Origin of the sequence: Paenibacillus sp. FSL R5-192, from assembly GCF_000517845.1 — a bacterium.
GTDB lineage: Bacteria > Bacillota > Bacilli > Paenibacillales > Paenibacillaceae > Paenibacillus > Paenibacillus amylolyticus.
The window spans coordinates 1-57,671 of sequence record NZ_ASPR01000022.1; the positions used below are offsets into that span (position 1 = coordinate 1).

Here is a 57,671-nt window from a genome sequence, read left to right on the forward strand (position 1 = left end):
CGTAACGATCTCGTAGCCCTTAAACACCACCGTAGCCGAGCCAAGAATAAAATCGATATCACCTTCGATGTAACAGTCCTCGAAATACTACCGAAGTTTGCGCCGCACTGAACGAAGATGTATGCATTGGACCTGATCCGGACAACTTCGATTTTTAATGAATAGCCTTTTTGGAGCCTGCTTTGTTTGACATAGCATAACGAAAAACCACCGAACCAGGTGAAGTGACCCCGTAAAGTTAGACAGATTATAACGTTAAACAACTTGTTGGGCATTAGTCCGGTACCGTACCGGACTAATGCCTTTTAGTTTTGCCTTGATGCGTTTGTTGATGTAATAATCGATGTATTTGGATAGCTCTTGTTTAATATGTGAGATATTTTCAAATTTCTTTAAAAACAAGAACTCGGATTAATGATGCCAAAGAAGTTCTCCATGACGGCGTTATCGTAACAGTTACCTTTCCGGGACATACTTGCGTGATGCCAACTTCTTTAAGGGTATGACGATATGTTCTCATCTAGTAGTGCCAGCTTGGTCCGAATGAATAAGGAGTTTATCTTCATTTGTTAAACTGCAAAATGGTCGGTCTAACATCGTGGAAACAAGCGAGTAGACCGGTCTTGAACCAATCGTATATGTAATGATTTCTACGTTATACAGATCAAGTATGGGAGATAAATATAGTTTTTCTCCGAACAATTTAAACTCTGTAATGTCCGTTAACCCACTTCTCGTTTGGCCTTTCAGCGCGGAAATTGCGTTCTAATAGGTTCGGTGCAATCTTACCAATCGAATCTTTATACGAACGATATTTCTTCATATGTACCAAATACTTTAATCCCAATACTTTCATCAAACGCTGTACCTTTTTATGATTCACATGGTGTCCACGATTGATTAACTCATCGCGATTACGACGATAACAATAGCGTCCCTTATGCTCCTCATAAATCGCTTGTATCATGTCTTTTAGCTCTAATTCTTGTCTACCGTACCAAATGCTTTTACCACGTAATAATACGTGCTACGAGGAATATCTGCTAGTTGTAGAAGTGCTTTCACCGAAAATTCGTTCCTTAGTTCATAGACTACTTGCGCTTTGTCTTATTTGGTGAGTTTTCCTTGTTTCGAACTAAGGCATTCAACTTTTTTTTAAATAAGCATTCTCCATTTTCAAACGCTCTACCTCTGCTTGTAAAGCCTCTACAGATCCTTCTGTGCTTTATATCCTTTTTTCATGTATGGGCGCCCCTTTTTCTTTGGTTGAAGGGCGTCTAGTTTAATCTGTGTAGGATATGATGTATAGCCCTTTATAAAAAGCTTTTTCCCTATGATGCTCATATTGTCTAATCCAGTTTAAAAAGACAGAATCGTGAAGCCCGCTCGATTTTGCAATGCTTTTCAAGCTTTCTGATCCCTTTTCATAACGCATAACGGCTTGTATTTTTTCATCTGAACTGAATTTAGTCATAAAAAAACTGCACCTCCAATTGGTAGTTGTGTCTAACAATTGGGGTGCAGTTCAACCAGAAACCGGTGTTTTTTCGTTATGTTCTCTTCCCTATAACCAAGCCTCGCTAAAACTACATGTTTCAATTCAAAATGTGGTAATCCATTTTTTAACTATTGAACCTGCCACAATGCAGGGACATTGGATGGTTCCCACCCAGACAAGGATGTGTGGGATTGCAAACATTTATACGTCTTACCGCTATAGGTGACCAGCTGTCCTACAGTATAGGCTGTATTCGCCTGCCAGGCGGAAACGCCCGGATTTGTCGTTCCTGCTGCCGTTTTCACAGTCACCGCATTGCTCGCAGCAGAACCATTCCCCGCCGCATCCTTTGCTTTTACCGTAAATGTATACGAGGTATCCGCTGCAAGCCCGCTGATCGTTGCTGTCGTTCCGGTCACGGATGTCGCCAGAGCCGCTCCATTGTACACATCATAACCCGTTACACCCACGTTATCCGTGGATGCCGCCCAGCTCAGCGTTATACTGGATGTTGTTTGCGCGGTTGATGCCAGGTTCGTTGGCGCAGTTGGCGCCTGCGTATCTCCACCCGGCTGAGCTGTCGTGCTTACAGTTACAGCATTACTGGCTGCAGACAGATTACCTGCCGCATCCTTTGCTTTTACCGTAAAGCTATAGGATGTACCCGCTGACAGTCCGCTGATTGTTGCGGTCGTCCCGTTGACGGAGGTCACAAGATTGGCACCATTGTAGACGTTATAACCGGTAACACCCACATTATCTGTTGAAGCATTCCAAGCTAGCGTAACCGAGTTGGCCGTCACGCCTGTCAAACGGGCATTACCGGGTACGCTTGGCGCCGTCGTATCTGCTGGAGGCACTGTACCTCCGATAGGCAGATCGGCTTTCAGTTTATTTTGAAGTGTTTTGTTCCGGTCACCGCTAAGTTCCCAGAACATCGCTCCGCCGAGTCCTTTGCTTTTGATATAAGCGGTTTTATATCCAATAGACTCCGCATCGTCATAGCTAATAAATCGCTTGTTGGTCGCATTATAGAGATATGGCACCTTGGCTGTGTCATTCCAGTAACGCGTGTACCCGTTTTTGTTAATGTAGTTGGTCTCCAGATCATACAAATCAAAGGAGCCTGCTTCCCATGTTCCAACGGAAGAACCTCCCGCACAGGTCTGATACTGACCATTGCCCGCCTGTGCGCATCCATCCCAGCCGCGGCCATAGAACGGAACACCAAGCACAAGTTTAGCGGCTGGTACGCCTGCATTCAAATGCCCTTGTGCTCCGGCAGCCACATTAAATGTATTGGCATCCGGCACCCCAGCAGCCGAAGCCGCAGGGTCATAGTTCAACGGCGCGTTATGCGCGCTGACTTTTTGCCAAGCCCCGTTAAAATCGTATGTCATAATATTAATCCAGTCGACGATGGCAGCTATATTGGCAAGCTCAGTATTCGCAGCATAGGTCGTCGATGCACCGCTTGCAATCGTAAGCAGATACTTCTTGCCGTCCACAGCTCCGGCAGCATCCAGCTTCTCACGAATTTTGCTCAGAAGCAGTGTGTAATTTTGCTTATCCTCAGGACGTTTGCTGTTACCATCAAGTCCGCCTGATACCGGGTACTCCCAGTCCAGATCTACCCCGTCAAAATTGTATTTCCGCAGGAAGTCGACGGCAGAGTTTGCAAATACCTCTCTCGTTGCAGCAGTCGCAGCTACATCGGAGAAGCGGTTGGACCATGTCCATCCTCCCACGGAGATGATTGTCTTCAGATTAGAATTGATCTGTTTCAGCTTGTTAAGCTGATTGATATTGCCTGCAATGGGCTGATTCCACGTATCCCCTGCAAATGTCTTGCCGGTATCAATCCATGGATCGCCAAGCACGATCGTTCCATTGGGTACATTGATTGTCTGGCTCTTCTCATTCTGACACGACCAGGTCACCGGGTTAGGGCCCGAAGGGTCCGGATTTCCATGAATACCGTTCCAGCAAATATCGGCAAACGCATAGTTGATATGCGTGACTTTGGTTGGGTCGATGTCCGTTACATTATAGTTTCTCCCATACGCAGCCCAGGACGGGTAGTAACCAACAATTTTATAAGAATCTGCAGCTGCTGCCGTAGCGGGTTGGAGCACAAAAGAAGGAATAATGACGGATAAGAGCAGGGATAGACCCAGGAGAAACTTCGCGGTTTTCTTGACAGCAGTGTGTTTATTTAAATGTATCATCTAATATACAACCTCCTTTGTCGTTTGCGTACTCAGCCTGGTCAGGAACGGACGATGTGCGCTCGAAAACTGGTTATTCGTATATACATCCCAGTTGATTGACCAGGTCATAATCCCTTTTATCCCCGCATAGCCCGCAGGCTGGAGCAAGGTATAGGAACCGCCGTATGACACACCTTTGATTAGGTAATTCAGTGCCTTTTGCAGCTCGGCTGGCGTTGTATAACCACCTCCAGCAGCCTGCTGGGAAGCCGGTACACCGATGGCAATCTGATCCGGTCGTAAGGGACTAAAGAAAGGGCCTGTGCTGCCGCCTACATGAAAGCCTTGAAGCAACATCTCCGCCATGGCCACATGGAAATCAGCTGTTCCTTGGACGTAAGAGCGCCCATCCAGCCCCACCATGGAGCCCGTGTTATAGTGTTGCACATGAAGCAGGGTCAGGTCATTACGCAATGCATGGATGACTGGCAGGTAAGCTCCCCAAGGGCCGCCGTAGCTCAGATATCCACCCTGTACATAGGCCGTCTCCGGCGCAGCCGTCAGGATGAAATTGGCGCCGAAGTGTGACTTAACCGCTTTCACACCTTGGATGAGGTTAACAATTTTCGATGTAGTTGGACTACGGAAATCGGTATCCCCTGCATTCAGAGACAGGGAACTTCCTTCCAGATCGATATCCAGACCATTGAAACCATACGTGGAAATGATTGATTTTAACGAATCTTCGAACTGCTGTCTCTTGGTCGCATCGGTGAGCTCAATGGTACCGTTGGCTCCCCCCATGGAAAGAAGTACTTTTTTCCCCTGGCTTTGCAGATAGGCAATATCGGATTTGAATTCGGCTACCGTCGCATTGTATGGAGTAAAAGCAAGCGTTCCGCTGCCATGTGAAATCGGTTCGGCAAAGGAGACATTAATAACGTCATAGGCTGTTGATACGTTACGAAGTCTGATATTCGTTGAACCATTATCGAAGTTGTGCCAGTAGCCAATCAGCCATTTGCTGCCGGTTGGCCCCGGATTGGATGATCCATTGGAAGTTGTCACACTGAGGGAGGTGCTCGCAGCGGATATATTGCCTGCGGCATCTTTGGCTTTTACCGTAAAAGCATAAGTCGTGCTGGCTGTCAGTCCCGTGACTACAGCCGTTGTAGTTGAAGTACTTGTCACAAGAACGCCGTTCCGGTACACCTCATACCCCGCTACGCCCACATTATCCGTGGATGCATTCCAGGAAAGACTAATGGAGGTGTCCGTGATGGAGGATGAAGTCAGACCCGCAGGAACAGAAGGTGGTGCCGTATCTGGCGTTGGCGTTTCCCCTCCTGAACCTTCCCCGACGTATTTCCACAACGCGGGCACAACAGAGGGCTCCCATCCGGTCAACGCTGTGTGGGCCTGAATACACTCATAATCTTTATTTTGATATGTTACGAGGTCTCCTTTCTTGTATGCAGTGCCTGCCTGCCACTGGGCGGCGGCATCGGCTCTCGGTGCAAACCACGAAATAAGTAGAAGAAATGTCAAAGCAAATGTAATGACCGGGCGGAATCGAACAGCTTGATTCAAGCAAAATCCCTCCTGTACTAAGGATACGTTCACCTTGCAAACAAAACTTCAATTGTCCACCTGCATCTGATCTGTGATCGATTAGAGCCAGCCTCATTCAGCCATCTGATGTTGCGTGTCACTTCACTCCTTTCCCTTGCCAAAATGGACCTTCCCTCTCGTGTTCTTTTTTTGCAGGCACCATCCAAATTTTACAGGGAATTTACAGATCCTCACCCTGTATTTAATCAGTAAAATGCAAAAGAGATAAGGAATAAAATAGTTCTATTGGGGGCGAAAAATGTAATATAGCGCACAAAAAAGGTTTTCTTTCAACTCCTTAGGAGACTTGAAAGAAAACCTGTGTTAGATATTGCGCAGAGAAGAGGGCGTATCTTACCGCCGCTACTCCCCTCTCCCTTCCAAAGGCTGCCATCCATCCACGCCGGACAGAATCAGAGGTACAGTGTACTCGGCCGTTTCCTGTTCGGTCAGTATTTTGGCCCAAGGCACACGATCAGCAGCATATCCGGCACCAGGCCCTGCGCTGTTGTATTCCGCATACTGAACGGTCTGCTCTGCATCTGTCTTGTTCCAGTTGTGCCATCCCTCCCGCTTCACATGAGCGCCGATCCAGCAGTTCAGAAAACAGACTTTGGCATGATGACGCCACGGTCTGCCCAGATACACCGACTGCGGTGGAGCATTGCTGGTCAGATCACAGTCCAGAAACACATAGCCGTAACGCACATCCTCCGGCGTAGAGGCTGCGGTAATCCAGCCGTTCACTTGTCCATCCGCAGCCTCCGCTTCAGTCAGACGATTCTTCGTAAAGATCTCGCAGCCCTTAAACACCACCGTAGCCGAACCAAAAATAAAATCGATATCACCTTCGATGTAACAGTCCTCGAAATACTGCCGCAGTTTGCGCCGCTCGGCACCATCGCGTGGCCCGCCAAAATAACTGCGATCCATGGGCTGCTCCGGCAGCGGGCCGGTGAAGATCGTATCCTGGTGACCGATCAAACGACAGCGGCGAAAGACCGCCCGGTCTCCATCCACATAAACGGCCAGCGCCTGACCAACCTGCTTGCCCGGCCCGGCAGCATTTACGAAGGAAATTCCCTCTGCCGTGAAATCATCAGCACCAATGAAAGCCGTATAGGAATGAAACGTATGATATGGCGACCCGTCCGGGAACTTCTTGAGTGCATGATCATCATACGTAATGATCGTCTGCTCCGCCCCCTCACCAATCAGGTGGATGCCCGGCTTCTCCATATGCAGCTTCTCATGATAGACACCAGCCTTCACTCGAATTGGAACGATTCCGCTGCCATTCTCCGGCAGCGCATCAACTGCGGCCTGAATCGTCACATAATCCCCTGTCCCATCTGAAGCAACAGTCAGACAGGGAGCTGATGATTCCAATGCTGTATTTGGCAATCTCTGCTGCGTCATGGCAATCGCTCCATTTCCAGCGCTGCCAGCAGAAGCGGAGCCACACCCATAAAGGAATCGCTTACAACCGCTTCGGTTACATAGTAGTTGTACGAGCCATCCCGATCCAGGCTTAGTCCTGCGCCATGACAGATCCCGTTTAACCGAACGCCGTCAGCCGTCTCCTCCACCAATCTGGAGGACAGTCCCTGCCATCCCTTCTCCGCTGCAGCTCTGAAATGCGGCTCCAGATACATTAGTCGCACACCCTTCGCAAGTGCATATACAAACATGCTTGACCCGGATGCTTCCAGATAGTTGCCTTTGCGGAAACCCTGATCCAGCACCTGGAACCATAACCCGCTCTCCTGCTCCTGCACGCGTACCAGAGCATGACACATCCGTTCGAAGATGCCGATGATGGTTCCGCGCTTTGGATGATTCACGGGGAAATGCTCCACGCTGTCTACAATCGCCATGGCATACCAGCCCATCGCCCGGCTCCAGAAGTGTGGTGAGCACCCTGTCGATGAATCTGCCCAGACCTGCTCCTTCGATTCATCCCAGCCATGATAGAGCAGCCCGGTCCGCGGATCACGGGTCTGGCGCTCGATCAGCAGAATCTGATGTGCAACTTCATCCCATAACTCGGGACGATGAAATGTCTTCGCATACTCGGACAAAAAGGGAGAGGACATATACAGGCCGTCCAGCCACATCTGGAATGGATAGATTTTTTTGTGCCAGAAGCCGCCCTCCGACGTGCGGGGTTGCCCTGCGAGCTGTGCTGCCAAGAGATGAGCCGCTTCTGCGTAACGCTGATCTTCAGCACCATCCAGTAAGGCAAACAGGTTTTTCCCCTGATTAATCTGATCCAGATTATATTCTTCCAAAGTATAGGTGCCAATAGAGCCGTCCGGCTGGATATACAGGTCCATATGTTTTTTCATAAAATCAACATACTCTTGTTTGCCATAATACTGCCCGGTTCGTGCCATTGCCATCAAGGTCATGCCTTCCACGTATGCCCATCGTCCCGAAGGGAACGCATGATAACCGTCCCCGTCACATTGCTGGATGATCGTTGCTGCAATTCGCTCAGACCAGGATAACTGTGTCTGTACCTGCATAAGCAATTCCTCCTTGAATGTTGTACTCACCTAATACATGTATGATTAAAGGATAACCGCTTCACTCTTCATAGGTTGCTGTCCTTATTGCCGGCACATTGCCGTTGAATTGCGAAGGTTCAGCTTGGGCTGAATAACTACCGGAACATCGACCTGTTCATCACGGATCAACGAGACAATCAACTCTGCTGCCTGCACGGCCAGTTCATCCAGAGGCGGGCCAATTGTAGTCAAGGCCACTTCGGCATATTGCATATCCGGCAGATCATCATACCCGATTAACGAGATATCGCTTGGAACGCTGTAACCTGCCTCAAGCAAAGCCCGGAGCGCACCTCGGGTGACCAGGTTGTTCAGTCCAATAAAAGCTGTTGGCGAATCCGCCCCAAACGCATGATTACGTATGGCAAAATACCCGTCTTCCCAGGAGGAATACGCTGGCAGCACATGGTCTTCGTTAAAATCCAGACCCGTACGCTGTAACGCTTCCCGGTATCCCTCCAGCTTGACGTGCTGGGAGTTGCCGATGAATCCGATTCGGCTGTGGCCCAGCGATTTCAGATGCTCCACTGCTTTGAACAGCCCTTCTTTGCGATCGATCTTGATGTAAGGAGAGTTCGGCGCTTCATCTGTACCCAGCACAAAACATGGCATGTTGAGTGTTGCAAACTTTTTCCAGAACATCTCCCGATTGTCCAGTGCATAGTCCCACAGAATACATCCGTCCACGCGCAGCTGGCTGAAGACATCCACTCCATCATCCGCCACAACCAAGATCATCTGATATCCCCGCTTCTTCAGCTCGGTGTGCAGACGGCCGGAGATGTTCGAGAATAACGGATTGCTCAGCTCATCCAGCACAAAACCGATGATGTTGCTTCTGCCTGTGGAGAGCTGCCGGGCCAGCATGTTTTTCCGATATTGATGTTTCTCTGCGACTGCAAGCACCTTCTGCTTTGTTGCCGGTTTGATTCGGGGATCATCATTCAGCGCCTTTGATACCGTGCTATAGCTCACCCCCGCCAGTTTGGCAATGTCTTTAATGGTTATCAAAATCAATCAACACCTCTCATACGCCCGAAGCCCTATTTCTTATTTCTGTGCAGATTTATAACGATCATATTGTGCCTGTCTGCCCGCAATAACCTGCTCTATATTCATCTTCTTCAACGTCTCAATATAACTGTCAAACTGGTCCAGACTGGCGTCCCCGCTAATAAACTTAAAGTTCATCTCTTCCACATATGTCGTGATGTCAGGCATCGCCATGCTTTCCACACTCGCTTCATCCGGCAGGGCATAGACAAACGGGAACGGTTCGCGCACATACGGCTCCAGTTCTTTATCCATCTTCGCATGCCAAGGGGCTACGACGGAATCAGCAGAATCGGTGGATTGGATGTTCGGCAGATTCACCGGACCAATGCCAAGCTTCTGGATGTATTCATTGTCCTTGCCTTTATCCGTAAATGTCTTCACGCCATTCTCTTCCGTATACGTGTCATCCTTGATGCCCCACGTATAATACGTCTGTGCTTCCTCACTTACGGCATAGTCCAGGAAACGGAGAGCAAGTTCGGGATTTTTACTATCACGTGTAATGCCAAAGATGCCACTCACTGGTGTACGTCCTACATAGAACTGATCCCCATGCGGTCCTTTCAGTGGTAAAATGCCTTTGATGATCGGCTCTTCCGGATTGTAATCCTTGAATAACGGACTGTAGACCATCGACATATACCAGCTAAAATTAAACGTTGCTCCCGTCACATCCTGAGAGATGCGCGACGTGACCTGATCACTCGTAGTACTCGCATAATCCACCCCAAGCAGACCTTCCTTGTACAGTCCGTTCAGATAGGTCAAGTACTCCTTGTAGGCAGGCTCATAATAGCTGAAATGTACTTTGCCCTGATCGTCTGCGTAGAACTGGTTGGACAGATCAAGTCCAAATGCCGGGCCAAAGGCCATTGACACAAATTTTGCTTCCATGGACAGCGGAATCTCATCGGCTTTTCCGTTGCCGTTCGGGTCATCTGTCTTGAATTTGCGCAGCATCGCCGTGAATTCATCCAGCGTGGTCGGCTCGCTTAATCCCAGTTTATCAAGCCAGCGCACATTGACCATAAATACCGGCATGTAGTTGCGGGTTAACGTCTGCTGTGGGATATAATACATTTTACCATCTGGCGTTGTTAAACTGGCTTTAACCGAAGGTGACTTTTCATATATTTTTTTGAGATTCACGCCGTATTTCTCTACCAGTTCATTAATCGGAATGAATAGACCGCTGTTAATGTACTTCATCAGCTGATCCTGATCCGGCAGGTACACGATATCGGGCAAGCCGGTACCAGCAGCCAGCCTCGGATTGACGGCATCCGCATAGTTCTGCGGCGGAATCAGATCCCAATCCACCGTCACACCAGCGTTGCTCTCAATTTTCTTCACGATGGCTGCGGTGGACAAGTCCACATTGGTCGTCCAAGCGTTGGTGCCGAGAATAGACAACTTGGCATCCGGTTGATCCGTCACCGGCCCTGCTCCGGTATAATTGAAGGCTGGCTCCGAACTGGACGGGGTGCTCCCCGCATCGGTTCCCGCCCCTGTTCCGCCGCTACATCCCGCCAGGCTGATTGCCAGTATCGCTGCGATTACACTTTTTCTTCCTGCCCCTTTAAATCTCATCCATCATTCCTCCTTGGTATGAACCATTTTGAACTCCCTTGAATGACATAACACTTAAGTAAGTAAAGCTATCCTTTCACGGCTCCGAGGGTGATCCCCTTAACGAAGTACCGTTGGATAAACGGGTAGATCGTAACAATAGGCAGAATGCTGACCACAATGGATACATAACGAACCTGAAGGGAGGAGACCGCCAGCGCACCGGATGTCATCGTACCGCCCATCTTCTGCATCACTTCCGGCGAAGCCATGATCAGCACTCTTCGCAGGAACATCTGTAAGGGCTGCATATCCTGTTTGCCCAGATATAATAGGGCCGTGAAAAAGTTGTTCCAGTGGAATACCGCATAGTACAGCGTGAGCACAGCCAGTGTTGGCTTAATGATCGGAACCGCCAAACGATAAAGCATCGTCATCTCGTTGGCCCCGTCTATACTGGCACTTTCGAAAATTTCATTCGGAATACCTTCGAAAGCTGAGCGGCAGATCATGACGTTAAACGTAATCACCAGCACAGGCAGCACCATAACCCAGCGGGTGTTGTACAGCCCAAGCGAGGTAATCAGCATGTAGACCGGAATGAGTCCACCCGAGAAATACATGGTGAAGGCGATGAAGAAATTCAGCTTGCGACGTAAGAAAAACTGCTGTCTGGACAATGGAAACGCCGCAAGACATGTTGCCACGATGTTCAGCAGTGTGCCTACCACGGTGTACCAGAGGGTGTTGTAGAACGAAACCCACAACTCCTTGTATTGCAGTACCATTTGGTAACCTGACAGGGTAAACCCAACGGGCCACAATACAACTTTTTGTTTGTCGATGGCATCCACCGAGCTGAATGAAATACTAATGACGTACAGAAAGGGATACAACGTGACAACAACCGCCAGTATGGTCAGCAGGTAGACACATCCGTAGAACAAACGGTCACTTCTCGATTTTTGCATACAGGTCTCCTTTGGTCCGGGTTATAGTCTTACCAGAGTGACATCTTGGTCAGGCGGCGGGTCATGGAATTGGCAGCAAAAACAAGGATAAAGGTGATGATGGAGTTGAACAGGCCGACCGCTGTGGCGAAGCCGTAATTCTGGCCCTCAATCCCCATCCGGTATACATAGGTGGACAAGACATCAGCCGTTTCGTAGGTGGCTCCGTTGTAGAGCAGATATACTTTCTCGAAACCTACACTCATAATGCCGCCAAGCGACAGAAGCAGAAGAATGACAATGGTTGGTTTGATACTGGGAAGGGTCAGGTGCCATAACTCCTGGAATTTGTTGACGCCGTCAATTTTGCCGGAATCATACATCTCGGGGTCGATCCCCATAATGGCTGCAATGTAGATGATGGAGCTGAAGCCAAAACTTTGCCAGATGTCGGAACTCGTGAAGATGGTACGGAACCAGCTCGCATCCATCATGAAGTTCACTTTTTCCATGCCAAGACTTGCGATGAGGGTGTTCACAATACCGTCTGTTGGTGACAGGAAGTTAATAATCATGCCAGCTACAACAACAGTGGAGATGAAGTGAGGAAGGTACGTAACCGTCTGGGCAAATCGCTTGAATGTCCGGTTCTTGATCTCTACGATGCAGACAGCGAATAAAATCGGAATGGAGAAACCAAACAGGAGTGGCAGGAAGGCGAGCAAAAATGTGTTACGCAGCAGTCGCCAGAAGTAGATGGAATTCACGAACTGTTCGAACCAGCGCAGTCCCACCCACTCCCCGCTGAGCATGCCCTGCCCCGGCAAAAAATTACGAAATGCCAACAGCACGCCAGGCATCGGAAGGTACATGAAGATGAGGTAATACAGAAAGATAGGCGAAAACATCAGTAGCAAATATTTATCCCGTCTGATCAGGCTGAACAGCGTGGACATGCGTTTTTTCAACGTGAAACACTCCCCTTCGCTACATAATTACAACGTTTGAATTTTTGAATAAAAAGGAACCGTCATTTCACTGACGTATTTGTTATTTATCTCATTCACATTTTGTAATAACCTATACTAATCTGCATAAAAACGAGATATTTGCTTGGAATAATCCTCCTCATACCGTATTTCTTTCTTTTCAATACTCGCCATAACCATAATTACAACGTTGTAATTTTAATCTAAATGTATACGCTTACATAAACTTTTTCCCATCTTAGCAAAGTCTTCAATGTTTGGCAACAACAAAAATCAGTGGCATGCTGTAACGTACTAAAATACAGTCTCGCATATGCGAGACTGCCCGTTAAAATCTACACATGATTCCGAAATTCCATCGGTGTCATAACATACACTCGCTGAAAGGCTCTGTAAAACTGACTGACGCTGGAAAATCCCAGTTCATAACTGATTGTTGTTACTGAATCCGTTGTAAGGCGGAGCCTCCTGGACGCTTCTTCTACGCGCAAATTCAGCAGATATTGATACGGTGTTGTTCCCGTAAGAGCCTTGAAAGAACGCATAAAATGATACCGGCTCTGATGTGCAACCATCGCCATCGAATCAATATCCATTGGACCTGTATAGGCACTGTGAATGTAATCCAGCACTCGTTGGAGATGAGGGTCAATGAATGTACCGGGATTTACAGTTCTTTTTCCATTTTCCTGCCCCGTCAACATACGTCTTAGATACTTCTCGATCGCCATTTCTGTTTCCTGCACTTGCAGCATTTCGGGCACATCATCTAACATAATGGAATTCCAGCCTCGAAACAGACTGCTGATCTCAACAGGATCAAAAGTCTGGGTAGGTCGAAACTCAGCTCGCCCCCCTCTTAACTCCGCACCTTCGAAACTGCCTAATGGTGGTTTACGGAACTTGATCACAATGACAGCCGAATCCGACCCTATCTCAAAATAATGCTCAGTCTGGGGATGAGCAATAATCCCTATCCCTGCTTTTAGCGGGTATGCATGTCGTTCCTGTACCAGATGACATTGACCTCTGACCGGCAGCGTTAGCTGATACCAGTCGTCATGTACATGCGGCTCATTCGCAAACCCTCCGGTAGCTTTCCATAATTCCAACCCATTTAGCGTCATGTTTAATTCCATCGTTTGCTCACCTGCTGACATTATAGCAAATCGTGCTCACTTTCCAAGCACTTTTCACAAAGACATGATCTGCCCCCATCTTTTATCATAGAAAAAAATAATTCGAGGTGATCTCCCATGGCTCAGGCCACTTTAAGCAAAATGCAAATCAACTCCTCCGCCAATTGGGCACTTGCCGGAGTCAGCTTCGCCCATCTGCTGAATGATGCGATGCAGACAGTGGTTCCGTCTGCTTTCCCGTTATTCCAGCAGACCATGCAACTCAGTTTCGCCCAGATGGGCTGGATTGCCTTCACCCTGAATATTACCGCATCCGTCCTTCAGCCACTGGTCGGTTATATGTCAGACCGCAAGCCAATGCCGATCCTGCTTCCCGGAGGCATGTTATTCTCCCTGATCGGTGTTCTCGGCTTAGCCTTGTCTTCCGAGTTATGGATGCTGCTTGTTGCGGCAGCATTGATTGGTATAGGCTCATCCATCCTCCACCCCGAATCCTCACGAGTGGCCCACATGGCAGCCGGCCGTGGACGCGGAATGGCGCAGTCGATCTTCCAGGTGGGAGGCAACACAGGGCAGGCCATTGCTCCATTGCTGGTCGCCTTCATCCTGCTGCCACATGGGCAGCGTAGTTTTCTATGGCTGATGGGCTTTGCCCTGATCGGCATCTTCATTCAGTCTTTTGTCAGTCGTTGGTACAGAGACAAGCTTGCCGAGACCCACATTCGTCAGCAACGCCCTCTAAAATCAAGCGGCGCAGGGCCAGCAGCTCGGCCTGTGAGCAGGGGATTCATCGCTTTTACAATGGGAATTCTCATCCTGCTGCTGTTCTCCAAATTCGTTTATATTGCAGGCATGACCGGGTATTACGCCTTCTATTACGCCGATGCATATGGCTTGCCGCTCTCCCAGGCACAGATCTGTCTATTTGTTCTGCAATTTGCAGGCATGGTCGGAACCTTGCTCGGTGGCCCACTCGCTGACCGCTACGGACGCAAACCGATGATCTGGTTCTCCATTGCAGGCACTGCACCGTTTTCCCTACTACTACCTTATGCGGGCCCCGTCCTGTCGATGGTGTTGTGCGGAATGATTGGACTCATCCTGATGTCCGGCTTCAGCGTCATCATTGTTTATGCCCAGGAATTGCTTCCTCGTCATATTGGAACGGTATCCGGATTGTTTTTTGGCCTGTCGTTTGGCATGGCTGGACTTGGCTCGGTTGTGTTAGGTTCCTTAATTGACGTGACCAGCATTGCGTTTGTTATCAAGTTATGTTCGTTTTTGCCACTGCTTGGTGTGTGTGCTGTATTTCTGCGCAAGGACCAACCAAGAACAGCGTGATAACCGTTGAAACCTCTTTCGTTTTGTGACTACAATACACCTAGGAGAATTGAGGATAACAGAAGGAAGGAATAACGCATGATTATTGATGTACAGCATGTCACTTGGAAAAGGGGACCACTTACCCTGCTGAACGATGTAAGCTGGCAAGTTAACGACGGTGAACACTGGGCGTTGCTTGGCCTGAATGGCTCCGGAAAAACAACACTCCTGAACATGATCACCGGATATCTCTGGCCGACCGAAGGTAAGATATCCGTGTTAGGCCATGAATATGGTGATGTGGATCTGAGACAGCTTCGCAAATCCATTGGCTGGGTCAGTTCATCCCTGCAAGAGAAATTGCATGGCACAGACCGCACGCAGTATGTCGTGATCAGCGGCAAACACGCCACCATTGGCCTATATGACAAGCTGTCAGATGATGATCTGGATCAGGCACAGGAATTGATGCAAACGCTGGGTTGTCAGCACCTGTGGGATCGCGAATATCGTACCTGCTCTCAAGGCGAGAAACAGAAACTTCTCATTGCCCGAGCACTGATGGCCAATCCGCGCGTACTCATTCTGGACGAGCCTTGCAATGGACTGGATCTTTTCTCAAGAGAGCGACTGCTGGAGAGCATCCGTGAATTATCACAGCGCCCAGATACCCCTTCACTCATCTATGTCACCCATCATACCGAAGAAATATTGCCTGTCTTTAGTCACAGCCTTCTGCTTCGCCGGGGCAAAGTCGTCCGTAGCGGATTAACTGGCGATCTGATGAATACGGAAGTGCTTAGCGACTTCTTCGAGGCACCTGTGGAAGTTGATCAGCATGGAGAACGTGTCTATGTCAGAGCTGCGGCGGATTCATAATTGCGGGGTTATACACAGCAAACGTAACATAGGTGAAGAAACTTAACAGTAAAAGCCCAATATCTTATCCACATGTGGATAGATTTCGGGCTTTTTACTCCTATATCTAGTGTTATCCACCGTTTTCTGTGTAGAACTTTCTAATTAATGAGTATAACTTTACGGTTTCATCTATTTATCTATACGTTTACCAATATCCTATTTCCGCACACCTAGAAACAGAAATAGTGGAATGCGTTGCCTGCGCAGATAGGTTTCCTCGTTTACAAAATAGGCACGTTGTGGTGCCGACTCGCGTAAATGCTCTACACGGAACCCTGCACGCTGCAATGCCATAAAGTATGATTCAATGGAACGATGCATCTTTTTCACACAACCACCCAGCCACTGCTGCTCCCGATATCCTTCTACAAAATACTGATCAACCACCCAATCCGTTCGAGTCCCGGAGGGTTGCAGCGTAGACGTGATCACAGGATGTTCTACCGAAAATATGAATGTGCCATTTTCATTTAACGTGTTATATATCTTGTGGAATAGGCTCTCCACATCCTCGATGTAGTGAACAGCCAGTCGGGATATAACCAGATCGTATGTACCTACCGGATAGGTCCAGTCTTCCATGAATGCCTGTTCAATCTGTGCATTCGTGCCTTTAACCGATTCGTTAGCTGCCCGCACCATATTCAGTGAACCTTCAACTCCCGTGTAAGTTATACCCTCTTGACCAGAACGGAGCAATTCTACGCCAAACCTCGCATCCCCGCAGCCAAGATCCAGTATGCTCTTGCCCGCAACGTCTCCGATCAGCTCTAGCATAACGGGTTTCTCTAACGTATCATTGGCATTCTCCTGCCACTGGCGGCGTTCCATATACTTCTCAAAGTTTTCCTCATTATCGTAAAACTCAGGTCCCCTGTAGCCCATTCCACATGCCTCCGTTTCCTTTATGCAACGTTCAATATGTACAGCCTGAAAGAGTATACATAATGCCAACCAATCTTTCCATAGTAAAAAAGACTGCCTTCTGAACGAATCCAGAAAACAGCCCTTCATTTATAAGTTGATGTTTCTCAGCCAAAACGCTGCGTTTTGTACCATTTGGTTTCTCTCCGGAATAGCTTATCTCCAATAAGCGAGATAAATGCTTTGACGGATATGACCAGAAATAACTGGGCATATGTGAAATAGGAGAGGCAGGCCACAATAAAATTCTGCGTATTGCTTTGCCCAATATCTGCTGAGAGTGCGAGATTAATTTGTAGTACATAAATGTAGTACATTAATGCCCATGCTATTACGAGATACACGTAAACATCCCCTGAGAACTGGAAGGGAGAAATGACATTCGGATTAAATAATGCAATAACCTGATACACTAGATTCGAGACAAAAATAATATCCGATACAATAATAGCGATCATAAACCAGAAATAACTTGCAGCATAGTACAGAACATGCAGTTTAATTCTCCAGCTAGTACGGTCAAATAAATGCTTCACATTGTCGATAACAACCTGGTAATTTCCCTTGGACCAGCGCTGGCGCTGTTTCATATATACCGATAATTGCTCAGGTTCCTGCTGGTAAGCCTCTGCTTGTGGCGCTAATGCAATAAGCTGACCCCGAGTAAGAATATCAAACGACACGGCCGTATCTTCCGTGATCGCATCAGGGTCCCATCCACCAATCTCACGGATCAGTGCTGCCTTGATAATATAGTTCGTACCAGGAATCGTGCCCAGTTTGAATAACTCCCATAGCCCCGTATGGTGAACACGTTGGACCGTTACAAGTTCCAGATTAATGCAACGGGAGAGAAAATTCTGACCCCGATTACGAGCTTTGTTTCGACCAAATACAGCACCATACTTCTCCGGGTTTTCCAATGCTTTTTGTGTCAAAAACATCAATGCATTCCGCTCAGGCGCCGCATCTGCGTCATAGATACATATCCATTCTCCCCACGCCAGTTCAAGGCCATCATTCAAAGCTCCCGACTTCCCACCTGTACCGGTACGCTCCAGAATGGTAAAGTCACGATCTGCATAACTCGTCTTGGCCTTGAGTTCCTTCAGGCGCTCTGCTGTATTATCTGTACAATTATCTGCAATAACAATAACTTGAACTTTATGCTCAGGGTAGTTCAGACGCAATATATGCTCAACGGTAGACACGATAACTACCCCTTCATTATGCGCAGGCACCATGACAGTCACAGTGGGGTAATCATCCATACTTTCAGGAATTTGAATTCCCTTTTTTTCTTGTTTGTTAATGAAACGAATAGCTCCAGCCATAATGACAATCGACTCGGTGACGGATATCCAAATACTGAGGATGGACATCAACAGCAGGAAATCAGCCATTCAATTTCCTCCGATCATATTTCCTGTTAATTTTCCCTCGAAAACGAAGAGTCGCAAAGGTTAATATAAGAATCGTAATGGCAAAGAAACTGCTAACTACAATACATAATGGAACAAACCATGTTAAATAATTCACAGAAATACTCCTCCCCCATAGCATCTAGATGTATTCACCAATGAGATCTGTCTCTGTGTTCCGTTCCAGTGCCGCAATAACAGCATCGATATCCTCATACTTACTGAATTGTTCCTTCTGAAATACCAGTGCACCCGATCGAATAACCGTCTGCAACTCATTTCCCTTTTTATCGATGATTTGCAGATCCATCATGGCTTTTTTGATCCGTTGTGTCAGGATGGGCAAGTACTCCACATTGGTCATTGGACAGATAATCACAAAACGTCCTCGATCCACAAAAAATTTATAATCCTCAAACCGAATCTGCTTCTGTATGGTAGTGGATAGTTCAAGAAGGAACTGTGCATAACGTACGGAACCGAGTGATTCCAGTACCAACGGCAAAAACTCGATCTTGAACATCGCCATGCTGAATCCATATTGCTCCGAATAACGTCTGGCTAGATTACTTTGCTTAACAAGCGTATCCGCAAGTGCATCCTTATTACCCAGAGAGGTATCCAGGTCAATCTCCGGATTACGCTCCTGAAGCTCCTGCAGACGCTCCATGACACGCGCATTGCGCACAAGACTTGCCTTGATAAAAGCAGCCACAGCCACATTGGCTGGAATGAGCAGCCACCAAGAGAACGTAAGTACACTTACATCCGCGTAGGTAACAAGCCATACAAAATAAGAGACCAGATAGATAAATCCGGCGACGACAGATACCCCGACAGGTATCACAAAACCCAGGATCAGCGCTCCAAGCGACACAATACTAAACACCACATCCAGTGTAGTATAACTCTGATTCATATAAATCTTAAGATAGACAACGAGCTGCTGGATTACGGCTAATCCAATCAAACTCGCATATCCCCATGCAATACGAAGGATGGGTGCTTTATTCCTCATAGGTTTCTTCTCTCCAGTAGATTGGTTAGTGATATTTCGAGTAAACAATATATGACATGAATAGACAAACATCATGTTAACACATTGTTGAATATATTAAATGACATTTTTATTACTTTTTAAGTAACTTTTGTAATTCAGTCTCCCCAAGCAAAGGAAACAGGTTATCAAACATATGTGTGTTTCCACTAAATACATATCCGCCTGGATAACTGGCGTCCAGACTACGCATGCTGATCATATGCTTATACAGCTGTTTCGCCCATTTTGGATCACCTGACTGAACCGCAAGCAGCATCGCGAGTCCATATACGGATGGAGATTGGTAAGATACCGCAGGTGTGCGAGTACTACGCTTATATTGTCCCGGCAGCTGATGACGGGTATTGAATTCTTTTTTCAAAAAAGCAATGAGCTTGTCCGGTTTGCGGCTGGTCGCAGTTAGATGGTTCGCTACGATCAGCTGATCAATCAGATTCACTGTGTCATCATATGTATACTCTTTCGTCCCCACATTGAATGTTTTCGGATAAAATATCCCGTCATCCGGCATACTCTTCAACATAGATTCGTACTTGGCATATGTGCCCGGCTCCAGCAATTCATGCTTCTCCATTAATTGGAGAGACGGTAGATCCACATAAACCAGGCTTAACATATCCGCGGAGTAACCATTGCCAAAATCGTGAAAATCAACATAATATCCTTTATTCTGAACCGACTGCGTCAGTGTACGGGAAATATCCGAGGCCGTTGCCATTTTGGCTTCTCTTCCCTGTTGCCATTGATCTGCTGCCTTTAATAAGGCACCGACAATTCGGAAATCATCACCGAGCGCGTTGGTGGTCACGTGAGATTTTCCCTCAGCATCCAGCTTCCAGGCAATATATTTTTGCGGCATGAGGAAATAGGTCGTCAGCAGCTCATAGCTTTGCTCAAATAACGCCTGATCGTTCTTGGCTACAGCATATTGCATCCAAAGACCAAGTGATTCAGATAAAACCTCTCTGCCTGCTACGATATCCGCTTTTTCGGATGTGGCATCCTGCAAATAGGACGCAAGTAAACCATTGGGATTGGTCATATGATCTTGGACAAAGGATACTGTAGGGGATAATTCATTCATCACGAACCGCTCCTTCATGAAAATAATGAACGCTGCTGCAATACTGACCACCAATATGACCAACCACGTTACTGTTTTCCGGTTCATTCTCTTCATGATTCCCTCCTGTACTTTTGCTATTGTGAGATAATGACTACTCTGCTCCTTGAGATCGGTTCGGCTAGGGTCTGGGGTGTAGGGGTCAAGGATAGAGGTATTGTTCATTCTGAGATATCCATGTAGGACCGCCGTCCGCCCTTTTTGACAAATTTCCAGTCTACCTCGATGTTGTGGCGCATTCGGCGGAGAAGCTTAACCGCGGTCTCTATCTCTTCATCCGTAAAGCCGTCCAGCGTCACCTGGTCGGAATGCTCGCCCTCTTTACGAATGAATTCCCATGCTTTCAGGCCAGCTTCTGTCGGATATAACAACTTGTTCTTCTTATTGTCTATTGCCGACTGTTTGACAATAAATCCATCGGATTCGAGTTTGCTAATCGCTCTGGCCGCTGTCGTTCGATCTACTTTGATTAGTTCAGCCAGCTGGTTGGGAATAATGCCCGGATTCTCACATATGCGATAAAGATACAGATATTGGCCTCGGGACAAGTTCAGATGTTGAAATTCGACATTGCTGATCGAATCCAGACAGCGGGCAATCATGCCAATTTCACGCAACACTTCTTTTTTATCAGTCAATGCGCTCACGCCCTTTTATAAAATTGTTGCATTCACAACATAAATAGTGATATAACTACAGTTAAATTGAATTGAATTTTAACCATCATACTCACATGGAACGGCTGCAATGATTATGCTATACACCAGTTTATCATGCCCGGTTATGATTACTATCGTCCAAAGGAGAAACATTCATGAATACAACGATTGTTGAAGTTAATAATCAGGAATTGCTCGATGCCTGCTTCGCCATTCGTACGGCTATTTTCGTCGAAGAACAAGGCGTATCCGCAGCGGACGAATTCGATGCTTATGATACATTAGACGCGGAGGTGCGCCACATTCTGCTCTACGTAGACGGTGTACCTGCTGCTTCCTCCAGACTGCGCATTGTGGAAAAGGTCGCCAAATTGGAACGGATCTGTGTCATGCTTGATTACCGCAAACACGGCCTGGGCCGTGTGCTGATCGACAAACTGGAGCAGATGGCTGTTGCTGATGGTCTTGAGAAAGCCAAGCTGCACGCACAGGTACAAGCTTCCGGGTTCTACGAACGTCTCGGATATGCACCCGCGTCGGAAGTATTTATGGAAGATGGCATTCCCCATCTGCTGATGACCAAAAAACTGAAATAATGACATTCCAAAAAAACGCCTCCGTTATCACTTCTCAGTGATATACAGAGGCGTTTTGCATTCAGGCAACGCATTCGCGAACTCAACAACGGGCGTACAAAGTACAGGCACTAATAATTATACAACCAAGTATCCTAACTTACTTGCCAGCTCCGCGTTGTATCTTATCCCAGTGCCAGACGGCCTGGTTCGGATTCGACAGCGTTGTTCTTCATTTGTTTACTGCGCAACTGTCCGCAGGCAGCATCGATATCGGTACCATGTTCCATACGTACAGTGGAGTTGATGTTGTTCTTTTTGAGTGTATCATAGAAGCCCAGAATCGACTCTTCTGTACTCCGTTGATACTGACTGTGCTCATCCACCGGGTTGTATGGGATCAGATTCACACTGACCATACTTCTGCGACTGGACAACAGTTCAGCGAGCTCCGCGGCATGCTCACGTTGATCGTTAACATCACGTAACAGGATGTACTCAAACATGATGCGTTTGTTCGTTGTAGCCAGATAATAATCCACCGCATCCATCAATTGCTCAATCGGAAAAGCCCGGTTGATCTTCATGATGTGTGTACGCAGTTCATTATTAGGTGCATGCAGAGAGATCGCTAAGTTAACCTGCAGACTGCTGTCTGCAAATTCCTTGATCTTGTCCGGAAGGCCACTCGTGGACACAGTAATCCGTTTGGCGGCAAGTGCCAGTCCTTTGCGATCCTTGATGACTTCGATGAAATCACTCATGTGCTGGAAGTTGTCGAATGGTTCACCAATCCCCATCACAACCACGTTAGTTACCCTCTCGTCTTGACCCGCTGCATCCAGATGTCGCTGCACATGCATAATCTGTTCCACAATCTCTCCAGCGGTCAGGTCACGGCTCTTCTTGATCAGACCGCTCGCACAGAAGCTACAGCCAATATTACAACCCACTTGTGTGGTTACACAGACGGTAAGTCCGTATTTCTGTCGCATTAATACCGTCTCAATCAGGTTGCCGTCCTGCATCCGAAGCAGAAACTTCACGGTACCATCTGCCGATTCCTGCTTCACATGTTCGCTCAGCGAGTTCATGGTGAAATGCTCGGAAAGAACATCCAGACATTCTTGACGGACATCAGACATCGCGGGAAAATCGTGTACACGCTCTTGATATAACCATTCCCAGATCCGGGATGCACGGGATTTTTTCTGCCCATGCTCCGGCAGCCAGGAACGTAATTGCTCTAATGTTAATCCATATATGGATGATTTGTTCATTGTATAATCCTCTTTTCGCAAAAAAGCATATGGCTTATCGGTCCTACCTAAAAAACCTCTACTCCGTATTGTCCCAAAATTGACGAGGGAAAACAAGGGCTTTTGCATTTCTTCCAAGAGGTTTTATCCATGGTAAATCTGCACAACAGACCATATTTAACCCTATCGGGCCTTCACCATTAGAAGTGAATGATGCCGGATGTGTGCAGTAGAACCAGCAAAACCAGGATCGGAGCCACGTAACGCAGCATGAACAGCCACACCCGGAACCATCCGGAACGCAGGCCGGAAGCTTCCGCAGCCGTTTTCCAGAAGTATCCGGCAAAAATCGTTACAAGCAGTCCACCTACAGGCAGCAGGATGTTGGATGCTACAAAGTCCATCCAGTCGAACACACTCTTCGATCCAATCGTCCATTCAGGCAGCAAGCCGAGCGACAATACCGAAGGAAGTCCTACGATGAAGACTGCTAGAGAGATAACCCACACCGAACGACTGCGGCTCCAGGACAAACGTTCCATGAAATATTTCACCGGAACTTCCAGCAAGGATACTGCTGACGTTAATGCCGCAATAGCCAGCAGGATGAAGAACAGTCCACCAAACAAGAAACCAAGTGGCATCGCCGAGAAGGCCGCCGGAAGTGCCACAAAGATCAGTGAAGGTCCTTGGTCCGGTGCAATACCAAACGAGAATGTTGTTGGGAAGATGATTAGACCCGCAATGAATGCATAGATCAGGTCACCTGCACCAACGGCGACGGTTGCCGCACCGAGAGATTGATTTTTATCCACATACGAACCGTAGGTTACAAGAATACCCATCCCCAGTGACAGGGAGAAGAAGGCATGTCCAAGCGCTACCAGTGCGGATTCCGTTGTAAGCTGTGAGAAGTCCGGATTCAGGAAGAAGGATACCCCAGCTCCCGCACCCGGCAATGTAACTGCACGAATCATCAGGATAATGAGCAGTACCAACATCGCCGGAATCAGTACCTTGTTAAACTTCTCGATTCCGTTAGATACCCCTTTGGCTACAATCCAGCCTGTAATGAGGACCGCGACCAGTTGCCATACAATCGGCATATAGCCACCTATGAAGGAGTCGAACTGTCCGGCATAATCCGGATTGTTAAACAATGTTCCACTGAATGACGTAATTGCATATTGCAAGGTCCACCCTGCAATAATGACATAAAAAGAGAGGATGATAAAAGGAGTCAGTACTTGCAGCAAACCGGCTGCGAGCCAACCTTTATGTCCACCTGCTTTGATAAAAGCCGTAGCTGCACTACCTCTGCCACTGCGACCAATCGCAAGTTCAGCCAGGAGCACTGGCAGACCAATCAGCAGCAAACAAACGATGAAGAGCAGGAAAAACGCAGCCCCTCCGTTCTCACCCGTAATGTATGGGAATTTCCACATGTTGCCCAGACCAACCGAACTACCAATGGCCGCCAGGATAAATCCAGCTTGGGAGAAACGTTCTCCTTTGCCAGCGTTGTCTTGATCTAGATTAGGCTTACTAAAATTCATCGTATCTACTCCATCACATTAAAGTTTTCCCGTAATTATATACTACTCAACTTGTCAGGTCATTCGAAATTCGAAATTTGTCGAAATGTTATTTTTTTACATATAAAACATACGGAAATCTTCAGCTCATAAGTTCCTTAAACACAGTATGTGATAAAGTCCGTTAGTCCAACCGTATGAAGTTTCAACAAATCCGTATTCCCAACCGTTAAAGCCCAATAGAATCAAAAAGAGGTGTCCCCTCAGCCATTTGGATGACTGCGAAGCACCTCTCTTTTTGAATTACACTTTAATTTGAAGTAACTCGTACTTGATAACGCCCATCGGAGCATTGACATGAATGACGCTGCCCACTTCTTTGCCCATTATCTCCTTGCCCAGCGGGCTCTCGTACGAAATTTTATTATCCGCAACATCGGCCTCGGCAGGGCCAACCACTTTATATTCAATCTTCTCGGCGAACTCAATGTCATTAAGCAACACCGTGGATCCAATGCTCACTTTGTTGGAGTCTATATTGTCTGAAGAGATGACTCTGGCTTTTGTCAGCATCTTCTCCAAGATCAAAATCCGGGTCTCCATAAAGGCCTGATCATCTTTGGCTGAATGATACTCACTATTTTCCTTCAGGTCACCGTAACTGATCGCGAGTTTCAGACGAGCTGCCAATTCCTTACGCTTCACCGTCTTCAAATCCTTCAGTTCGTCCTCCAGCTTTTCCAAGCCTTCCTGTGTCAAAATCACTTCATCATTAGCCATTTTTCCATCTCCTAATCCTGCTATCTATCTATATTCTAACCTATATCCACTCCAAAGGGTTAGCATACCCTGGAAAAAGAAATAGCTCATCCATATATTGTATTTCAATGAAATCAGAACCATGCCCATCTCTTGAGATGAATTTCAAGGCTTTGTTCAATAATTGTACCGTTACAATCTGCACAACTGATGATGTCGTTTTCATCCGTTCGCTTTTACAATGAACACAGGGCAGCAGAAGTTTATAACCATCGCCTGCAGCCCACTATATGACGTGAGGTGATCTGAATAATGATTGAACTATTGAATACAGCTGAAATACAGGCCTATCTGAAACGGATCGGCATAGATGATATAAAGGAACCTACACTGGAATTCTTATTTGAACTCCAGCGAGCCCATGTGCAATATTTATCCTGGCAAACGCTCGATATTTTTGCAGGTCTTCCTGCGGAAATCAGTCTTCAAGATTCAATTCAGCTTATATTACAGGGACGTAGCGGCTACTGCTTTCATCTAAATGGTGCATTTAGTGTTCTTCTCCGCTCGCTGGGTTATACGGTTGATTGGCATCGCGGGGGAGTACAGCCTCATGGGGAACAACCCCGTGTGAACTCATTCCATCTCGGTCTATCTGTGCTTCTGCCAGATGCTGACCCGACAGTTGAACGCTGGATTGTAGATGTAGGTCTCGGCGGAATGCCCTTTGAACCTCTGCCACTTCGTTATGGAACCTATGGTTCAGCTCCGTTCACGTACCAATTGATGCCATCATCTGTTGTGGCTGGGGGATGGCGGCTTGAGTACGAGCCGAATGGGCCAAGTGAAGGTGTGGACTATGCTCCTGAAGCAATTACCAGCCTGGAAGAGTTCATTCCCAAACATGAATTCTACAGTCGGGCAGTCGAATCACCTTGGCATAACGTATTTTTGCTTCGTCAGCGGAATGAGATCCGCAGTCATGAACTACGTGGATGTATGCTTCGAACACATGATATGGAAGGAATCCGGAAAAAGGAGATCCGGAATTATACCGAGTGGCGTAACGTATTAACTGAAATATTCTATGAACCCTTGGTGAATTACAGCGAACTGGAATGCCAAGATATGTGGGAGCGAATACAGGCTGCGCATACAGAATGGAAACGAGTACAGGAAGCATGAAGAGGAAGATGCAAAACCTGAGGCCTTAACATGAAAAGCGAGACAATCGGCTTGCTTGTTAGGGGCATCCGTATAGTGATGATTTGGGAGGAAGAGTTGAGGGGACGTTCCATATAAAGGAAAGTTACTGAACTGCGCCGAATACGTATTCAGGTGATTAATGATGATAACTATTCGTGTACTCCAAGTTCCAGAAGTATTGCCCGAGGCGAACTGGAACCAATTGCTATCGCAAGTTTCTGCGGAGCGACGTGCTCAGGCTTCGCGTTTTGTGCGTCAGGCTGACGCGTATCGCTCCGTGCTGGGAGAGATATTGACTCGTGTGACTTTGAGCAAGTTAACTGGACTGAGACCTGCTGAGCTTTCTTTTACCCGTAATTCCTACGGCAAACCTTCGCTCAGTCACCATTCGGATGTACAATTCAACGTCTCCCATTCTGGTGATTGGATTGCTCTGATCTCCGGCAGTACAGATGAACTAGGCGTGGATGTGGAAAAGATAGCTCCAATTGACATGCAGATTGCAGAGCGTTTCTTCTCTCCTAAGGAAAGCCAGTTCTTGGCTGCCGAGCCTGACGATCGTCGGCTGGAAACCTTCTACCGTCTATGGACGCTGAAGGAAAGTTATATCAAGGCAGTCGGTATGGGGTTGTCCATACCATTGGACTCCTTCGCCCTAATTCGTAATGTGGACGGAGACTGGCACTCGCCAGAAGCGACTTCTTATCAATTCCTAAGTCTACGGCTTGATCACGGACATATGTTGGCAGCTTGTTCCGCAGGAGAAGATTTGCCTGCTCAGCCGGATTTCATCACAACTGAAGAAATGTATCAAGTTTTATTATGAAGGCAGGGTATAAACCAATGTTATTAATTTAAGCTCAAAGATAAGACCAGGATAAAAAAATTGAAGTATAACGGCATGGGAAAAACCCTGTGCCGTTTGTTTTTTTTGTGCAGGCAAGAAAAAAGTAAAGAGCAAACCAAGCGAAAAAAAATGCTAAAAAATGTTCTTATGAAAAAATTATGCTGTTATTTAGACGAACATACCAAATCTTGAAGTTGACTTGGTGAGAATAGTAAAAACCATCTCCTTTTACATTACCTTAGGACGTTTATTCGTATATTCACACCGAAACTGCGCCTGTGTTTCAATTTCTATCAATTTAATTTGAAAGATATCTTAGATTTCGCTCTACTAATCAACTTAACGATATAAGCTAAAATATTAATTCACTGGTTATTTTTTAGACTTAATTTATAACTTATTAAAATTAATAAATAAAAGAGTATTGATATTCATTGGTTAAATATGTATTATAAAGAATATAAAATCAAAATATATATTTTTATAACTTAAATGGGATATATTAATTTATTGTAATCAAAATATGTTATCTCAAGTATCCGAATTTTTAAAGAAATAGTCAGGGTATGTTATTAAAAATATAATTAGAATTTTTGATTTAATCTTTTTGAAAGGGGATTTTGATATGTAACATTAGGCTCTCTTTTTTTAATATAGATATGAGTGGTTTATATTTTCAATTCGTGCCTGCCAAATAATTCTCTTAACAAAGAAATAAAGATACTCATTATCTTTTGAAGACATGAGCAATTAGGGATTTTTTTGAATTATAGAATATACTGAGAGGAAGAAAATTATGAAAAGAAAAAAAATTGCTGTTGCCCTTACTGTTTTAAGTTCAGTAGTATTGTTTTCAAGTTTTGTATCGGCGGATGTTTTCTCAAAAAAAAGGCTTGAGGGCAAGTACTCGGCCTGGTATGACTCTTCCGTAAGTTCATACGGTTATACGGGCTCTGTTGATGCAGGTAGACAAAGCTGGAACGGGATATCCTCAAAGGTTAATATAGGTAAAACTACTGTTAAAACCGGGAATAGCACGGATGAAGTTTATGTTGGAACTACTACAGACGCTGAGACTCTGGGTCAAGCAATGCCATATATGATATCTTGGCCTGCTAATATTATTGCACCACCTGACCTATTTAACTGGGATTACTCTGTAATATCGCTTTATCATAACACTATATCTGCCGGCAAAATGAATACTAGTGACCTTCGTAAGTCAATTGTATCGCACGAATTCGGACACGCACTTGGCTTGGCCCATACAACAGGTAGCAATGCCTCTAAATCAATAATGAAACCAAAGTCTAATTCTCAAGAGACTATTTTTGGACCACAAACGTATGATAAAGCTGAATTAAAGAGTAAATGGGGAAATTAAATCAGTATTACCTTTATTTTAATAATCATCTAATTTAATTGGAGGTTTTGAGAATGTTGATAAATCATAAGAAAAAGTGGATTACAGGCTTTGCTATAGTCCTTGGACTTTTTGCTGCTTATTACTTTTTCATATTTAACAGCTATAAAAGTGGAATAGTGGATGTAGATTCAACCTACATATCATATGATAACGCAGATAGTTTGGTCAGTTCAGCAGAACTGGTTGTCATCGCGAGTCCTGTTGCAGATTTTGATGATCGTGAACATGATGTTACTACTTATTTAACCGGAGCAGTTCAAGATTTTTCTACTAAAACAGAGCTGAGAGTGGAGAATATTCTAAAGGGGGACTGGAACGAAGAGTTTTTAACAGTTATTGAACCCGTCTCTTATGTCCAAAGTTTGGATGGCAAACAAAAAATCACACGTGATGGCTACGTTGAAATGCAGAAAGGGCACACTTACATTATTGCGTTAAAGAAAAACACTTTTGGAGATTATAGTATTATTAATAGGGAAAATGGAGTGTTTGATTTAAATGATAAGATTTCAACACCAAATTCATTCTCCGCTGAACAGAATAATACATCTGATATAATTTCAGTTGAAGGAGAGAACGAAGAACTTTTTGAACATGAACGAATTAAGAATGAGATTTTAGACATGTTTAATATGTAAGAAATCTGATACAGATATAAATGAGGTTAATATTTTTTAATTTACTTTACTTAAATAGTTTTATGTTTTCGGTGAATTCAAAAAATATAAAAAATCTAACAACCAGCCCACTTTAATGATATGGAGGCAGGTTGTTAGATTTTATTTTAGAAATATTATCCATAATGATCAAAATCAATCTCCAAATTGCAAAAAGAATCATTGTATTATATCGCTTTTCACAAAGTTCAGTAAACAGTTAATAAACATATTGGAGATGACAAAACTGATTATGAATAAAGATGTTGCAATAATTCAAGAGTTCTTTAATAAGATTAATCAATTCGAACTTCCATCAACTTGGGACTCACATCGAAATGAGTTAAAAAAGATTATTGGCATTTCCGAGTTTTTTGGTGAAAACTTTGATAACAGCGTAATAATTGGTGCAGGAAATTTATACGATCTTCCATTCAATGAAATCGTTGAAAACTATGAACAAACTGATTTACTAGATGTAGATTCTGCAACCTTAATTAAGGCTAAGGATAGAGTAGATACGGAGTTGCAAAGTAAAGTTAATTTAATTACTAGGGATATAGTAGGTTATCCTGAGCAAATTTCCATTTTAGATCTTCAGGACTTAGACAAAAATTCTGTTGCAGTTAAGGAATTGTTACAACAACTTTTTAGTGCTGAATTATGTCCAATCAAAATATTTCAAACTCAATATTCGTTAGCTATTTCTTCGACTGTTTCTAGTCAGTTAATCCTTCCTATATCTAAGATAACTGATCATTCTTCAAACGACAAAGTGATAGTTATGACAAAAGAATTAGGAGATATAATCGCTGACAGACATGTAAAGCAAGTTTGGGATTTACTTAAACGAGGTGGTATAGGAATAATATCTTCAGAACAATATGCGTGGGGTTCTATAGATAACTCCCCTCTACCTCTTACCAAAGTTATAAACGATCCAGCTTTAATGATGGATGAAAACATTCAAAGTCAAATTGAATTAATAAAAGGGGGATTGGTCATTAATGGACGAGTAACATCTGAGTCTATTTTACATCATATACCTCAAAGCAATATTCTGAAGGAATCTGAATGGATTTGGCAGTTTGATAATGAACTATTTTATTTGGTTAAGTGCTGGGTAATTATTAAAGATAGATAATAAATTTGAAAATAAACTACACCTTATGTAAAGGACATTTCTTACAAAATATCTATACGGCTTCTAGAAGATGATCTCCGTATTTAACAAAGATCATTCATTTTTAAGTTCCACCGGTGTCTGTAGTTGTTCTAAGTCATGTATACTTTGACTTAGTCCAGCATGCTGCAGATTACATCCTTAAAATGACCAAAGAACGACTCTTGTGAAGCGTTATCCCCGCCAAATTCCTCTTCTAAACATAGTTTGCCAACCCCATACGTTTCACTCTCTTCTAAAATCGAGATGAGTGTGGTGGATGCCTCGATCGGAATGAAGGCATTTTCTGTGCACTTCATTTTCCAGTAACATGAGGCTACTCCTTTCGATCTGGTATTAGACTCATTCATAGACAACAACAAAAAGCCAACGGCGTATTTCTACACCCATCAACTTTTTGGGGAATGCGATTCTGAGTCAGAGGAAGAAGGATTTTATGAAACTAGTCCCGGCTCCGCAATTTGCCAAGCAGACGGATGATCTCAATGTACAGCCATACCAGCGTTACCATCAATCCAAATGCACCGTACCACTCCATATACTTGGGCGCACCACGTTCAGCACCACCCTCGATGAAGTCGAAATCAAGGACGAGATTGAGGGCAGCCACAATGACGATAACGACCGAAATACCGATGCCAATCAAGCTGTTATCATGCAGATAAGGAATTGAAATGCCGAAGAAACCCAGTACAAAGCTCAACAGATACATGATCATGATGCCGCCAGTTGCAGCAACAACGCCCAACTTGAAGTTCTCCGTAGCTTTGATCAATCTGGTTTTGTATGCCACCAGCAGAGCGATGAATACAGCCATGGTCAACAGAGCCGCCTGCAAGGTAATTCCGTTATACAGTGACTCATAGGTTGCGGAGAGTGCTCCCAGGAACAGGCCTTCTGCCACGGCATAGACAGGTACGAGATACGGTGCCGCTACGGGTTTGAACGAAATCACAAGTGCCAGAATGAAACCAACAATTAATCCACCATAAGCGAGCGGCATCACTTGTTGTCCGTTAAAGAACATCATCCATGTTGCAAACGCACTGCCCAGCAGAATCACAAGCGTAATAAACGCTTTGTTCACCGTGCCGTTGATTGTCATGTAATTCTGATACCGATCTTCTCCATATCCTCTGTTTTCAAACGTGCTGTCTTTAAGTGTAGGGTTACCGCTACGACCGATCAACACAATCACCTCTTCATATGTATTTGGTATATCTATGATACTAAGCTTGGGTTTACTACGTTTCAAATTCTACAAGCTACTCCCTCAAAAAGATCGGGATAGCACCAGAAGGAATCGGATGCAATCCTTCGATCACATCCTTACCCACTGGCGCAACACTTAGGACATATGTCCCAGACATTGCATGTTCATGTGCTTTTTAAGCGTCTTATTTGTACAAGACTTTATCTACATTGTATTTCGCACGCATCGTGTTGATGATATACGTCTCGTAAATTTCACGATCTACAGGATCTTCAACCAGGCATACTTCAATCTTCGTTACTTCTTCGCGGTGATTCTTAATTGGTGATACTGTGTCTTCAAAATGCTTTTTGATACGTGGTCTTAATTTTCGTGCTTTCCCGACAAATAACAACTCTCCAGCGGCATTGTAAAACATGAAAATCCCGCCTAGTTCCCGGGTAATCAGGTGAAAATCAGTAAATCCATAAATGTGGCTAAGCTGTGGATCAGCCTGCTTTGTGATGGTTACATCCGGTGTTGGCACGGTAATATTAATCAATAGGCTCACTTCCTCATTATCTATAGGTTTTCATCCTATCACATATTATAAAGGGACACCATTTCAATCTATATGAAGTACAATTCACGCAATTTTCGCTATTACGACAAATATTTCAAAAAAAAGGTTAACTTCCCTGATTCAAAGTGGTACTATAGGGGTATGAGGAAGAAATTGGGCACTGAGACATACGTCTTTATATCTACCTCCGTCTATTGTACCCTATGATTGAATATCTTTTTCATGCTGAATTCTGTTACGTGATCACGACAAGAGTACAGTTAGCAAGAACCCTAGCTTATAGATTGTGGATTCATCATCTAATCGACCCTTGCAGCAAGCAAACCTAGAAAGACCTAGATTCATGATTCACTGTAGATTTTAAGTATCACCTAGAAAGCCTGCAATTATAGTCGTACTGAAGTTAATAGACACACGTAGAAGGTCAGATAGCTATCGATCCTAGAGAGACTAGTCATGCAATACAACTGTAGAAATTATAGCAGCAGTACTATAGAAAATGGATCAAGTTTCACCACCAGGCCCCGGCATACTGCCAGGGCTTTTTTGCGTTTGTGCGAACAACCAACCACACGCTCAGGGAAACAGAGGTATCGTGGTTCTTTCTGCGGGGTTTATAATATGACAAGATACCAGTAGAGGGAGTGATGGGATGTATTCCGATCTGCAACTGACGGAGGACCGCCCTGTATATATACAAGTCAAAGATTATATGAAGCGATTGATGCTCAAAGGCGGCCTGCAAGCTAAACAAAAACTGCCCTCGACCCGTGAACTCAGTACACTCATGAAGGTTAGTCGCAGCACGGTCCTGCTCGCTTATGCCGAGCTTGAAGATGAAGGTCTGATCTATGCAGTCAAAGGCAAGGGCAATTACGTCAGTACCTCCATCAAAACACCTGAGGCAGCAGCAAGCTGGGAACTGGACTGGACGACGGAGGTAAGCGAGTATGCAATTCAGGCAGAGCAGTACGATCTGATGAAGCATGGCTCCGGAGCAGAGCGCGGTGAGATATCGTTTACCAGCATAGCGCCGGATGAAAAGCTGTTTGATCTGCACAACGTGAAACGGGCTTTTCTGGATCGCATGTCACTTGAGGGCGAAGTACTGCTGAATTACGGATATGCGCAAGGATACAGACCGCTGATGAACTATTTACTACGTTATATGGAGAACAAAGGTGTTGACCTCCGTGGCAAGGACATCCTGATCACCAACGGATTCACGGAAGGATTCGATCTGGTGCTTGGAGTGTTACGCAAAAAAAGCGGAAAAGCGCTCTGCGAGAATCCAACGCACCACACGGCGATCAAAAATCTAAAGTTGCACCAGTTCCACCTGACCGGTGTGAACATGGAGCCGGATGGTTTGGACTTGAAGCAACTGGAACATGAACTTGAGGCAAGTCCATATGATCTGGCGTATCTCGTGCCATCCTATCACAATCCAACCGGGATTGTGACGTCCCCTGCGAAACGGGTAGAGATCATCCGGTTGATGAACAAGTATCAGGTACCGATTATTGAAGACGGTTTTAACGAAGAATTGCGATATTCCGGTTCGCATGTCTCTCCCCTGATCGCCAGCATGGGCAAAGGCAATGGACTGGTGTATCTGGGCAGCTTCTCCAAAGTCCTGTTCCCAGGTCTGCGGGTGGGTTGGATTATTGCGGATGCGGCGCTGATTGATTATCTGGAGAGTATGAAACGGGCACGCAGCATCCATACCTCCACGCTGGACCAATCATTATTGTATCAATATCTGAGCAACGGTAATTTCGAGAAATATTTGAAGCGAGCTCGCACCGAATATAAGCGAAAATATGAATTGGTTGTGCGTTGCCTGAAACAGTATCTGCCAATGTGCCGAATTTCCGGTGCGGGTGGTCTGCATCTGTTCGTGCAGTTCCCGTCCGAATACAGAACCCGTGAACTGCTGGAAGCCTGTAAAGTGAAAGGTGTAACGTTCACACCAGGGGATACCTTTTATCTGGAACCCGGTCAGGGTGTAAACACGATGCGTCTGGGTTTCTCCAGAGTCAGCGATGAGAATATACGTAAAGGCATTCGCATCATTGGCGAGACAGCAGCTCAAATGAGATAAGGAGGATTTCACATGAAAGTTGGCGTGATTATGGGCGGTACATCTTCAGAGCGGGATATTTCCCTGCTCACCGGACAGGAGATGATTGCAAACCTGAATAGAGACAAATACGAGGTTGTACCCATTGAGCTGAATACCAAGCGCGATCTAATCGACAAGTCAGCGGGGATCGATGTGGCACTGCTTGCCCTGCATGGCAAATACGGCGAAGACGGTACGGTCCAAGGCACATTAGAATCTCTGGGTATTCCCTACACAGGCTGTGGTGTGCTTGCAAGCAGTGTATGCATGGATAAAGACATGTCCAAACAGCTCATGCAGCATGCAGGTGTACTTACTGGAGAATGGCTGCGAGTGAGCCATATGGAGGAACTGTCCTCTATTGCTGTTCAACAATTAACGTACCCCGTGGTGGTCAAACCCAATTCAGGCGGTTCCAGCATCGGTACCCAAGTGGTGAAGGAAGCTTCCGCCCTGCCAACTGCTGTAGAGGCTGCCCTCGCCTGGGATGATACGGTCATGATTGAACAGTATATCGAAGGTGAGGAGATTACCTGTGCCATTCTGGATGGTAAGATGCTGCCGGTGATCTCCATTCGTTCGAGCGCCGAGTTTTTCGATTATGCCTCCAAATATGATGACCACGGGGCCGATGAGCAGGTTGTGCAATTGCCTTTGGACCTTCACAATCGCGTCGAAGCCGCGGCCTTGGCCTGTTATCAGGTGCTCAAATGCAGCGTCTACGCTCGCGTGGATATGATGATTCGGGAGGGCATGCCGTATGTGCTTGAAGTGAATACGCTGCCGGGTCTTACCCGTAACAGTCTGCTGCCCAAAAGTGCAGCTGCTGCAGGCATTTCTTTTGCAGAACTGCTGGATACCATTATTGAACTTTCGTTGAAGGAAAGACCCAAGGAGGATACAACATTATGAGCCTGGATGTGACGATTAGACATAGCTCCACTACCGATCTGCAAGATATGGTCATTCTGATGGACCAACTTGGTTATCCCACCACGTACGCCGAGATGGAAGAGCGCTATACCCATATCTCTGCGGACGCAAACTTTACTACACTCGTTGCTGAAGCACGAGGCCGCGTAGTTGGACTGATCGGATTACAGACTTCTTATATGTATGAAAAAAACGGAAGACACTGCCGCATCTTGGCATTGGTTGTACACGACCAGTTCAGGGGCTCAGGCATCGGCCGTCAGCTCATTCTTGAAGCCGAACAATGGGCAGCCACGCATAACGTGGATTCCTTGTCTCTGAACAGTGGCAATCGCCCAGAACGTGAAGCTGCACATGAATTCTATCGTCAGATGGGCTTTACAGCCGGGAGTACCGGGTTTAGCAAAAAGCCGCAAATTCTACAGCACACTTAACCTGCCGGATACGGGATACGCCCCCTTAAATATCACACCAAAAAGAACGCCCCATCCGCACATTGGCGAAAAAGGGCGTTCTTCGGTATATATCTATGTCGCATCGATGTGCTGTTGATGATTATGGGATCAATATTTGGCTGACTGCGCACCATCAATCGGAATAATGGCTCCATTGATAAATGGTGCTTCGCCGGACAGCAGGAAGGCAACGAGACGCCCTACTTCCTTCGGTTCACCCAAACGCTTCGCCGGGTTGTCCTTCACGAACTCTTTGGATGCTGACTCCCAGTCATTCGGATTGATCTGTTTGAACGAACCGATGACCATATCTGTCAGAATGGCTCCAGGTGCAATTGCATTAACGCTGATCCCGTGCTCGGCGTATTCAATCGCTGCATCTTTGGTCATGCCGGCTACGGCATGTTTGCTGGCTCCGTAGGCAACCAGGTTTGGCACGGCGCGAATCCCACCAACAGAGGACGCATTCACGATGTAGCCTTCTCCCTGTTTTTTCATCACAGGTAGAACGTGCTTCAACCCGAAAAATACACCCTTCAGATTGATATCGATAACTTTATTGAACATCTCCGTCTCGTAGTTCTCGATCAGGTTCTGCTTGCCTTCAATGCCTGCATTGTTGAAAAATGCATCAATACTCCCAAATTCATTGACCGTATCACTAACATACTTCTTCACAGCTTCTTCGTCCGATACGTCACCTTCGATTAACAGAAACTCGGCATGCTGTACCTCTTCCGAGATCACACGCTTGGTCTCTTCCAGCGCCTTCATGTTCACATCCACTAGGGCAAGCTTCGCCCCTTCACGTGCAACTTCCACAGCAGCTGATCGTCCAAGACCGGAGCCACCGCCTGTAATCAGTACCACTTTACCCGCAAATCGTTCAGTCATAATCCATAGACCTCCCTTTGCTGTTTTGACATCCTCCATACGTAAATACCCATTTCTTCATTTGCTCTAATCTAACGGGGAACAGTTACAGCCATCATCTCAACCGGATTATTATGCTTCCGTACTGGCCCTGCCATTCGTCCTCAGGACTTCATAGCCTCATAGGCTGCAAGTAATTTCTCTACTTCTACTCCATTGATCTTCATCCCGTTCACTTGACACTGTTCCAACTGAACCCCAGATAGATCGCAATCGATAAAACGACTTCCCCCAAGATCACAATGCGCCCACTGCATGGGTACACGGTCAGATCCAAGGTGTGTATCTTGGAATTGAACGCCATCCAAAGCACAAAATTCAATCTTGCTATCAGTTAGGCGTAAATCAGCTAGCAATATATTGGTCATATTTAAATTGGTAAATTTGCTTCCACTCAGGTTGCAGTCGGTAATCCGACTATTGGTCAGATTACTGGTGCTGTAACGGAATGAGTCCAGATTAGCTTGAACATATTCAACCACCGACTCACCCGAGTCCTTGGCTAATGTCTCATCACATGTTGGATCAAAAGAATCAACGGACTTGTTCTTCTCATATACAAACTCATCCTCAGATGCATAGATACAAACATATCCCATTTTTTCGTAAAAATGATGATTATCCAGCTGCCGACCTGAGGTCTCCAGCTTCCAGGTTTCAATCTGCGGAAATTCAGCCTCAATAAGCCTCATGACTTGAGTTCCAACGCCACGGCCCTGGCATACGGGGTCAATATAGATCTTATCGATCCTGGCATGTGTTCGTCCAAGCACGTTAACACTCACTCCGCCAATAGCGCATCCATCTGATTCTACAACATAATAATCCCATTCACGGATCACGTAACGATGCATGCGAACTGACGAATAATCAGGCGGGCATAGATTGCTATCGATATCCTTCTCATTATCCGCCCAGACTTTTATGACATGATCAAAAGCACGAGTGCAAATCTCTGTAAGTACAACTGCATCTTCCTGCTCTGCTCGTCGTAAGCGAATTTCAGAATGTACCTGCTTCGGTTGCACTGGTTCGGACTTTACTTTAAGCAGTTCAAAATAATCGTAGTTCTCCTGATCCACAAGTTTCCTGCGAGAGATATAACGAAAACCCGCATGCTCCAGAACTTTGCGTGACGGCTGATTGAAGGGCTTCACAATGCCCACAATTCGATCCAGCAAGGTATGCTCAAATAAATATGCTGTTAGGGCATGCACCGCCTCTGAGATATATCCTTTATTCCGGTAATCCCGGGAGATGGCGTAGGCCACTTCACGGTCATCACGATCCAGCAGTTCATTTGGAAATACGCCACACCAACCAATGATACGCTGATCTTTATTGTGTACAACAGCAAGCAGGATGCGTACATCTTCCGGGTTGAACTGTTCGTAACTGCCAACGACAAATTGTAAGAATTCGCGCAACTGCTCCTCGGTCATCTTCCAATCTGGCAGGACATCTGTGATTTCAGGTTGTTGGGTTAATGCATACACGGCAGCCTGATCTTCAAGCGTAAATGGACGCAACGTAACGGAGTTTGAATGGGTGAATAATTGACTTTTCATATACAACACCTCTGGGGATTTATTTAGGATGAAACGACAAAGAGGAGCACCTCCAATAGAGGCACTCCCCGATCCGTTTCATCATTTCAGAAACGCCGAAGCTCCTCGTAATGGGTCAAAAGGACACACGTATCCCGTTCATGGTCTAACGGAATTTTTGCGGTGTTCTTTTCACGATCATTACGAGAAATCTGGCATACTCTGAAATCCCCTCTCATACTAAGGATTACTTATAACGTCTCACTTAAGGACGGTAAATGTAAATCCAGCCTGTTTCTTGTTCCTTATCTACAGTAGCTCCAAGGGATTCAGCCATAAAGCGCAGCGGCACATACGTCTTGCCGTCTTTGCCTACATAAGCGGATTCCACCATGGTTACTTCTTTACCAGCAACGGTTGCCTTCTTGGAACCTACGGTCAGGACAATCTCATCACCAGTGATGTCGTCAATGACAACGATTTGGTTCGAGCCTTTGGTCCATTTCACTTCAGCATCCAATTCTTCAGACACGTAGCGAAGCGGAACAAATGTTGTATTCTTAACGGTGATCGCCCCAGCGTATTCATCATCCGGGAAGAGCACTACACTTTTACTCGTGATTCCAGCTTCCTCTTTCAGCAATTGGTAAGCCAGTGAATTGGAATCAAAATTGCGCAGCATCTGTCCAGGCGTAATATCATCCTTCATCAGATCCATAACGCCGCCCGATACATCCACTTCATCAACTGCAACTGTGCCACCGATATTCCACTGTTCACTGTCTCCACTTACCGTTACAGAGTTCACCGGCAGATCCTCAGAAGCAGGCAGCGCTACTTTCAGTTCAAAGTTTTGCTTGCGAATATCCAGCTTGCTGTCGAGATAGAAGTCCAATTTCAGTTTGGTTTCTGTGCCAAAGACCGTTTTGAATTCAGGGGTCTCATTCAACAGGTTGTTCAGCTCCTGATCATAATTGACCAGCATACTGTCCAGTCCTACTTTGATGATGGCATATAGTGACGCAACGGCTTCATCTTTCGATTCAGGAACGATCGAATTCAGCGTGTCGTCTCCCCCACCTTCTACCTCATTCACTGCTTCCAGTACAGGGTAGAACACATCGTACAGATCGCCAATCAGATCTTTCAGTCCTTGCTCATCCTTCGAAATACTCGTCAGGAATGGTTTAACCATGGCAAGCATCTCTTCACCACTAACTTCCAGATGCAGCTTGGAGAGGCTAAGTGCTTCGCCATTCACGGATTCCTGTACCGGTGTTACGGAGATGTTCTTCGGATTGGACAGATGCTTCAGGACAAAAGAGAACAGTTTCGGGGAAATTTCCTCGAGTTGTTTCTCCAGAGCCTTCGTATCTACCATTGGAAGCGCCTGTGCATCCTGGAACGTATCCAGAGACATGTACAGCGGTTTCTGGGCTCCGTCCAGATCAATGACCAATTGGGACTCATTCATGGACACGTGGAAAGGTAACTTCGTTCCCTCCATGCTCAATGTACCTTTGATCGATGCTGTCTTCGCATCTTTCATTTTGGCTTGATCAATATCCAGGGATATGGAGTTAATAAGTTCGATCATTTCAAGGTCTTTTTCTGTAGCAAATTCCTTAGCCGGTTCTATGTTTATATTCATGGATTGTCTGGATTCACCGGACTTGATACTCGCGCCATTGGCCATTGCTTTGCCAACGTCTACTCCACCCACAGCCTGACATCCTGTAAGAACAACCATTAAAAGTACTAGTGGCACTGCCATCCATTGGACTAACTTCCGATTCGTAATATGAACTCCTCCTTAGAAAAATATGGTTCATTTCCATTATGAAGGTATAGGTAATTCTTGTAAACGGATACGCAAAAAAATAAACCAAAAGGCCGGAACATGTCCGACCTCTGGTCTATCTATATTTCAGCATATCGTATGTTTCGATAAAACATCCTGCTTCATTGTGCAATGCTGGGAGTTATTCTTTCTCCTGATCTTCTGCAAGTTTCTCATCCGTTTCTTCATCTTCCGCAGTTGCGGGAGTCTCGAATTGATCCGGCTCGTCCTCTTGAATCGCTTTGTTCTCTTCGTTCTGATCCTGTGTCATATCGCATTCCCTCTCTCTACCGGATTGTCATGTCATCAAGGCCTGAGCCTTGTGTCTATCAATAACCCGAATAGGCGTAGTTCAAACCTGCCTCAGTGTCGGCCATAGAATTCCCATCATAATTTCAATGCTCACTTAGAAAACATAAAAGATGATCCCGTTCCCACTTGCAGCCGTGGCCTGAAACAAGGCCTGGACATCATCCACAGTCTGAACGATCTCCTGAAATGTCTCTTCCGCGTCCCAATCTTCCATGACAGGATAGACACCTTCAGCGATCATCCGGTCCAGACTATACCGCTCCTTTAATTCTTCCGGTGTGAGCTGCTCCAATGCCATGTAGGCTTCCAGCACCTGCTCGTTACTAAGCAAAAATAGATCCATGTCCGAATAGTTTCCCACGTATTGCTCACCTGCGAGAGGCACCAGATATCCCAGGGGCGGCTCCCCTTCTACCAAGTTACCGTTCAGCGTGAACTGCAGCATCTGCCACATTTTATCAATATCCAGATCCACTGCACAATCATGCACACTAACCTCACCTGACTTGATGGATTCAACTAGCTCCTCAGTTACCACAAGATATCTGCCGGACATTCCCATACCGCTACCCCTCCTGTGTAATTCCTTCTATTGTTCCCCATTAACCATGCTTGTTGGTTCAGAATCGGGGTAATCCCTATCAAGGAGGGTGTATACATGAAAAAATTTGATTACAGTCTCAATTATGATGAGTTGGATCTGCGCAAACATCCTGAGCTGTACACCGTAGGCCGGGGAGAGCAGGGTGTGCTGATGGTAGAGCCGTACAAAGGCGAGATTCTGCCACACTGGCGGTTCAAAACACCCGAGATTGCGACAGAGTCATCGGAGAAGATCTATGAGCTATTTTTGGACTATAAGAAAAAGGGAGATTTCGTGGGTATGGATATGGCACGCAAATTTCTCCAGATGGGTTATACACGGGCCAGACGGTATACAAATCACAAAGGAGGACGCAAATATTCGAAGGAGGATGGCTCAATCTTGCCCTATCAGAATGACAAGGTGAAGGCAGAAGCCGCGGCTATATTCAAAGCACAATGGGAGATTGCGAAGACCGATCCAGACTATGTGAAGATGAAGAAGGAGCATCGGGAAAAGTACGAGTCTGATGAGGCGTAGGAACAACGGTGAAAAGATTGACTTATGGAAACATTTGTCTCAGAATCGATCTTGTTACTGTACATTTTCAACCATTATATTGGAGAAGAGAGGCGCATCCGATTATGACAGATTCGTTCATCCACTTAAACACAGGCCAGAATATCAGTATCAACGAATCCACCCAACTTCAGGTAACCATTCAATGTACATCATCTCCTTCTCCCTTGGATGTTAGCTGCTTTATGGTGAACGAAGAGGGAACGGTTCCATCTGACGACTATTTTGTATTTTATAATCAGACGGCTGATCCCCATCAAAGTGTACTTCTCCAACAGACAGAGGAACTGAAATCCTCTTTTGTACTGGATACGAATCAATTACGGCAGGCCCCTGTGGAAAAATGTGTGTTTACGGCTACTCTGGATGCGGGAGGGACTTTCGCCGATGTTCAGGCATGTCAGGCAATTGTACAAGCGGGTTCCCAGCAGATCACCTATGAGATCACACAGGTCACTGCGGAAACAGCACTTATTCTCATTGAAATCTATAAGTATCGTGACGGGTTTAAAGTTCGTGCGATTGGGCGAGGTTTCTTTGGTGGATTGCAGCCGCTGGCAGAGTCCTTCGGTGTTGAAATTGAGAGTAACGACACCTCGGAAGCGGAACAGGTTCTTCTCACGGCACAAGCTGAAGTAGCAGCGGCCTCTCCAGAAGTCTTGGCACCTGTTGCTGCACCAAACACGATTCATCCGCCGCTTAACCTGACCAAGATCGATCTCCTCAAGCGTAAAGTAACCCTCTCTCTGCAAAAGAAAAAGATCGAACCTATACAGGCACGTGTGGCCGTTGTATTTGATGCATCAGGCTCCATGTACCATCTGTATCGTAAAGGCATCGTGCAAGAAGCCTTCGAGCGTATCCTGGCGATTGCATCCGCTTTTGATGATAACGGAGAGCTGGACGTCTGGTTCTTCGCCAAAGACTTCTTGCGTGCACCTAGCGTCACCGCCAGGGATTTCGAGAATTATATTGAGCGCACATATACGCTGGGAAGTAAAGGCGGTACCAATAACGAACCTCCTGTGATGCAGGATGTCATTCGCAAATATACGATCGAGGAACCCGATGTGAAGATGCCAACGTATATTATCTTTTTTAGCGATGGTGGAGTCAGTCAAAAAGGGAAAATCATGCGGCTTATTACCGAAAGCTCAACCAAAAACCTGTTCTGGCAATTTGTTGGCCTAGGCCAAGCCAATTACGGTATTCTCGAGAAACTCGATGACATGACTGGACGTTTCATCGATAATGCTGACTTTTTTGCATTGGACGACATTTCCAAGATCAGCGATGAAGAATTGTACGATCGTCTCCTTACTGAATTTCCAGATTGGATAAAGGAAGCTCGGGCCAAAGGCATTTTGGCCTAAATCTTCTACCCTCTACCCTAATCAGGCTTGTAATTTTTCTGCTTTACCATCCTTCGAACGTGGACGGAGCATACTTCCTACGATTCGCAACATCAACTTGCGTGGCACGAGGCGGGTGAACTGCGCTGTCCAGTAATTACCGGCCCCCGGCACAGCATAAGGTTTGCCTGACTCGAGTGCACTCATGGCCACCGCCACGACATGCTCAGGGGTATCACGTTTACCCACCGAGGCTTCATCAGCACCCACTACATCAAAGAACGAAGTCTCGGTTGAACCTGGGCATAGTGCCAAAAACTGAACGCCACGCTTCCTGTTTTCTTCGTATAATGCCTCTGTAAAAGAAAGTACAAATGCCTTCGTTGCTCCATACACAGCCATATACGGATCAGGTTGAAAGGCAGCCGTCGAAGAGACATTAATGACAGCACCATTTTTCTTCTGTAACATGCCTGGCAAGAAAAGATGCGTCATGTTTGTCAAGGCGAGCACGTTCAACATAATTTCCTCCTGCTGCCGGGAACCATCCACCTGTTCAAAACATCCATGGGTAGCAAATCCCGCATTGTTAATCAGCATATCGATGTGTATTCCCCGATTCTGACATTCCTCATATACGTTCTGAGGTGCCTCTACTTCGGAAAGATCCGATACGATTACCTCAGCCCTTACTTGATATGTACGTTCTATACGTTCTGCCAATTGATTCAGTTTGGATTCTGTTCTGGCCACCAGCACAATATTTTTACCCTTGGAAGCCATTTCGAGGGCAAAAATTTCCCCAATACCTGAAGAAGCACCTGTAATAAGTACCCATTGATGCTGTTCCTTTATCATCTCTCATCCATCCTCTGTGCATAATTTAAACGGTGTTTTCTTTAGGAAACACTGTTTCTGTATAGAATCATCGTAACCAAAATCCATGACGCTATCAAATACATTTGTTAAATTTGGATCTAGAACGTGGTTCTTACTTACTAAATTCGGATTAAATTGACGTCATCCGGCGTAAAACAGTAGAATGACCTTAAGAAAAGGAAACGTAGTTTCTGTTCAACAACAATACGGTTACGAGGATGAAATCAATGAAGGATCTTAATTCGGGTTCCACGGAATCTGCACATACGGTAACAACCTTTCAGGAAGCCAGACTGCAGCACTCGGATAATTTGAGACAAAATATTGTGCATGCTGCTGCTGCTTTACTGCAAGAGCATGGACCGGAAGCTGTCACAGTACGCCGTGTAGCTGAACGCATGGAGTGCTCCACCAAAATCATATATAACCTTTTTGGCAAAAAAGAAGGGTTAGCCAAACATCTATATTTAGAGGGATGCTCCCTCATGGCCCAGCGATTTGAAACTATCCCCCGGCAGGCATCGTTCGAACAATATTTCCGTGATCTGGCCCACGTCTACTGGGACTTCGGCATTTCTCAATCCAGCTTCTATCAGCTGATGTTTGGAGGATCTTTTTCCGAATTCAAACCAGATGGAGAGACCTTACAGGGTACAGCAACTGCACTGAAACAAGTGTCTGCCTTGGTTGAGGTAGCAATTGAACAGGGAATGCTTCAGGTGCAAGATCCCCTGCTTGCGGTTCGGATGATCTGGGCTCCCTTACACGGTGTTATTCATCTGTATTTGGGAGGCCATATTGAGAGCGAAGAAGCTGCCAAAACCCTCTATGATCATACGTTGTCCATGGTTATACACTCCCTTGTGAGTACATCTGCGAATGGGTAAGCATTACATCTGTGCTGTTTTAGATACTTTTAGAAGATAAACAAAAAGGAGCAGCCCCATTGGCGTAATACGCCTAGGGCATGCTCCTTTGTTTTGTTGACTCATCTAGTTCCGTAACGGTTTCAGTCGATTAACGTGCCTCTTCGTTCTCAGCTTCCCAACGTGCAATTTCTTTACGCACGATTGGAGCGACTTCTTTACCAAGCAGTTCGATCGCTCTCATGACCTCGTTGTGCGGCATGGTGCCGAGTGGGGTGTGCAACATGAAGCGTGTAATCCCAACTTCTTTGCGCAGATAAATAATTTTCTGAGCTACGGTCTCCACATCACCTACATACAATGCACCTTCCAGGCTGCGTGCTGCATCAAATGTCGCACGGCTGTAGTGTCCCCATCCACGTTCACGGCCCAGTATGTTCATGACCGCTTGCGCTGGCGGGAAGAATTTCTCAACGGCTTCGTCTGTTGTATCGGCAATGAAGCCGTGAGAGTGAGAAGCAACGGTCAGCTTGGAAGCATCATGTCCTGCATGTGCAGCTGCTTTCTTGTACAGCTCCACCAGTGGTGCGAATTGCACCGGACGACCACCGATAATGGCAAGCACCAATGGCAGACCGAGCAGTCCTGCACGAACTACGGATTCCTGATTACCGCCACTGCCAATCCATACCGGAAGTTTCTCCTGTACCGGGCGCGGGTAGATGCCCAGATTGTTAAAGGAAGGACGGTGTTTGCCTTCCCAGGTTACTTTTTCCGAATCACGCAGTTTGAGAAGCAAATCGAGTTTCTCGTCGAATAACTCATCGTAGTCGTTCAGATCATAGCCAAACAGTGGGAACGATTCGATAAATGATCCCCGCCCTGCCATAATCTCTGCACGCCCGTTCGAAATGCCGTCCAGTGTCGCAAAATCCTGATAGACCCGTACCGGATCATGCGATGACAGCACGGTTACCGCACTCGTCAAGCGAATATTCTTGGTCTGTGAAGCTGCGGCCGCCAGAATGACAGCTGGTGATGAAGCGGCGTAGTCGGCACGATGATGTTCTCCCACGCCATATACATCCAGACCTACCTGATCTGCCAAAACAATCTCTTCAACAACATCCCGAATACGCTGCGCATGACTGATAAGTTCTCCTGTTTTTACATCCGGATTCGTCTCCACAAATGTACTAATTCCGATTTCCATTGTCTGTTCCTCCCTGGTATGAAGCGATCCGTTGTTCATCTTACCTATTGTAAGTAGATCACCTTTTGTTATGTATCTTAATATTGAACTATTTTGATGAAAAACACAAGTACCCCCTGTTTCCAGAGGGCACATTTATGTTTATTTTCTATAGATTACAGCTTATCTATACTTAGTTCCATCAGGTTGGCATTAATTACAACACCGGTCTGTTTCATAAAATTAAATCCCAGAATTCCGTCAATCTCCAAACCATAATCCATATTTCCTATTTCAACTTGAAATTCATTAATCGTTGTTCCATCTGAAATTTTCATCGAGGACCTCTCATGCCAACATATCGTTCTCTTGCCACAACTTCTGGACGTGAAGTGTGAAAAAAGCAGTATTCCCGTCTGGGATCTTCCTGATGCAATTCACCATAACGTTTTAGTGCCTTTGTAGAATCATCAAATGAATCAATCACTGCCATCTCTTCAATATAACGCCGGCCTTCTCTAGAATGCGCCTTGGTTGCCTCAAAAACGACCCACTCATTAGGGAATCGCTCCTGAACTTCCTTCCATTGCATAGTGACACCTCCAGACCATTAGATAGAGATATTATATCATGTGGAAACAGTATTCCACGGGCTGAAATTCTAAAATACATAGATTTTTAGAGCATTGCCTGTAAGTCTATTATTTCTTCCTCCCGATGTACAGCAGATGAGACGAGATTCCCAATATGGAAGGGTCTTTGGCGGCTTCAATCATATATTGCATAAGTTCATCATACTCGCCACGCTCTTTCCAGTATTGCTGCTGCTCGTCCGTAAACATCGCTCTAAGGCTGGATGAACCAATCAAATCAACGGTTTCAAATCCATGTTGCTCCATGAAGGGTGTAACGTCCTGAATATTAAAATAGTATGCTCCCGTAAATCGTCCTTGATCCTGATGATCGAATATACCATTTTCCACAAAAGAACGGATGGCTGCCATGTTATCATTCGGCTTCCAATGCTGCGGGGATTGCAGCGAATTGATACTCATGCGCATTCGGCTCTGCATGGCTACAAACACCACGCCCCCTCGCTTGGTCACACGGTACAGCTCCTGTACAGCAGCCGTGCGCTCTTCGTCTGTCTGCAGATGGTATAACGGCCCCAGCATGAGGGACGCATTGTACGTCTCGTCAGCCATACCAGAGAGCGAAGTGGCATCGAGAACATGGAACCCATCGAATTGCTGTGTCAAACCAAACTCCTGAGCCTTTTGCCTCGCAGTATCCACGGAGGAAGGTGTCAGATCCGATAAAGTGACCTTGTACCCCAGCTTCGCAAGCTCAATGGCATACTTCCCTGGTCCTGCGCCATTATCCAGAATACAACCAGTAGCGGGGAGATGTTCCCTGATGTAATGCATGTTAATGATGAATTCAATTGGTTCCCGCTCCAGTCTGCCCCACTCATCAAACCCGGAATAATATTCAATAATGTGATCTCTCTTCATCGCTCTGACACCTGCCCTTTTCTTATATGTAGACTACTCATCCATGTTCAAAAAAATTAAATTCCAACCAGTATATATCTACTAAATATTTCCTGTCAAACAAAAAACGTTCAATTCCCATTGAATGCGGAACTGAACGTTTCTCGATCTTATATCTTTTTCACAAACTCAGACTTCAGCTTCATCGCACCCAAGCTGTCAATCTTGCAATCAATATCATGATCCCCATCAATCAGGCGGATATTCTTCACCTTCGTGCCCTGTTTGACTACAAGCGAGCTACCTTTTACCTTCAGATCTTTAATGACGGTAACGGTATCGCCATCACTTAGTACATTTCCGTTGGCATCGCGGATTACTTTTGTATCCTCTGCGTTATCATTGTCTGCTTCCAAAGACCATTCATGCGCGCACTCTGGGCAAACCAACAGGTTACCATCCTCGTACGTGTACTCTGAATTACATTTGGGGCAGTTAGGCAAATTAGACATATGTATTAAACTCTCCATTCTACGATTGGCATTCCCGCAAGTATACGGGATTTCGACGGTATATTCCATACGCTTGGTCACTGCATGGATGGATTTAAACCAAATTTAAGGTTCATGCATCCCTCACTTTAAGGGTAACTACTTATGATGTAACTATTAGATACGCACTACACATACATGAATTTTAATGTCTCTATGAATGTTATTATACTTAAAACCAAAGGAGTTACTACTCATGTCCTCATATGTTTTCCCTGTGCAAATGGCTTTTTTGATCTTTGTTGTTGCGGCCATGTTTTTGCTGGTGCCGTGGTTGATCTACGGGTATCGTAAAGACGGTTTCTTCAGCTGGTCACGGTTTGGCATCAGCTTTTCGTTTATCTTTTATATTCTGGCCGCCTATTGCCTCGTCATTCTCCCGTTTCCGACTACGCGAGATACCTGTGCGCAGCAAGCCGCTGACACGATCTACTACAATCTGGTTCCATTCACTTTTGTCAAAGACATCATGAAGGAAACACCCATTGTATGGACCCAGCCTTCCAGCTATCTCAGCATGATTCAAGGAAGAGCCTTTCTGCAAGTATTGTTTAACGTCCTGCTTCTCATGCCGCTGGGTGTATATATCCGTTATTTTTTTCAAAAGAGATCATTCTGGAAGTACGCCCTGCTTGGTGGATTCGGGCTTTCCTTATTCTTCGAGATCACTCAAATCACCGGATTCTACGGGTATTATAATTGTCCTTACCGCCTCTTCGATGTAGATGATCTGTTATTGAATACTTCGGGAGCAGTCATTGGATTTTTCACAGCGCCCATCCTGCTTGCTTTATTCCCATCACGTGCAAGCATTCAGGCGAAGAGTGAACAGATCGTGGAGCAAAACCGAGTGTATACTATGCCTCAATTGCTCGCGTTAATTATTGATGGAATCATTGTTGTCTTCCTTTCGATTCTAATATCAATCTTCACAGCATCTGATGTGATCAGTGATGCGCTAAGTACATCCATTGCTATGGTCATTGTACTGTTCTTCATACCTTGGGTGCGAAATGGGGTAACTCCAGGCTCGGCCATCTTGCGATTCCGCTATGTGAATCGTCAGACCGGCACACCTACCAGTGAATCGTTATTCAAAAGATTTGCCGCACTCTATGTTCCATGGCTGCTCGTTACGATCATTCGCTTGGTCAACGATTATGCTTTTTCAGGTCATCAGGATGTTATGCTTCAGCCTTATCAAATGTGGATCTCACTGGGGACATTCGGCATCTATATGTTAGTCTACGCCGTGCTCTTTGTTCATGTCTTGATCGTGCTCTTCTCCCGTGGAAAACGTTCCTTCTACTTCGATGAGGTGTCCCGCACACGTGCCTCTCGTAAATAATGTTTGGAGTATAACGGCACAATGTACCTCTTCAGTGCTTACGTTCTGCTTATTATTCAGCCGGATTACAAAAAGAGGACGTTCATTATGAGATGAACGTCCTCTTTTGATCGGGCGCATAGCAGTTATTCAGAGTATCTATTCAAATAATCAGCCTGGATTATAACCCTAACAGCTCTCGCTTGGCTGCATCCGGATCATGTATGACCTCAATCTCATGGTTGAAGATTAGTGTCGCACGATCCTGCTCATATTCAGGCCAGTTCACACCTGCAACTTCAGGTTGGCCATTCTTGGCAAAGGAAATCCAGGCATCCTGTACCTTGAGGGCAAGTGCCGCCGCGGCTTCATCCGGCTCCGCATTCATGAATTTGAGGACATGCAGTGTATTAAACACAAAGAACATTTCGATGCTGTGAATCGCTCTTTTTAACAAGGGATGTTCTGGCATCACCCAATCAAATCGATACATCCACACCGGGGCATACTTCTGCTGTGCCGCAGCATATTGCAGCGCTGACCGCCAGAAGAACATATCGGTCATGACTTGGGCTTGTCCATCTGCCGTTTTTGGATAACTATCCGCGATGGCTACCCGGTTCTCCAGATCTGGCGTCATAAAGTCTACGCCCTGAACCATATCGATTTCTTTTGAAAAAGGCACATGTGGCTGGATGAACAGCGCACCCTCGTGTAATGTCGTACCAATCAGCACCGGAATATCCTGCGCTGAGCCTTCGCTCACTGCCTGAAGTGGCACCTGTGGTAGTGTCTGCCCATCCAATACAGGTTGGAAGAATAATGCCATACCTGCCCCGCTCTGCTGTTTGACCGTTTCACCGGCTGCAATAATCTGCTCTACAGGAATTGTATTTAACTTCTGCAGGTTGTCCCCGTCCACCCCAAGAATCTTTAACATCCCTTCCCGCAACGCTGAAGCTTGCTCTGCCGGCATGAACTGGGATGCACCACTCTCCATAATGGCACGTTGGAACAGTCCTTTAGCCGCTGGCATCGCCATCAGTGCTGCAATACTCATGCTACCTGCTGATTCGCCGAACACCGTAACTTGATCTGGGTTACCACCAAAAGCAGAGATATTATCCTTCACCCACTGTAATGCCGCAACCTGATCCAGCAGACCTGCATTGGATACATATGAATCACCTAATGGAGCCATATGCAGGAAACCCAAAGGTCCTAATCGGTAGTTGATCGTCACAACGATGACGTCCCCCCGAACCGCTAACTGTGTACCATCATACATCGGCTGGCTACCTGAACCTGTTACAAAGGAACCACCGTGAATCCATACCATGACCGGCAGTGGTGTTGCTCTTTTTCCCTTAGGTGCCCAGATGTTCAGATATAAACTATCTTCTGACTCATTCGGAATTTCTGTCTGGCCTTCTGGTTGATGATTTCGTGGTTGTATATTCTCAGGTCCAAATTGAGTGGCCTGTCTGATTCCATCCCATGACTCGGGCCGTACCGGAGCCTTGAAACGCAGCTCACCTACCGGAGGTTTCGCATAGGGAATGCCTTTCCATACACTTGCGTCGTGCAAAAGTTCGCCTTGAACGGTACCATATGTCGTTTGAACTTGAAGTTCTCTCATGCCACTTCTACTTCCTCTCCGTAAATAGGTTAGACTAACGATGAATGAGTTCATGTGTACTTATTTGAGTATAGTTTGTTGTCATACCCATTTACAACTTTACCCAACTCTAGCCTCCCCTGCTACGTTTCACGTGGAACTTTATGGGGTGGATGATCTGATATATATCTTTAAGATGAACACCAAAAAGGCCACCCATTAAGCAATGTCATCAAGTTTAACTTGTCTTAATGGCATTGACCCTTAGAGTAACCCTTTCCTTTTCACCACCCAAATAACTACCCTTTTACAGGATAACGCACCGTAAACTCAGCACCCTCAATCCATTCGCTCGTAACAAAGTTCCGCCCCTTTACAACCACTCGATCCTTATAAACCTCCACATGAAGCCCTTCGCTGCCCTCCAGATGTTCATCCTGATCCGTCCATAGATAACCTACAGACGACGCATTGAACATGGTTGGCATGTGGCCTGCACCATCGTACATCGTATGCTGTGCTTCCAGTTGCCAATGGGTATGACCGGAGAAGAGAATCACTTGCGGGTAATTGGCCAGAACGACCTTGAGTTCCGCATCCTGATTCACACCATACCATCCCTGTTCCTTCAGCGATCCTGCTACCGTATCCATAAGCGGCTGGTGTAAGAATAGGAAGATGGGATGATCGAGTGTTGCATGCTCAGACAACTTCGCATCCAGCCACTCCAATTGTTCGAACGACATATCGCAATCCTTCGGATGAGGTTGCTCGGTGCCCAGGAATATATAATGATACCCATCAATCCAATGGTCGTGGTAAGAGCCCTTCATGCCTGTCGTCCTTTCAAAATCACTTAATCGACGCTGCCACAACCCTGCGACTGTAATGGGGTCTACTCCTGAAGAGATCGGTCCCCCGTCTTGGTCCACCTGCTCCGAAGGTGCAGCAGACAACGTATAGGTTCCACCGGATAACTGCTCAATCAGTGCAGCTGATTCAGCAGCGGTTTGTTTAGTGACCAGCTCTATATCTGCTTCCTGCTCCAACAACTCGGCTACTTCATCCTCTTTCATCTCAAGCAAAACGATCGGCGGATCTTGCCATACCACGGCTCCAATATCATGATTACCTACCGTGTAACGAATATCCGGCAAACTCTCCGCATGTTGCTTCCATATGCGTTGCAACTCACGATATTCGCTCGGCAGCCCCCGATCTGTCACATCGCCCACATGCATAATCCCGCTGCTCCCCTGACTAAATGTAGCTATGTCGGCTAATGCTTGGTCCAGATGCCGGTTATGAATATGGTCTGCCTCATCTCGCACATGTGTGTCTGTAATGACCTGGAAGCTGGCAATAGGTTGCTCCGGTGTATGTTCATTTCTCATCAAGAATCACTCCATTTCAGTCCAATAATGCCAATCAGAATAAAACCGATCCAGACCATCGACGTGAGCCGCAGACGTTCACCAAAATAGTAATGCCCTACGACGCCAATAAGCGTAATGCCCACGCCAGACCAGATCGCATAGGCCACAGCCAGCGGCATATACTTCACTGCAAAATTAAGAAATGTAAAGCTTGCGCCATAACAGACAAACATCAACACCGAAGGCCATAACCGCGAGAATCCATCCGATACTTTCAGCAAAATGGTAGCGCTCAGCTCCAGCCCGATGGCCAGTGCCAACAGTACCCAGCCCAAGTAGGCGTGACTGTTTGTCATCGATTCAGCCCACCATTCAGCAATTCATGGAAGGATTGAATCGTTCTATCCGCCAAGCGGATTTTTCCCGGTTCTCCAATGCCCATCCTGTACCCCGCACCAGCGGTTCGTGCCATCTCCATGTCTCCGTCCGTATCTCCAATGACCACGGTATACTGCACGGATACACCCAACCGTTCACAGGCAAGCAGTAGCATATCGGGAAAAGGTTTGCCCCGCTCCACCAGATCTGTACCAATCACCACGTCAAAAAAGGAATCCAGTCCCATCCACTGTAAATGTTTAATTGCACTGGGTGTATCATCTGCCGTCACGACACCCATAGCGACACCTTCGCTACGGCACTGTTCAAGGAATTCTTGAACTCCCGGTAACGGACGTGCCGGACGATGCTGTTCCATCTCTTCCTCCGCTCGCGCCAAACACTCCCGGACTATAATCTTGGCTTCCGCCCAGCTGAGACCCGCACGATATCCATGCCACGTCAGCACGGCATACACTTCATCCATCGTGCCCATCGCAAGTGGCCCCCGCACGTCATACCCATTCATCCGGCCTTGGTCATCGTGGAATGTACCCCAGATCTGTGGGAATTCCTCTGTATCGATACGAAGTCCCCTGGTCGCCAACTGGTCTCTGAAGTCGTTCAACACACAATCGGTCCAGAACCCCCACATGCCCGTAAAATCAAGTAATGTCCCGTCCTTGTCGAACAAAACGGCTTCAATCGGATTTGGTAATCCGTCCACATACATCTCATCTTGCATTGGTTAAACTCCTTGTCTGCGATCTTGTATGAACGGAAAGGACGGTACAGCATGTACCGCCCTTATCGCGTGAGTCAATTGCCTGTATACGTTTCTTATTTCGTTACCCGATCCAGTTCCTTCTGTGCTTTCTCTTTCGCTTCCTTCAGCGCTTGTTCCGCTGGCATATTATTGATCTGTACCTGATCAGCTGCATCTTTTAAAGCATCATTGATCTTGCCACCCGTTGGATCCTGGAAGGGAGCCGAAGCGTGAGCTGCCTGTTGCAGTGGTACGGTGATCTGTGGATTTTCCTCACTGAATTTCATGAACTCTGGATCTTGTTGGGCCGATTGACGTACTGCGATATATCCGGTGTTCATGGACCATGAAGCTGTGTTCGAAGTTTCAGAGAAATACGTAAGCCATTTATAAGCTGCCTGCTGTTGCTCTGGACTCGCTGCTGACGGAATACCTGCCGAAATGGCACTTGCTACCGGTTTTCCTTCACCAATACCTTCCCAGCCTGGTTGTTGCATCGCAGCGACTACGCTAAAGTCCAAGTCGCCTTGGTCACCACTAGATCCGGTATAACCTGCTGCTTTATTTTTCATCACATCATCAATCGTTTTGTACCAGTACTCCCAGCCCTGACCTCCATAATGAATGCCCATAATCTTGTCTTCGTTAATCCATTTACGGAACAACTCCCATGTCTCGATCCATTCCGGAGAGTCGATCATAACGGTTTTGCCATCGTCGCTAAGAATCTGTCCGCCCTTACCCAGCACGGCATCAATCATATTGTCTCTACCCCACATCGGTTCCCAACCATAGAAGGTGGTCTTGCCATTTTCTTGTTTGCTCATCTTCGCAGCCGCCTCAGCCAGCTTCTCCCATGTCGTCAGAGTTGCTGGGTCGATTCCGTTCTCCTTGAACGTATCCATACGGTAGTACATGATCTGAGTTGTACCGTACATTGGCAAAAAGTATTGCTTTCCATCCACCTGTCCTTGGTTCAGGAATGTCTGAATGAAATCATCTTTCTTAAAATTCGAATCAGCTGCAATCATCTCATCCATGGGTGCATAATATCCTTTGCGTGCCCAGTCTATATTGGAGCTGAGTACAGCGGCTGGAACCTTCTTGGAAGCAATTGCTGCTTGCAGCTTCTGTTCCGTTTCCGTGTAATCTGCTTGTACAATCCCTTTTACAACGACTTCGTTCTGGGAGGCGTTGAACGCATCAATCGTCTTTTTCATGTTATCGCCCAGATTACCACCCAGACCATACCAGAACTCAATCTCCACCGGATCTTTCGCCTGAGCTTCGGTTCCACTGGCAGCAGCCGTCGTGCCTGATTCTGCGGGTGCTTGTGTTCCACAAGCCGTCAGTAGAGCAAAGCTGGTCGCGAGTACCAGCGACATGCCACCCTTCCAGTTCAACCTCAATCTCTTTTTCCATGTCATGCTTGCCTGACTCCAATTCATTGTTGTTCCTCCCGTTTTAGGTGAATGGTAGTGCATATCAGTTCTTGTTCACACCAGCCGTAATATTCACGCTCTGCATGATCGTCTTCTGGGTGAACAGGAAGAGAATAAGTAGGGGTGCGATGGTGAAGGCACTCGCAGCCATAATCTGAGGCCAAGCAAGTCCATATGCCCCGCCTTCTACAAAGAAGCTGCGCAGACCCGCCGATACCAGCTGTAAATCAGGGTCTTTGGTGATGAGCATAGGCCAAAAATAGTTGTTGTACTGTTCAATAAACGTAATCAGCACCATCACGGCGAAGCTTGAGCGAACAAGCGGCGTGATAATCGTCCAGAGAATCCGGAAGTGAGATGCACCGTCCAGCTGTCCGGCTTCCACCAATTCATGAGATACCTGCATGAACGCCTGCCGGATCAGGAAGATCGAGAACACGCTGACACAGTTGGATACAATCAAGCCTGTGTAGGAATCCAGCAGGTTAAGTTCGCTAAGTACCAGGTAACTAGGCAGATACACGGCCGTACTCGGTATCATATAACCCACCAGAATCAGGGATGTCAGTACACCTTTGAGACGGAATTTCATATGTGTCAGGGCGTACGCCATCATACTGGAGTTGACGATCTGAAATAGACAGATAGCTAAAGCCACCCCGGTACTGTTCAGGATGTAACGGGCAAATGGTGCCGCATTCCAGGCATCCACATAGTTGCTCCACAGGAACGTCTCCGGCCAGAAGGTCGGCGGAAACTGCCAGATCTCATCATTGGTTTTGAATCCGCTAATGACCATCCAATAGAAGGGAAAGGCTGTACCCAGCGCGATAATGGCTAACAGAAGGTAGCGAATCAATTTACTTAATTTAAAATTCGGTTGTGACACGTTCTGCAACTCCTTGCGCTTCATCCGTTTAGACTTTTTGTTGGGCAATGTCATTGTCATTAGTAGTGCACCAGACGTCTGCCAAGCAGGAAGGATACTCCCGACAGCAACACGCAGATCAGAATGATCACAACGGCGATGGACGAAGCTTCACCTACATTAAAGGATTCGAATGCAGACTGGTAATACATGTACAGCAACGTTCTCGTTGATCCCGCCGGTCCACCCTGCGTCATGACATTGATCTGGTCATAGGCTTGCAAGGACTGGATGGTAAGAATAATTGAGAGAAAAAACGTCGTTGGTGAGATCAGCGGCAATGTGATACTTCTGAACTTATCCCAACCGTTTGCACCATCGATTGAAGCTGCTTCGAGCAGATCGGAAGGTAGATTTCGTAGTGCAACGAGATAAAATACCATCGCCCACCCAATCGACTTCCAGAGCGTGACGATCAGAACAGCAACCAATGCCCAGTCCGCGTCACGCAACCAGCCAATGGGTGATACGCCAACCCAGCCCAGCATAAGATTAGCGAGTCCCACTTCTGGCTCAAAGATCCAGGACCACGCAATGGACACCGCAACTGTCGGGGTGACCCAAGGTGAGAAGAGTAATGTCCGGAAGATGCCGGATGATTTGATCTTGCTATTCATGAGCATCGCAAGTGCCAATCCGCCCACAATAGTTGGGATTACACTTCCAAGTCCGAATAACAAGGTGACTTTCAATGATCGATAGAATTCAGAGTTTGTCAGCAGATAACTGTAATTGTCCAAACCAACAAACAACTTGTCCGGGCTCATGAAGTCCCAATCGGTGAAACTGAGATAAACGATATATCCCAGAGGTCCCAGCCAGAAGATCAGCAATGGGATTAGAGCTGGCAGCGTGAATAGTACCGCCTCAGACTCCCTCCATAGTTTTAAACGCAAATCCCCCACTCCTTACTGTCCAATTTTTCTTTAATGATTGGGAATTTTTGAGTATAATCAGCTTTATATTTATTCTGTACAAAATTGATTGTACACTCGTATTGAAAATTCTAATTCCGGCTTATGTTAAAATTGGAGCAAGTCATGTAAAATATGAGGCAGCTAGTGGGAACGCTATCATAAACCAGAGGTGACATTGTGGGAAAAGAAACCGCCGGGAACCCGAATCATTCTTCGTTACCTGATCGGCATGCGCTGAGGGAGAGAGTCATTGAGGCCATCGCCAATACGATGGATCTATATGGGGTTAATCATACGTTTGGCAAATTATACGGCATCATGTATTTTGAGGATCGACCGATGACACTTGAAGAGATGAAAAACTCGATGAATATGAGCAAGAGCAACATGAGCTATGCGGTTCGTTCGCTTACAGAATCACAGATGATCTATAAACTGGAGGAAAAGAAGGAGCGCCAGGATCAATATCTGGCTGAGACCGACTTCTATCGTACGTTCCAGAATTTCTTCGGGGCCAAGCTCCAACGGGAAGTAGATGTCATGTTAGAAGGCATTCGTGAGGTCATTCCTGACCTGTCGGCAATGATCCTTTCGGAACATACCTCGTCCAAAGATCGAGAGGATGCACTGCGTGATCTGCACAAACTCCAACATGCGGAGCAATACTACGTCTGGTTACAAGGATTCGTGGATCAGTTGCGGGATGGTAAGTTTTACGAGAATGCTTCACACACGCCCGATAAAGAGTAGTACAACTGCGTGAACAGAATAACTAATGGGTGATCAAGCGCTAACCAACCTAGACCAATGTTAAGTCACACTAAAGCGCAAAAAGGAGCTGTTCCTAGCCAATGTATGGCTTTTGGAACAGCTCTTTTTTTATTCTATCTATTGTATCGTCATATCCTATCCGTCATTAGGGGTTCTCTTTTCCATATGCTACTGCGTTAATGACCCCTTTTTTCTTTTAAAAATATTACTTTTGCGCTGCGGCTTCAATATCTGCATATGCCCAGTGTGTATCTGGTACATCAC

General features: G+C 46.1%; 55 protein-coding genes and 1 pseudogene (1 of these 56 running past the window's edge). 16 read left to right on the forward strand and 40 right to left on the reverse strand.

What is annotated here, in order from left to right; genetic code table 11:
• Positions 1-255: 255 nt before the first annotated feature.
• The 10 genes and pseudogenes from C161_RS32010 to C161_RS17450 form a co-directional block, all read right to left on the reverse strand.
• Positions 256-1,474 (reverse strand): annotated as a pseudogene (locus tag C161_RS32010) (IS3 family transposase).
• 152 nt (positions 1,475-1,626) lie between these two features.
• Complete coding sequence (locus C161_RS17410; RefSeq protein WP_036671707.1) at positions 1,627-3,726, reverse strand: glycosyl hydrolase family 18 protein; 2,100 nt, start codon at positions 3,724-3,726, stop codon at positions 1,627-1,629.
• Positions 3,727-5,298, reverse strand: a complete 1,572-nt coding sequence (locus C161_RS17415) for a chitinase (RefSeq protein WP_036671708.1) — start codon at positions 5,296-5,298, stop codon at positions 3,727-3,729.
• Positions 5,299-5,682: 384 nt separating this feature from the next.
• Positions 5,683-6,738 (reverse strand): pectinesterase family protein, encoded by a 1,056-nt coding sequence (locus C161_RS17420; protein ID WP_143781482.1) that lies wholly within the window; start codon positions 6,736-6,738, stop codon positions 5,683-5,685.
• Entirely contained in the window at positions 6,735-7,847 is a 1,113-nt protein-coding gene (locus C161_RS17425; protein WP_036671709.1) for a glycoside hydrolase family 88/105 protein, read from the reverse strand. Before C161_RS17425 ends, C161_RS17420 begins: the two co-directional genes overlap by 4 nt.
• A gap of 84 nt (positions 7,848-7,931) precedes the next feature.
• On the reverse strand, positions 7,932-8,900 hold the full coding sequence (locus C161_RS17430; protein WP_036612334.1) for a LacI family DNA-binding transcriptional regulator: 969 nt from the start codon (positions 8,898-8,900) through the stop codon (positions 7,932-7,934).
• A gap of 39 nt (positions 8,901-8,939) precedes the next feature.
• Positions 8,940-10,535 (reverse strand): extracellular solute-binding protein, encoded by a 1,596-nt coding sequence (locus C161_RS17435; RefSeq protein WP_036671710.1) that lies wholly within the window; start codon positions 10,533-10,535, stop codon positions 8,940-8,942.
• Positions 10,536-10,603: 68 nt separating this feature from the next.
• Positions 10,604-11,485, reverse strand: a complete 882-nt coding sequence (locus C161_RS17440) for a carbohydrate ABC transporter permease (protein WP_036612222.1) — start codon at positions 11,483-11,485, stop codon at positions 10,604-10,606.
• 29 nt (positions 11,486-11,514) lie between these two features.
• Complete coding sequence (locus tag C161_RS17445) at positions 11,515-12,420, reverse strand: ABC transporter permease (RefSeq protein ID WP_047841090.1); 906 nt, start codon at positions 12,418-12,420, stop codon at positions 11,515-11,517.
• A 368-nt stretch (positions 12,421-12,788) separates the two neighbouring features.
• Positions 12,789-13,592, reverse strand: a complete 804-nt coding sequence (locus C161_RS17450; RefSeq protein WP_036671714.1) for an AraC family transcriptional regulator — start codon at positions 13,590-13,592, stop codon at positions 12,789-12,791.
• Positions 13,593-13,709: 117 nt separating this feature from the next.
• On the opposite strand from C161_RS17450, the gene C161_RS17455 reads away from it, so the two are divergent.
• Together C161_RS17455 and C161_RS17460 are read left to right on the forward strand one after the other, a co-directional pair.
• Positions 13,710-14,933, forward strand: a complete 1,224-nt coding sequence (locus tag C161_RS17455; protein ID WP_036671716.1) for an MFS transporter — start codon at positions 13,710-13,712, stop codon at positions 14,931-14,933.
• Between the two features lie 78 nt (positions 14,934-15,011).
• The gene (locus C161_RS17460; RefSeq protein ID WP_036671717.1) at positions 15,012-15,794 is read left to right on the forward strand and encodes an ABC transporter ATP-binding protein; all 783 of its coding nucleotides are present in this window, start codon (positions 15,012-15,014) and stop codon (positions 15,792-15,794) included.
• 198 nt (positions 15,795-15,992) lie between these two features.
• Here the strand turns inward: C161_RS17460 and C161_RS17465 are convergent, their stop codons facing one another.
• The 5 genes from C161_RS17465 to C161_RS17485 all read right to left on the reverse strand — a co-directional run bounded on the left by C161_RS17465 (position 15,993) and on the right by C161_RS17485 (position 20,966).
• Positions 15,993-16,721, reverse strand: a complete 729-nt coding sequence (locus tag C161_RS17465; RefSeq protein ID WP_036671718.1) for a class I SAM-dependent DNA methyltransferase — start codon at positions 16,719-16,721, stop codon at positions 15,993-15,995.
• 146 nt (positions 16,722-16,867) lie between these two features.
• Positions 16,868-18,163, reverse strand: a complete 1,296-nt coding sequence (locus tag C161_RS17470; RefSeq protein ID WP_036612238.1) for a glycosyltransferase family 2 protein — start codon at positions 18,161-18,163, stop codon at positions 16,868-16,870.
• Positions 18,164-18,323: 160 nt separating this feature from the next.
• Positions 18,324-19,199, reverse strand: a complete 876-nt coding sequence (locus tag C161_RS17475) for a diguanylate cyclase domain-containing protein (RefSeq protein ID WP_036612242.1) — start codon at positions 19,197-19,199, stop codon at positions 18,324-18,326.
• Between the two features lie 112 nt (positions 19,200-19,311).
• Positions 19,312-20,421, reverse strand: coding sequence for a glycosyl hydrolase family 8 (locus tag C161_RS17480; protein WP_036612246.1), 1,110 nt, complete (start codon positions 20,419-20,421; stop codon positions 19,312-19,314).
• Positions 20,422-20,525: 104 nt separating this feature from the next.
• Entirely contained in the window at positions 20,526-20,966 is a 441-nt protein-coding gene (locus C161_RS17485) for a MarR family winged helix-turn-helix transcriptional regulator (RefSeq protein ID WP_036612335.1), read from the reverse strand.
• Between the two features lie 212 nt (positions 20,967-21,178).
• On the opposite strand from C161_RS17485, the gene C161_RS17490 reads away from it, so the two are divergent.
• Complete coding sequence (locus tag C161_RS17490) at positions 21,179-21,619, forward strand: GNAT family N-acetyltransferase (protein ID WP_036612249.1); 441 nt, start codon at positions 21,179-21,181, stop codon at positions 21,617-21,619.
• Positions 21,620-21,783: 164 nt separating this feature from the next.
• Here the strand turns inward: C161_RS17490 and rlmN are convergent, their stop codons facing one another.
• The 3 genes from rlmN to greA form a co-directional block, all read right to left on the reverse strand.
• Positions 21,784-22,878, reverse strand: coding sequence for a 23S rRNA (adenine(2503)-C(2))-methyltransferase RlmN (gene rlmN, locus C161_RS17495; protein ID WP_036612252.1), 1,095 nt, complete (start codon positions 22,876-22,878; stop codon positions 21,784-21,786).
• 179 nt (positions 22,879-23,057) lie between these two features.
• Positions 23,058-24,413 carry a sodium-dependent transporter gene (locus C161_RS17500; RefSeq protein ID WP_036612255.1) on the reverse strand — a complete coding sequence of 452 codons (1,356 nt, stop codon included), beginning with the start codon at positions 24,411-24,413 and terminating at the stop codon, positions 23,058-23,060.
• A 282-nt stretch (positions 24,414-24,695) separates the two neighbouring features.
• The gene (gene greA / locus C161_RS17505; RefSeq protein ID WP_036612258.1) at positions 24,696-25,172 is read right to left on the reverse strand and encodes a transcription elongation factor GreA; all 477 of its coding nucleotides are present in this window, start codon (positions 25,170-25,172) and stop codon (positions 24,696-24,698) included.
• A gap of 294 nt (positions 25,173-25,466) precedes the next feature.
• Here greA and C161_RS17510 point away from each other — a divergent pair, with 294 nt between their 5' ends.
• The 5 genes from C161_RS17510 to C161_RS17530 all read left to right on the forward strand — a co-directional run bounded on the left by C161_RS17510 (position 25,467) and on the right by C161_RS17530 (position 30,430).
• Positions 25,467-26,336 (forward strand): arylamine N-acetyltransferase family protein, encoded by an 870-nt coding sequence (locus C161_RS17510; protein ID WP_370739121.1) that lies wholly within the window; start codon positions 25,467-25,469, stop codon positions 26,334-26,336.
• A gap of 160 nt (positions 26,337-26,496) precedes the next feature.
• Positions 26,497-27,183, forward strand: a complete 687-nt coding sequence (locus C161_RS17515; RefSeq protein ID WP_081745975.1) for a 4'-phosphopantetheinyl transferase family protein — start codon at positions 26,497-26,499, stop codon at positions 27,181-27,183.
• A gap of 817 nt (positions 27,184-28,000) precedes the next feature.
• Positions 28,001-28,588, forward strand: a complete 588-nt coding sequence (locus C161_RS17520) for a matrixin family metalloprotease (RefSeq protein ID WP_051447258.1) — start codon at positions 28,001-28,003, stop codon at positions 28,586-28,588.
• Between the two features lie 53 nt (positions 28,589-28,641).
• Positions 28,642-29,268 (forward strand): hypothetical protein, encoded by a 627-nt coding sequence (locus C161_RS17525; protein WP_036612263.1) that lies wholly within the window; start codon positions 28,642-28,644, stop codon positions 29,266-29,268.
• Between the two features lie 271 nt (positions 29,269-29,539).
• Positions 29,540-30,430: a hypothetical protein gene (locus tag C161_RS17530; RefSeq protein WP_036671719.1), complete on the forward strand. Its 891-nt coding sequence runs from the start codon at positions 29,540-29,542 to the stop codon at positions 30,428-30,430.
• A 152-nt stretch (positions 30,431-30,582) separates the two neighbouring features.
• On the opposite strand, the gene C161_RS17535 is transcribed toward C161_RS17530, so the two are convergent.
• The 3 genes from C161_RS17535 to C161_RS17545 all read right to left on the reverse strand — a co-directional run bounded on the left by C161_RS17535 (position 30,583) and on the right by C161_RS17545 (position 32,223).
• The gene (locus C161_RS17535) at positions 30,583-30,819 is read right to left on the reverse strand and encodes a hypothetical protein (protein WP_235193848.1); all 237 of its coding nucleotides are present in this window, start codon (positions 30,817-30,819) and stop codon (positions 30,583-30,585) included.
• A gap of 92 nt (positions 30,820-30,911) precedes the next feature.
• Positions 30,912-31,658 (reverse strand): Bax inhibitor-1/YccA family protein, encoded by a 747-nt coding sequence (locus tag C161_RS17540; RefSeq protein ID WP_036612268.1) that lies wholly within the window; start codon positions 31,656-31,658, stop codon positions 30,912-30,914.
• 208 nt (positions 31,659-31,866) lie between these two features.
• On the reverse strand, positions 31,867-32,223 hold the full coding sequence (locus C161_RS17545) for a nucleotide excision repair endonuclease (RefSeq protein WP_036612270.1): 357 nt from the start codon (positions 32,221-32,223) through the stop codon (positions 31,867-31,869).
• A 673-nt stretch (positions 32,224-32,896) separates the two neighbouring features.
• On the opposite strand from C161_RS17545, the gene pdxR reads away from it, so the two are divergent.
• The 3 genes from pdxR to C161_RS17560 are packed head-to-tail and all read left to right on the forward strand — an operon-like array spanning position 32,897 to position 35,736.
• Positions 32,897-34,348 (forward strand): MocR-like pyridoxine biosynthesis transcription factor PdxR, encoded by a 1,452-nt coding sequence (gene pdxR / locus C161_RS17550; protein ID WP_036612272.1) that lies wholly within the window; start codon positions 32,897-32,899, stop codon positions 34,346-34,348.
• 12 nt (positions 34,349-34,360) lie between these two features.
• A complete protein-coding gene (locus tag C161_RS17555; protein ID WP_036671720.1) occupies positions 34,361-35,281 on the forward strand; it encodes a D-alanine--D-alanine ligase in 921 nt (306 codons plus the stop codon).
• Positions 35,278-35,736 carry a GNAT family N-acetyltransferase gene (locus C161_RS17560; protein WP_235193849.1) on the forward strand — a complete coding sequence of 153 codons (459 nt, stop codon included), beginning with the start codon at positions 35,278-35,280 and terminating at the stop codon, positions 35,734-35,736. The genes C161_RS17555 and C161_RS17560 overlap by 4 nt, the downstream gene beginning before the upstream one ends.
• A gap of 129 nt (positions 35,737-35,865) precedes the next feature.
• Here the strand turns inward: C161_RS17560 and C161_RS17565 are convergent, their stop codons facing one another.
• The 5 genes from C161_RS17565 to C161_RS17580 form a co-directional block, all read right to left on the reverse strand.
• On the reverse strand, positions 35,866-36,651 hold the full coding sequence (locus C161_RS17565; RefSeq protein ID WP_036612278.1) for a glucose 1-dehydrogenase: 786 nt from the start codon (positions 36,649-36,651) through the stop codon (positions 35,866-35,868).
• A gap of 143 nt (positions 36,652-36,794) precedes the next feature.
• On the reverse strand, positions 36,795-38,258 hold the full coding sequence (locus C161_RS31605) for a GNAT family N-acetyltransferase (protein WP_051449791.1): 1,464 nt from the start codon (positions 38,256-38,258) through the stop codon (positions 36,795-36,797).
• Positions 38,259-38,502: 244 nt separating this feature from the next.
• The gene (locus C161_RS17575; protein ID WP_235193850.1) at positions 38,503-39,987 is read right to left on the reverse strand and encodes a copper amine oxidase N-terminal domain-containing protein; all 1,485 of its coding nucleotides are present in this window, start codon (positions 39,985-39,987) and stop codon (positions 38,503-38,505) included.
• A 232-nt stretch (positions 39,988-40,219) separates the two neighbouring features.
• A complete protein-coding gene (locus tag C161_RS33340) occupies positions 40,220-40,348 on the reverse strand; it encodes a hypothetical protein (RefSeq protein WP_268745229.1) in 129 nt (42 codons plus the stop codon).
• 135 nt (positions 40,349-40,483) lie between these two features.
• Positions 40,484-40,951: a YfbM family protein gene (locus tag C161_RS17580; protein ID WP_036671722.1), complete on the reverse strand. Its 468-nt coding sequence runs from the start codon at positions 40,949-40,951 to the stop codon at positions 40,484-40,486.
• A gap of 96 nt (positions 40,952-41,047) precedes the next feature.
• Between C161_RS17580 and C161_RS17585 the strand changes: the two genes are divergently transcribed.
• Both C161_RS17585 and C161_RS17590 read left to right on the forward strand, forming a co-directional pair.
• On the forward strand, positions 41,048-41,512 hold the full coding sequence (locus C161_RS17585; RefSeq protein ID WP_036671723.1) for a DUF4385 domain-containing protein: 465 nt from the start codon (positions 41,048-41,050) through the stop codon (positions 41,510-41,512).
• Positions 41,513-41,616: 104 nt separating this feature from the next.
• Entirely contained in the window at positions 41,617-42,924 is a 1,308-nt protein-coding gene (locus C161_RS17590) for a VWA domain-containing protein (protein WP_036671725.1), read from the forward strand.
• Positions 42,925-42,945: 21 nt separating this feature from the next.
• Here the strand turns inward: C161_RS17590 and C161_RS17595 are convergent, their stop codons facing one another.
• A complete protein-coding gene (locus C161_RS17595; RefSeq protein ID WP_036671727.1) occupies positions 42,946-43,761 on the reverse strand; it encodes an SDR family NAD(P)-dependent oxidoreductase in 816 nt (271 codons plus the stop codon).
• A 248-nt stretch (positions 43,762-44,009) separates the two neighbouring features.
• Between C161_RS17595 and C161_RS17600 the strand changes: the two genes are divergently transcribed.
• A complete protein-coding gene (locus C161_RS17600; RefSeq protein ID WP_036671728.1) occupies positions 44,010-44,669 on the forward strand; it encodes a TetR/AcrR family transcriptional regulator in 660 nt (219 codons plus the stop codon).
• 130 nt (positions 44,670-44,799) lie between these two features.
• Here the strand turns inward: C161_RS17600 and C161_RS17605 are convergent, their stop codons facing one another.
• The 5 genes from C161_RS17605 to C161_RS17620 form a co-directional block, all read right to left on the reverse strand.
• Positions 44,800-45,861, reverse strand: a complete 1,062-nt coding sequence (locus C161_RS17605) for an LLM class flavin-dependent oxidoreductase (RefSeq protein WP_036612299.1) — start codon at positions 45,859-45,861, stop codon at positions 44,800-44,802.
• A gap of 155 nt (positions 45,862-46,016) precedes the next feature.
• Entirely contained in the window at positions 46,017-46,178 is a 162-nt protein-coding gene (locus C161_RS32405; protein WP_156946131.1) for a hypothetical protein, read from the reverse strand.
• A complete protein-coding gene (locus C161_RS17610) occupies positions 46,175-46,432 on the reverse strand; it encodes a hypothetical protein (protein WP_036671730.1) in 258 nt (85 codons plus the stop codon). The genes C161_RS32405 and C161_RS17610 overlap by 4 nt, the downstream gene beginning before the upstream one ends.
• Positions 46,433-46,541: 109 nt before the next feature.
• A complete protein-coding gene (locus C161_RS17615) occupies positions 46,542-47,354 on the reverse strand; it encodes a class I SAM-dependent methyltransferase (RefSeq protein WP_036671731.1) in 813 nt (270 codons plus the stop codon).
• 149 nt (positions 47,355-47,503) lie between these two features.
• Positions 47,504-47,845: a zinc ribbon domain-containing protein YjdM gene (locus C161_RS17620; protein WP_036612305.1), complete on the reverse strand. Its 342-nt coding sequence runs from the start codon at positions 47,843-47,845 to the stop codon at positions 47,504-47,506.
• A gap of 235 nt (positions 47,846-48,080) precedes the next feature.
• On the opposite strand from C161_RS17620, the gene C161_RS17625 reads away from it, so the two are divergent.
• Positions 48,081-49,232, forward strand: a complete 1,152-nt coding sequence (locus C161_RS17625) for a VanZ family protein (RefSeq protein ID WP_036671733.1) — start codon at positions 48,081-48,083, stop codon at positions 49,230-49,232.
• A gap of 160 nt (positions 49,233-49,392) precedes the next feature.
• Here the strand turns inward: C161_RS17625 and C161_RS17630 are convergent, their stop codons facing one another.
• The 7 genes from C161_RS17630 to C161_RS17660 form a co-directional block, all read right to left on the reverse strand.
• The gene (locus tag C161_RS17630; RefSeq protein ID WP_036671734.1) at positions 49,393-50,850 is read right to left on the reverse strand and encodes a carboxylesterase/lipase family protein; all 1,458 of its coding nucleotides are present in this window, start codon (positions 50,848-50,850) and stop codon (positions 49,393-49,395) included.
• Positions 50,851-51,128: 278 nt separating this feature from the next.
• Complete coding sequence (locus tag C161_RS17635) at positions 51,129-52,223, reverse strand: metallophosphoesterase family protein (RefSeq protein ID WP_036671735.1); 1,095 nt, start codon at positions 52,221-52,223, stop codon at positions 51,129-51,131.
• Positions 52,223-52,561, reverse strand: a complete 339-nt coding sequence (locus tag C161_RS17640) for a DMT family transporter (protein ID WP_051447260.1) — start codon at positions 52,559-52,561, stop codon at positions 52,223-52,225. The genes C161_RS17635 and C161_RS17640 overlap by 1 nt, the downstream gene beginning before the upstream one ends.
• Positions 52,558-53,328 carry an HAD family hydrolase gene (locus tag C161_RS17645; RefSeq protein ID WP_235193851.1) on the reverse strand — a complete coding sequence of 257 codons (771 nt, stop codon included), beginning with the start codon at positions 53,326-53,328 and terminating at the stop codon, positions 52,558-52,560. The genes C161_RS17640 and C161_RS17645 overlap by 4 nt, the downstream gene beginning before the upstream one ends.
• Before the next feature lie 95 nt (positions 53,329-53,423).
• Positions 53,424-54,797: an ABC transporter substrate-binding protein gene (locus C161_RS17650; RefSeq protein ID WP_036671736.1), complete on the reverse strand. Its 1,374-nt coding sequence runs from the start codon at positions 54,795-54,797 to the stop codon at positions 53,424-53,426.
• Between the two features lie 37 nt (positions 54,798-54,834).
• Entirely contained in the window at positions 54,835-55,704 is an 870-nt protein-coding gene (locus C161_RS17655; protein ID WP_051447264.1) for a carbohydrate ABC transporter permease, read from the reverse strand.
• A 35-nt stretch (positions 55,705-55,739) separates the two neighbouring features.
• Positions 55,740-56,615: a carbohydrate ABC transporter permease gene (locus C161_RS17660; RefSeq protein WP_036671737.1), complete on the reverse strand. Its 876-nt coding sequence runs from the start codon at positions 56,613-56,615 to the stop codon at positions 55,740-55,742.
• Positions 56,616-56,813: 198 nt separating this feature from the next.
• Here C161_RS17660 and C161_RS17665 point away from each other — a divergent pair, with 198 nt between their 5' ends.
• Positions 56,814-57,386, forward strand: coding sequence for a GbsR/MarR family transcriptional regulator (locus C161_RS17665; protein WP_036671739.1), 573 nt, complete (start codon positions 56,814-56,816; stop codon positions 57,384-57,386).
• Between the two features lie 226 nt (positions 57,387-57,612).
• On the opposite strand, the gene C161_RS31610 is transcribed toward C161_RS17665, so the two are convergent.
• On the reverse strand, positions 57,613-57,671 hold the 3' end of the coding sequence (locus tag C161_RS31610) for an S-layer homology domain-containing protein (protein WP_051449792.1). 3,538 nt of this gene lie beyond the right edge of the window; the window shows 59 of its 3,597 coding nt (coding positions 3,539-3,597); its start codon lies off the right edge, out of view; it ends in the stop codon at positions 57,613-57,615.

Excerpts from the sequence above, each read along its gene's own strand:
- C161_RS17580 (WP_036671722.1), bottom strand. The coding sequence starts at position 40,951 with ATGGGAATGTCCGGCAGATATCTTGTGGTAACTGAGGAGCTAGTTGAA.
- C161_RS17420 (WP_143781482.1), bottom strand. The coding sequence starts at position 6,738 with ATGACGCAGCAGAGATTGCCAAATACAGCATTGGAATCATCAGCTCCC.
- C161_RS17455 (WP_036671716.1), top strand. The coding sequence starts at position 13,710 with ATGGCTCAGGCCACTTTAAGCAAAATGCAAATCAACTCCTCCGCCAAT.
- pdxR (WP_036612272.1), top strand. The coding sequence starts at position 32,897 with ATGTATTCCGATCTGCAACTGACGGAGGACCGCCCTGTATATATACAA.
- C161_RS17560 (WP_235193849.1), top strand. The coding sequence starts at position 35,278 with ATGAGCCTGGATGTGACGATTAGACATAGCTCCACTACCGATCTGCAA.
- C161_RS17595 (WP_036671727.1), bottom strand. The coding sequence starts at position 43,761 with ATGATAAAGGAACAGCATCAATGGGTACTTATTACAGGTGCTTCTTCA.
- C161_RS17590 (WP_036671725.1), top strand. The coding sequence starts at position 41,617 with ATGACAGATTCGTTCATCCACTTAAACACAGGCCAGAATATCAGTATC.
- C161_RS17445 (WP_047841090.1), bottom strand. The coding sequence starts at position 12,420 with ATGTCCACGCTGTTCAGCCTGATCAGACGGGATAAATATTTGCTACTG.
- C161_RS17515 (WP_081745975.1), top strand. The coding sequence starts at position 26,497 with ATGATGATAACTATTCGTGTACTCCAAGTTCCAGAAGTATTGCCCGAG.
- C161_RS33340 (WP_268745229.1), bottom strand. The coding sequence starts at position 40,348 with ATGACACAGGATCAGAACGAAGAGAACAAAGCGATTCAAGAGGACGAG.
- C161_RS17460 (WP_036671717.1), top strand. The coding sequence starts at position 15,012 with ATGATTATTGATGTACAGCATGTCACTTGGAAAAGGGGACCACTTACC.
- C161_RS17465 (WP_036671718.1), bottom strand. The coding sequence starts at position 16,721 with ATGGGCTACAGGGGACCTGAGTTTTACGATAATGAGGAAAACTTTGAG.
- C161_RS17450 (WP_036671714.1), bottom strand. The coding sequence starts at position 13,592 with ATGGAATTAAACATGACGCTAAATGGGTTGGAATTATGGAAAGCTACC.
- C161_RS17605 (WP_036612299.1), bottom strand. The coding sequence starts at position 45,861 with ATGGAAATCGGAATTAGTACATTTGTGGAGACGAATCCGGATGTAAAA.
- C161_RS17615 (WP_036671731.1), bottom strand. The coding sequence starts at position 47,354 with ATGAAGAGAGATCACATTATTGAATATTATTCCGGGTTTGATGAGTGG.
- C161_RS17480 (WP_036612246.1), bottom strand. The coding sequence starts at position 20,421 with ATGAAGAGAATGAACCGGAAAACAGTAACGTGGTTGGTCATATTGGTG.
- C161_RS17640 (WP_051447260.1), bottom strand. The coding sequence starts at position 52,561 with ATGACAAACAGTCACGCCTACTTGGGCTGGGTACTGTTGGCACTGGCC.
- C161_RS17555 (WP_036671720.1), top strand. The coding sequence starts at position 34,361 with ATGAAAGTTGGCGTGATTATGGGCGGTACATCTTCAGAGCGGGATATT.
- C161_RS17585 (WP_036671723.1), top strand. The coding sequence starts at position 41,048 with ATGAAAAAATTTGATTACAGTCTCAATTATGATGAGTTGGATCTGCGC.
- C161_RS17655 (WP_051447264.1), bottom strand. The coding sequence starts at position 55,704 with ATGAAGCGCAAGGAGTTGCAGAACGTGTCACAACCGAATTTTAAATTA.
- C161_RS17440 (WP_036612222.1), bottom strand. The coding sequence starts at position 11,485 with ATGCAAAAATCGAGAAGTGACCGTTTGTTCTACGGATGTGTCTACCTG.
- C161_RS17525 (WP_036612263.1), top strand. The coding sequence starts at position 28,642 with ATGTTGATAAATCATAAGAAAAAGTGGATTACAGGCTTTGCTATAGTC.
- greA (WP_036612258.1), bottom strand. The coding sequence starts at position 25,172 with ATGGCTAATGATGAAGTGATTTTGACACAGGAAGGCTTGGAAAAGCTG.
- C161_RS17500 (WP_036612255.1), bottom strand. The coding sequence starts at position 24,413 with ATGAATTTTAGTAAGCCTAATCTAGATCAAGACAACGCTGGCAAAGGA.
- C161_RS17645 (WP_235193851.1), bottom strand. The coding sequence starts at position 53,328 with ATGCAAGATGAGATGTATGTGGACGGATTACCAAATCCGATTGAAGCC.
- C161_RS17575 (WP_235193850.1), bottom strand. The coding sequence starts at position 39,987 with ATGGTTGTTCTTACAGGATGTCAGGCTGTGGGTGGAGTAGACGTTGGC.
- C161_RS17425 (WP_036671709.1), bottom strand. The coding sequence starts at position 7,847 with ATGCAGGTACAGACACAGTTATCCTGGTCTGAGCGAATTGCAGCAACG.
- C161_RS17600 (WP_036671728.1), top strand. The coding sequence starts at position 44,010 with ATGAAGGATCTTAATTCGGGTTCCACGGAATCTGCACATACGGTAACA.
- C161_RS17610 (WP_036671730.1), bottom strand. The coding sequence starts at position 46,432 with ATGCAATGGAAGGAAGTTCAGGAGCGATTCCCTAATGAGTGGGTCGTT.
- C161_RS17410 (WP_036671707.1), bottom strand. The coding sequence starts at position 3,726 with ATGATACATTTAAATAAACACACTGCTGTCAAGAAAACCGCGAAGTTT.
- C161_RS17520 (WP_051447258.1), top strand. The coding sequence starts at position 28,001 with ATGAAAAGAAAAAAAATTGCTGTTGCCCTTACTGTTTTAAGTTCAGTA.
- C161_RS32405 (WP_156946131.1), bottom strand. The coding sequence starts at position 46,178 with ATGAAAATTTCAGATGGAACAACGATTAATGAATTTCAAGTTGAAATA.
- C161_RS17530 (WP_036671719.1), top strand. The coding sequence starts at position 29,540 with ATGAATAAAGATGTTGCAATAATTCAAGAGTTCTTTAATAAGATTAAT.
- C161_RS17635 (WP_036671735.1), bottom strand. The coding sequence starts at position 52,223 with ATGAGAAATGAACATACACCGGAGCAACCTATTGCCAGCTTCCAGGTC.
- C161_RS17565 (WP_036612278.1), bottom strand. The coding sequence starts at position 36,651 with ATGACTGAACGATTTGCGGGTAAAGTGGTACTGATTACAGGCGGTGGC.
- C161_RS17620 (WP_036612305.1), bottom strand. The coding sequence starts at position 47,845 with ATGTCTAATTTGCCTAACTGCCCCAAATGTAATTCAGAGTACACGTAC.
- C161_RS17475 (WP_036612242.1), bottom strand. The coding sequence starts at position 19,199 with ATGAGGAATAAAGCACCCATCCTTCGTATTGCATGGGGATATGCGAGT.
- C161_RS17630 (WP_036671734.1), bottom strand. The coding sequence starts at position 50,850 with ATGAGAGAACTTCAAGTTCAAACGACATATGGTACCGTTCAAGGCGAA.
- rlmN (WP_036612252.1), bottom strand. The coding sequence starts at position 22,878 with ATGAACAAATCATCCATATATGGATTAACATTAGAGCAATTACGTTCC.
- C161_RS31605 (WP_051449791.1), bottom strand. The coding sequence starts at position 38,258 with ATGAAAAGTCAATTATTCACCCATTCAAACTCCGTTACGTTGCGTCCA.
- C161_RS17490 (WP_036612249.1), top strand. The coding sequence starts at position 21,179 with ATGAATACAACGATTGTTGAAGTTAATAATCAGGAATTGCTCGATGCC.
- C161_RS17650 (WP_036671736.1), bottom strand. The coding sequence starts at position 54,797 with ATGAATTGGAGTCAGGCAAGCATGACATGGAAAAAGAGATTGAGGTTG.
- C161_RS17485 (WP_036612335.1), bottom strand. The coding sequence starts at position 20,966 with ATGATTGCCCGCTGTCTGGATTCGATCAGCAATGTCGAATTTCAACAT.
- C161_RS17625 (WP_036671733.1), top strand. The coding sequence starts at position 48,081 with ATGTCCTCATATGTTTTCCCTGTGCAAATGGCTTTTTTGATCTTTGTT.
- C161_RS17470 (WP_036612238.1), bottom strand. The coding sequence starts at position 18,163 with ATGGCTGATTTCCTGCTGTTGATGTCCATCCTCAGTATTTGGATATCC.
- C161_RS17435 (WP_036671710.1), bottom strand. The coding sequence starts at position 10,535 with ATGAGATTTAAAGGGGCAGGAAGAAAAAGTGTAATCGCAGCGATACTG.
- C161_RS17535 (WP_235193848.1), bottom strand. The coding sequence starts at position 30,819 with ATGAATGAGTCTAATACCAGATCGAAAGGAGTAGCCTCATGTTACTGG.